Source organism: Wolbachia endosymbiont of Frankliniella intonsa, assembly GCF_029856955.1.
Classification (GTDB): domain Bacteria; phylum Pseudomonadota; class Alphaproteobacteria; order Rickettsiales; family Anaplasmataceae; genus Wolbachia.
On the sequence record NZ_CP097148.1, the window covers coordinates 1 to 57,671 of the forward strand.

The 57,671-nt window shown below is 33.3% G+C and carries 51 protein-coding genes, 2 tRNA genes, 1 other RNA gene and 19 pseudogenes (1 of these 73 running past the window's edge); 39 read left to right on the plus strand and 34 right to left on the minus strand.

Annotation, left to right across the window (positions count from 1 at the left end; all coding sequences use genetic code 11):
• Positions 1 to 2 precede the first annotated feature (2 nt).
• Positions 3 to 831: pseudogene (gene hemA, locus M3L71_RS08380) on the plus strand (5-aminolevulinate synthase); the annotation flags it as partial.
• A gap of 330 nt (positions 832 to 1,161) precedes the next feature.
• On the opposite strand, the pseudogene M3L71_RS00010 reads toward hemA, so the two are convergent.
• Positions 1,162 to 2,257: pseudogene (locus M3L71_RS00010) on the minus strand (IS3 family transposase).
• A 767-nt stretch (positions 2,258 to 3,024) separates the two neighbouring features.
• Positions 3,025 to 5,055 (minus strand): annotated as a pseudogene (locus M3L71_RS08310) (ComEC/Rec2 family competence protein).
• A 96-nt stretch (positions 5,056 to 5,151) separates the two neighbouring features.
• Here M3L71_RS08310 and M3L71_RS00035 point away from each other — a divergent pair.
• A tRNA-Met gene (locus M3L71_RS00035) sits at positions 5,152 to 5,228 on the plus strand.
• Positions 5,229 to 5,636: 408 nt separating this feature from the next.
• On the opposite strand, the pseudogene M3L71_RS08510 reads toward M3L71_RS00035, so the two are convergent.
• A pseudogene (locus M3L71_RS08510) lies at positions 5,637 to 6,585 on the minus strand (IS5 family transposase).
• A gap of 624 nt (positions 6,586 to 7,209) precedes the next feature.
• Positions 7,210 to 8,639: pseudogene (gene tldD, locus M3L71_RS00050) on the minus strand (metalloprotease TldD).
• A 62-nt stretch (positions 8,640 to 8,701) separates the two neighbouring features.
• On the opposite strand from tldD, the gene M3L71_RS00055 reads away from it, so the two are divergent.
• The 4 genes and pseudogenes from M3L71_RS00055 to M3L71_RS00070 all read left to right on the plus strand — a co-directional run bounded on the left by M3L71_RS00055 (position 8,702) and on the right by M3L71_RS00070 (position 11,036).
• A tRNA-Leu gene (locus tag M3L71_RS00055) sits at positions 8,702 to 8,786 on the plus strand.
• Positions 8,787 to 8,845: 59 nt separating this feature from the next.
• Entirely contained in the window at positions 8,846 to 9,346 is a 501-nt protein-coding gene (locus tag M3L71_RS00060) for a hypothetical protein (RefSeq protein WP_280143635.1), read from the plus strand.
• A gap of 707 nt (positions 9,347 to 10,053) precedes the next feature.
• Positions 10,054 to 10,212: pseudogene (locus tag M3L71_RS00065) on the plus strand (DnaJ domain-containing protein); the annotation flags it as partial.
• A 41-nt stretch (positions 10,213 to 10,253) separates the two neighbouring features.
• Positions 10,254 to 11,036, plus strand: coding sequence for a J domain-containing protein (locus tag M3L71_RS00070; protein WP_280143637.1), 783 nt, complete (start codon positions 10,254 to 10,256; stop codon positions 11,034 to 11,036).
• Here the strand turns inward: M3L71_RS00070 and M3L71_RS00075 are convergent.
• A complete protein-coding gene (locus tag M3L71_RS00075) occupies positions 11,004 to 12,293 on the minus strand; it encodes a bifunctional folylpolyglutamate synthase/dihydrofolate synthase (protein WP_280143638.1) in 1,290 nt (429 codons plus the stop codon). The two genes, M3L71_RS00070 and M3L71_RS00075, sit on opposite strands and share 33 nt — an antisense overlap.
• Positions 12,290 to 12,875: pseudogene (locus tag M3L71_RS00080) on the minus strand (MlaC/ttg2D family ABC transporter substrate-binding protein). Before M3L71_RS00080 ends, M3L71_RS00075 begins: the two are co-directional and overlap by 4 nt.
• Before the next feature lie 116 nt (positions 12,876 to 12,991).
• Between M3L71_RS00080 and ssrS the strand changes: the two are divergent.
• From ssrS to M3L71_RS08315, 3 genes and pseudogenes are all read left to right on the plus strand, one after another.
• Positions 12,992 to 13,153: non-coding RNA, 6S RNA (gene ssrS / locus M3L71_RS00085), on the plus strand.
• Between the two features lie 17 nt (positions 13,154 to 13,170).
• Complete coding sequence (locus tag M3L71_RS00090; protein ID WP_280143609.1) at positions 13,171 to 13,632, plus strand: type II toxin-antitoxin system RatA family toxin; 462 nt, start codon at positions 13,171 to 13,173, stop codon at positions 13,630 to 13,632.
• A 53-nt stretch (positions 13,633 to 13,685) separates the two neighbouring features.
• Positions 13,686 to 14,377, plus strand: a pseudogene (locus M3L71_RS08315) (thioredoxin domain-containing protein).
• 28 nt (positions 14,378 to 14,405) lie between these two features.
• Here M3L71_RS08315 and M3L71_RS00105 read toward each other — a convergent pair.
• Complete coding sequence (locus M3L71_RS00105) at positions 14,406 to 14,684, minus strand: DUF2671 domain-containing protein (protein WP_280143611.1); 279 nt, start codon at positions 14,682 to 14,684, stop codon at positions 14,406 to 14,408.
• Between the two features lie 251 nt (positions 14,685 to 14,935).
• Here M3L71_RS00105 and M3L71_RS00110 point away from each other — a divergent pair, with 251 nt between their 5' ends.
• On the plus strand, positions 14,936 to 15,613 hold the full coding sequence (locus M3L71_RS00110; RefSeq protein WP_265030743.1) for an O-methyltransferase: 678 nt from the start codon (positions 14,936 to 14,938) through the stop codon (positions 15,611 to 15,613).
• On the opposite strand, the gene M3L71_RS00115 is transcribed toward M3L71_RS00110, so the two are convergent.
• A complete protein-coding gene (locus tag M3L71_RS00115) occupies positions 15,585 to 16,238 on the minus strand; it encodes a glutathione S-transferase family protein (protein WP_010403901.1) in 654 nt (217 codons plus the stop codon). The genes M3L71_RS00110 and M3L71_RS00115 overlap by 29 nt on opposite strands.
• 312 nt (positions 16,239 to 16,550) lie before the next feature.
• Between M3L71_RS00115 and M3L71_RS00120 the strand changes: the two are divergent.
• From M3L71_RS00120 to M3L71_RS00140, 5 genes and pseudogenes are all read left to right on the plus strand, one after another.
• Positions 16,551 to 16,817: pseudogene (locus tag M3L71_RS00120) on the plus strand (transposase); the annotation flags it as partial.
• Between the two features lie 348 nt (positions 16,818 to 17,165).
• Entirely contained in the window at positions 17,166 to 17,648 is a 483-nt protein-coding gene (locus M3L71_RS00125) for a hypothetical protein (RefSeq protein ID WP_280143613.1), read from the plus strand.
• A gap of 29 nt (positions 17,649 to 17,677) precedes the next feature.
• Positions 17,678 to 18,055, plus strand: coding sequence for an IS630 transposase-related protein (locus M3L71_RS00130; RefSeq protein ID WP_280143348.1), 378 nt, complete (start codon positions 17,678 to 17,680; stop codon positions 18,053 to 18,055).
• A gap of 24 nt (positions 18,056 to 18,079) precedes the next feature.
• On the plus strand, positions 18,080 to 18,244 hold the full coding sequence (locus M3L71_RS08385) for a hypothetical protein (protein ID WP_280143643.1): 165 nt from the start codon (positions 18,080 to 18,082) through the stop codon (positions 18,242 to 18,244).
• Positions 18,204 to 18,551 carry a transposase gene (locus M3L71_RS00140; RefSeq protein WP_280143644.1) on the plus strand — a complete coding sequence of 116 codons (348 nt, stop codon included), beginning with the start codon at positions 18,204 to 18,206 and terminating at the stop codon, positions 18,549 to 18,551. Before M3L71_RS08385 ends, M3L71_RS00140 begins: the two co-directional genes overlap by 41 nt.
• Positions 18,552 to 18,576: 25 nt before the next feature.
• Here M3L71_RS00140 and M3L71_RS00145 read toward each other — a convergent pair.
• The 8 genes and pseudogenes from M3L71_RS00145 to ruvA all read right to left on the minus strand — a co-directional run bounded on the left by M3L71_RS00145 (position 18,577) and on the right by ruvA (position 25,096).
• A protein-coding gene (locus tag M3L71_RS00145; RefSeq protein WP_280143645.1) for an IS630 family transposase occupies positions 18,577 to 19,433 on the minus strand; the annotation gives its coding sequence in 2 pieces (ribosomal slippage) (positions 18,577 to 19,370 and positions 19,370 to 19,433; 858 coding nt in all).
• A gap of 47 nt (positions 19,434 to 19,480) precedes the next feature.
• Positions 19,481 to 19,968 (minus strand): annotated as a pseudogene (locus M3L71_RS00150) (transposase); the annotation flags it as partial.
• A gap of 45 nt (positions 19,969 to 20,013) precedes the next feature.
• Positions 20,014 to 20,739, minus strand: coding sequence for a hypothetical protein (locus M3L71_RS00155; RefSeq protein ID WP_280143646.1), 726 nt, complete (start codon positions 20,737 to 20,739; stop codon positions 20,014 to 20,016).
• Between the two features lie 138 nt (positions 20,740 to 20,877).
• Positions 20,878 to 21,504, minus strand: coding sequence for a hypothetical protein (locus M3L71_RS00160; protein ID WP_280143647.1), 627 nt, complete (start codon positions 21,502 to 21,504; stop codon positions 20,878 to 20,880).
• 26 nt (positions 21,505 to 21,530) lie between these two features.
• Positions 21,531 to 21,800 (minus strand): hypothetical protein, encoded by a 270-nt coding sequence (locus M3L71_RS00165; protein ID WP_280143617.1) that lies wholly within the window; start codon positions 21,798 to 21,800, stop codon positions 21,531 to 21,533.
• 236 nt (positions 21,801 to 22,036) lie between these two features.
• Positions 22,037 to 23,269, minus strand: coding sequence for a hypothetical protein (locus tag M3L71_RS00170; RefSeq protein WP_280143648.1), 1,233 nt, complete (start codon positions 23,267 to 23,269; stop codon positions 22,037 to 22,039).
• Between the two features lie 268 nt (positions 23,270 to 23,537).
• Entirely contained in the window at positions 23,538 to 24,527 is a 990-nt protein-coding gene (gene ruvB, locus M3L71_RS00175) for a Holliday junction branch migration DNA helicase RuvB (protein WP_280143649.1), read from the minus strand.
• Positions 24,524 to 25,096 (minus strand): Holliday junction branch migration protein RuvA, encoded by a 573-nt coding sequence (ruvA, locus tag M3L71_RS00180; protein ID WP_280143618.1) that lies wholly within the window; start codon positions 25,094 to 25,096, stop codon positions 24,524 to 24,526. The genes ruvB and ruvA overlap by 4 nt, the downstream gene beginning before the upstream one ends.
• A 292-nt stretch (positions 25,097 to 25,388) precedes the next feature.
• Between ruvA and M3L71_RS00185 the strand changes: the two genes are divergently transcribed.
• Positions 25,389 to 25,913, plus strand: coding sequence for a c-type cytochrome (locus M3L71_RS00185; RefSeq protein WP_280143650.1), 525 nt, complete (start codon positions 25,389 to 25,391; stop codon positions 25,911 to 25,913).
• 1 nt (position 25,914) lies between these two features.
• Positions 25,915 to 26,660, plus strand: a pseudogene (locus tag M3L71_RS00195) (alpha/beta hydrolase).
• 42 nt (positions 26,661 to 26,702) lie between these two features.
• Here M3L71_RS00195 and M3L71_RS00200 read toward each other — a convergent pair.
• The gene (locus M3L71_RS00200) at positions 26,703 to 28,616 is read right to left on the minus strand and encodes an ATP-dependent helicase (RefSeq protein ID WP_280143653.1); all 1,914 of its coding nucleotides are present in this window, start codon (positions 28,614 to 28,616) and stop codon (positions 26,703 to 26,705) included.
• Positions 28,617 to 28,786: 170 nt separating this feature from the next.
• Here M3L71_RS00200 and M3L71_RS00205 point away from each other — a divergent pair, with 170 nt between their 5' ends.
• The 10 genes and pseudogenes from M3L71_RS00205 (at position 28,787) to ccmE (ending at position 37,109) form a co-directional block, all read left to right on the plus strand.
• Complete coding sequence (locus M3L71_RS00205) at positions 28,787 to 29,257, plus strand: hypothetical protein (protein WP_280143654.1); 471 nt, start codon at positions 28,787 to 28,789, stop codon at positions 29,255 to 29,257.
• Positions 29,258 to 29,261: 4 nt separating this feature from the next.
• A complete protein-coding gene (locus tag M3L71_RS00210; RefSeq protein WP_280143621.1) occupies positions 29,262 to 30,128 on the plus strand; it encodes a hypothetical protein in 867 nt (288 codons plus the stop codon).
• 65 nt (positions 30,129 to 30,193) lie between these two features.
• Positions 30,194 to 30,779 (plus strand): annotated as a pseudogene (locus tag M3L71_RS00215) (NADH-quinone oxidoreductase subunit J).
• On the plus strand, positions 30,770 to 31,078 hold the full coding sequence (nuoK, locus tag M3L71_RS00220) for an NADH-quinone oxidoreductase subunit NuoK (RefSeq protein ID WP_264330615.1): 309 nt from the start codon (positions 30,770 to 30,772) through the stop codon (positions 31,076 to 31,078). The pseudogene M3L71_RS00215 and the gene nuoK overlap by 10 nt, the downstream one beginning before the upstream one ends.
• 4 nt (positions 31,079 to 31,082) lie before the next feature.
• Positions 31,083 to 32,930, plus strand: a complete 1,848-nt coding sequence (nuoL, locus tag M3L71_RS00225) for an NADH-quinone oxidoreductase subunit L (RefSeq protein WP_280143655.1) — start codon at positions 31,083 to 31,085, stop codon at positions 32,928 to 32,930.
• 3 nt (positions 32,931 to 32,933) lie between these two features.
• Positions 32,934 to 34,376: a complex I subunit 4 family protein gene (locus M3L71_RS00230; protein WP_280143656.1), complete on the plus strand. Its 1,443-nt coding sequence runs from the start codon at positions 32,934 to 32,936 to the stop codon at positions 34,374 to 34,376.
• Complete coding sequence (locus M3L71_RS00235) at positions 34,373 to 35,758, plus strand: NADH-quinone oxidoreductase subunit N (protein WP_280143657.1); 1,386 nt, start codon at positions 34,373 to 34,375, stop codon at positions 35,756 to 35,758. The genes M3L71_RS00230 and M3L71_RS00235 overlap by 4 nt, the downstream gene beginning before the upstream one ends.
• Positions 35,759 to 35,762: 4 nt before the next feature.
• Complete coding sequence (locus M3L71_RS00240; RefSeq protein ID WP_280143658.1) at positions 35,763 to 36,599, plus strand: biotin--[acetyl-CoA-carboxylase] ligase; 837 nt, start codon at positions 35,763 to 35,765, stop codon at positions 36,597 to 36,599.
• Positions 36,596 to 36,733 (plus strand): CcmD-like small membrane protein, encoded by a 138-nt coding sequence (locus tag M3L71_RS08515; protein ID WP_007302385.1) that lies wholly within the window; start codon positions 36,596 to 36,598, stop codon positions 36,731 to 36,733. Before M3L71_RS00240 ends, M3L71_RS08515 begins: the two co-directional genes overlap by 4 nt.
• Positions 36,717 to 37,109 (plus strand): cytochrome c maturation protein CcmE, encoded by a 393-nt coding sequence (ccmE, locus tag M3L71_RS00245; protein ID WP_010404099.1) that lies wholly within the window; start codon positions 36,717 to 36,719, stop codon positions 37,107 to 37,109. Before M3L71_RS08515 ends, ccmE begins: the two co-directional genes overlap by 17 nt.
• A 78-nt stretch (positions 37,110 to 37,187) precedes the next feature.
• Here ccmE and M3L71_RS00250 read toward each other — a convergent pair whose 3' ends face one another.
• On the minus strand, positions 37,188 to 37,427 hold the full coding sequence (locus M3L71_RS00250) for a hypothetical protein (RefSeq protein WP_280143659.1): 240 nt from the start codon (positions 37,425 to 37,427) through the stop codon (positions 37,188 to 37,190).
• A gap of 162 nt (positions 37,428 to 37,589) precedes the next feature.
• On the opposite strand from M3L71_RS00250, the gene M3L71_RS00255 reads away from it, so the two are divergent.
• Complete coding sequence (locus tag M3L71_RS00255; protein WP_280143264.1) at positions 37,590 to 37,937, plus strand: IS630 transposase-related protein; 348 nt, start codon at positions 37,590 to 37,592, stop codon at positions 37,935 to 37,937.
• Positions 37,938 to 38,118: 181 nt separating this feature from the next.
• Positions 38,119 to 38,304 (plus strand): hypothetical protein, encoded by a 186-nt coding sequence (locus tag M3L71_RS00260; protein ID WP_280143660.1) that lies wholly within the window; start codon positions 38,119 to 38,121, stop codon positions 38,302 to 38,304.
• On the opposite strand, the pseudogene M3L71_RS00265 reads toward M3L71_RS00260, so the two are convergent.
• Positions 38,264 to 39,265 (minus strand): annotated as a pseudogene (locus M3L71_RS00265) (IS630 family transposase). The gene M3L71_RS00260 and the pseudogene M3L71_RS00265 overlap by 41 nt on opposite strands.
• On the opposite strand from M3L71_RS00265, the gene M3L71_RS00270 reads away from it, so the two are divergent.
• Positions 39,259 to 39,657 carry a transposase gene (locus M3L71_RS00270; protein WP_280143661.1) on the plus strand — a complete coding sequence of 133 codons (399 nt, stop codon included), beginning with the start codon at positions 39,259 to 39,261 and terminating at the stop codon, positions 39,655 to 39,657. The pseudogene M3L71_RS00265 and the gene M3L71_RS00270 overlap by 7 nt on opposite strands.
• Before the next feature lie 25 nt (positions 39,658 to 39,682).
• Here the strand turns inward: M3L71_RS00270 and M3L71_RS00275 are convergent.
• A pseudogene (locus M3L71_RS00275) lies at positions 39,683 to 39,856 on the minus strand (transposase); the annotation flags it as partial.
• Between the two features lie 83 nt (positions 39,857 to 39,939).
• Between M3L71_RS00275 and M3L71_RS00280 the strand changes: the two are divergent.
• A pseudogene (locus tag M3L71_RS00280) lies at positions 39,940 to 40,944 on the plus strand (IS630 family transposase).
• Positions 40,945 to 40,952: 8 nt separating this feature from the next.
• On the opposite strand, the pseudogene M3L71_RS00285 reads toward M3L71_RS00280, so the two are convergent.
• A pseudogene (locus M3L71_RS00285) lies at positions 40,953 to 41,638 on the minus strand (IS630 family transposase); the annotation flags it as partial.
• Positions 41,639 to 41,686: 48 nt separating this feature from the next.
• Here M3L71_RS00285 and M3L71_RS00290 point away from each other — a divergent pair.
• Positions 41,687 to 41,929 carry a hypothetical protein gene (locus M3L71_RS00290; RefSeq protein WP_280143662.1) on the plus strand — a complete coding sequence of 81 codons (243 nt, stop codon included), beginning with the start codon at positions 41,687 to 41,689 and terminating at the stop codon, positions 41,927 to 41,929.
• A gap of 4 nt (positions 41,930 to 41,933) precedes the next feature.
• Here the strand turns inward: M3L71_RS00290 and M3L71_RS00295 are convergent, their stop codons facing one another.
• The 8 genes and pseudogenes from M3L71_RS00295 to M3L71_RS00330 form a co-directional block, all read right to left on the minus strand.
• A complete protein-coding gene (locus M3L71_RS00295) occupies positions 41,934 to 43,175 on the minus strand; it encodes a citrate synthase (RefSeq protein ID WP_280143663.1) in 1,242 nt (413 codons plus the stop codon).
• 79 nt (positions 43,176 to 43,254) lie between these two features.
• Complete coding sequence (gene rpsT, locus M3L71_RS00300) at positions 43,255 to 43,524, minus strand: 30S ribosomal protein S20 (protein WP_007302369.1); 270 nt, start codon at positions 43,522 to 43,524, stop codon at positions 43,255 to 43,257.
• 43 nt (positions 43,525 to 43,567) lie between these two features.
• The gene (locus M3L71_RS00305; RefSeq protein ID WP_349292713.1) at positions 43,568 to 44,293 is read right to left on the minus strand and encodes a lysophospholipid acyltransferase family protein; all 726 of its coding nucleotides are present in this window, start codon (positions 44,291 to 44,293) and stop codon (positions 43,568 to 43,570) included.
• Between the two features lie 56 nt (positions 44,294 to 44,349).
• Complete coding sequence (locus tag M3L71_RS00310) at positions 44,350 to 45,336, minus strand: site-specific tyrosine recombinase (protein WP_280143665.1); 987 nt, start codon at positions 45,334 to 45,336, stop codon at positions 44,350 to 44,352.
• Entirely contained in the window at positions 45,326 to 45,496 is a 171-nt protein-coding gene (locus tag M3L71_RS00315; protein WP_264375195.1) for a hypothetical protein, read from the minus strand. The genes M3L71_RS00310 and M3L71_RS00315 overlap by 11 nt, the downstream gene beginning before the upstream one ends.
• Positions 45,497 to 45,707: 211 nt before the next feature.
• Complete coding sequence (locus M3L71_RS00320) at positions 45,708 to 46,343, minus strand: DnaA ATPase domain-containing protein (RefSeq protein ID WP_280143666.1); 636 nt, start codon at positions 46,341 to 46,343, stop codon at positions 45,708 to 45,710.
• A 176-nt stretch (positions 46,344 to 46,519) separates the two neighbouring features.
• Positions 46,520 to 46,951, minus strand: a complete 432-nt coding sequence (locus tag M3L71_RS00325; protein WP_280143667.1) for a group II intron maturase-specific domain-containing protein — start codon at positions 46,949 to 46,951, stop codon at positions 46,520 to 46,522.
• Positions 46,951 to 47,061 (minus strand): annotated as a pseudogene (locus tag M3L71_RS00330) (IS630-like element ISWpi10 family transposase); the annotation flags it as partial. The gene M3L71_RS00325 and the pseudogene M3L71_RS00330, both read right to left, overlap by 1 nt.
• 55 nt (positions 47,062 to 47,116) lie before the next feature.
• Here M3L71_RS00330 and M3L71_RS00335 point away from each other — a divergent pair.
• Positions 47,117 to 47,494, plus strand: coding sequence for an IS630 transposase-related protein (locus M3L71_RS00335; RefSeq protein WP_280143223.1), 378 nt, complete (start codon positions 47,117 to 47,119; stop codon positions 47,492 to 47,494).
• On the plus strand, positions 47,491 to 48,045 hold the full coding sequence (locus M3L71_RS00340; RefSeq protein ID WP_280144066.1) for an IS630 family transposase: 555 nt from the start codon (positions 47,491 to 47,493) through the stop codon (positions 48,043 to 48,045). Before M3L71_RS00335 ends, M3L71_RS00340 begins: the two co-directional genes overlap by 4 nt.
• A 430-nt stretch (positions 48,046 to 48,475) precedes the next feature.
• Here M3L71_RS00340 and M3L71_RS08520 read toward each other — a convergent pair.
• Positions 48,476 to 49,488 (minus strand): annotated as a pseudogene (locus tag M3L71_RS08520) (ankyrin repeat domain-containing protein).
• Between the two features lie 91 nt (positions 49,489 to 49,579).
• Positions 49,580 to 49,858, minus strand: coding sequence for a DnaJ domain-containing protein (locus M3L71_RS00350; RefSeq protein WP_280143668.1), 279 nt, complete (start codon positions 49,856 to 49,858; stop codon positions 49,580 to 49,582).
• Between the two features lie 142 nt (positions 49,859 to 50,000).
• Between M3L71_RS00350 and M3L71_RS00355 the strand changes: the two genes are divergently transcribed.
• The gene (locus M3L71_RS00355) at positions 50,001 to 50,573 is read left to right on the plus strand and encodes a NifU family protein (RefSeq protein ID WP_280143669.1); all 573 of its coding nucleotides are present in this window, start codon (positions 50,001 to 50,003) and stop codon (positions 50,571 to 50,573) included.
• Complete coding sequence (gene hisS / locus M3L71_RS00360; protein WP_280143670.1) at positions 50,570 to 51,793, plus strand: histidine--tRNA ligase; 1,224 nt, start codon at positions 50,570 to 50,572, stop codon at positions 51,791 to 51,793. The genes M3L71_RS00355 and hisS overlap by 4 nt, the downstream gene beginning before the upstream one ends.
• On the opposite strand, the pseudogene surE reads toward hisS, so the two are convergent.
• Positions 51,790 to 52,559: pseudogene (surE, locus tag M3L71_RS00365) on the minus strand (5'/3'-nucleotidase SurE). The gene hisS and the pseudogene surE sit on opposite strands and share 4 nt — an antisense overlap.
• A gap of 195 nt (positions 52,560 to 52,754) precedes the next feature.
• Positions 52,755 to 54,197 (minus strand): hypothetical protein, encoded by a 1,443-nt coding sequence (locus tag M3L71_RS00370; RefSeq protein WP_280143671.1) that lies wholly within the window; start codon positions 54,195 to 54,197, stop codon positions 52,755 to 52,757.
• Between the two features lie 139 nt (positions 54,198 to 54,336).
• On the opposite strand from M3L71_RS00370, the gene M3L71_RS00375 reads away from it, so the two are divergent.
• Positions 54,337 to 55,611, plus strand: a complete 1,275-nt coding sequence (locus tag M3L71_RS00375; protein WP_280143672.1) for an APC family permease — start codon at positions 54,337 to 54,339, stop codon at positions 55,609 to 55,611.
• A gap of 70 nt (positions 55,612 to 55,681) precedes the next feature.
• On the plus strand, positions 55,682 to 56,968 hold the full coding sequence (locus M3L71_RS00380; RefSeq protein ID WP_280143673.1) for an APC family permease: 1,287 nt from the start codon (positions 55,682 to 55,684) through the stop codon (positions 56,966 to 56,968).
• A gap of 28 nt (positions 56,969 to 56,996) precedes the next feature.
• Here the strand turns inward: M3L71_RS00380 and M3L71_RS00385 are convergent, their stop codons facing one another.
• Positions 56,997 to 57,422, minus strand: coding sequence for a hypothetical protein (locus M3L71_RS00385; RefSeq protein WP_280143674.1), 426 nt, complete (start codon positions 57,420 to 57,422; stop codon positions 56,997 to 56,999).
• Positions 57,423 to 57,560: 138 nt separating this feature from the next.
• On the opposite strand from M3L71_RS00385, the gene M3L71_RS00390 reads away from it, so the two are divergent.
• On the plus strand, positions 57,561 to 57,671 hold the start of the coding sequence (locus M3L71_RS00390; RefSeq protein ID WP_280143675.1) for an aspartate-semialdehyde dehydrogenase. Its footprint extends 912 nt past the window's final position; 111 of the gene's 1,023 nt are visible here — the first part of the coding sequence; it begins with the start codon at positions 57,561 to 57,563; its stop codon lies beyond the right edge, outside the window.

Sequence of the window (57,671 nt, forward strand, 5' to 3'; positions counted from 1 at the left end):
TTCCGGGCGTGGTAATTTTTTCAGATGAGAAAAACCATTCTTCAATGATAGAAGGTATAAAATCAGGAAAAAGACCGAAGCACATGTTGGAGCATAATGATGTTGATCGCTTAGAGCAGTTGCTAAGGTCTATAGATATAAAAGCGCCGAAAATAATAGCACTTGAATCTGTATGCTCAATGGATGGTGATGTAGCACCGCTTGGAAGCGATATGTGATCTAACGAGATCAGTATAATGCAATTACCTATTTGGATGAGGTACACGCAGTTGGCATGTATGGACCGCGCGGTGGCGGATGCAGAAAGAGAAGGTTTGATGGATAGAATAACTGTTATTCAGGGTACATTATCAAAGGCTTTTTTGGAGTGATGGGTGGATATATAGCGTCTTCAAAGAGCTTGGTGGATGTAATAAGAAGTTCAGCCCCAGGATTTATTTTTACTACTGCTATGTCGCCCGTTTTGGCAGCAGCAGCAAAGGCAAGCGTTGAGCATCTAAAATCAAGCAACATTGAAGAAAAGCAGAAGCAGGTGGTTGAGAAAGTAAAAGACTCACTGAGAAATGCAGGGAGTGAATTTTATGCAAACAGAAACTCATATAATTCCAATCATAATTGGCGATCCTGGAGTTGTCAAAAAAAGCATCAAAATTGTTATTTGATGAGTATGGAATATATGTACAACATATATAAATTACCCAACAGTTTCAAAGGGGAATAGGCGCTTCCGTATTACTCCCTACGCCTTACCATACCAAATGAAATGATAGAGCATTTAACAAATCTCTTGTAAAAGTTTTTGAGAAATTGTCTGTTTGTGTCTGTTGTTGAGGTTTAAGAGTTGCCAAGAATAAAGGTATCTATTTAAAAGCATGGTTAACAATGTACAAAATCAGTGCTTTATTTCTTATCATGAAAGTAGCTAACACTTTGGGATCTATAGCTCACACAGGTAAAGTTTACTCTTTTTGTCATCCTATGGCTTGACCATAGGATCCAAGTCTAAACAATCTGGATTCTAGTGTCACGTGCTGCGAATGACACTTTATCAGATGCACCCATTTGTCTAGACCATTTTTTAAAGTGATCCGATTTTTAAAATGAATATGTTGATTAAATACGTCAAACACACATTTAAAAGTATTTATCAATATATTCGATTTACTGTTTATGATAATAAAGATCAGCAGGAACTTTATAATTTAGAGTCTGATGTAGCCTTCTATAGTTATACCAACCAACAAAGTCATTTTATTATAAAGATTCAAATCTCTGATACTATTTGGTCTATAATAATATATAGCTTCTTAACTTTAAAGTTCTCCATAAGCGCTCCAACAAATATATTGTCGAAGCAACGTCCTTTATGGTCCATACCTGATTTTTAATATTAGCATGCTCTAATTCCGTAATAAAGTTTTGTAGCAAAATAAGCTGTACCATCAGTCACTATTAAAAAATCTCATGTTTACCCCTTGTTTTAGAGCTTCTTTGAGAGTATAAAGGCAAAATCCAGCATCGAGATATTGGTGATAATGAATAAGAGCAATAATATAGCGACTATACAAGTCCATTATTGCCACAAAATGAACAAACTTACCTTCTACCATAATATATGTTATATCAGTAGCCCATACCTGATTAACTCTACAAATAATCAAATCTTTGAGTAGATAAGGATATATTTTTATGCTTTTTTCTTTAATACTTGTATTACATCTTTTTCTACAATACAGCCCACTAATCTTCATTTTTTCATAATTCTTAAGATTTTTTTGCGATTGACTACTACCCCACTCGCTATGATTTCCTTGCAGTAATTTTACGATATCCATAACGGCAATCAGAAGCCAAATATACTTCTTGAATCAAATTTGCTACTTCACTTTCGTTTATTAATTATAGGCTCTATAATATAGGCTCAGATCTGCAAATCCCCAATAAATCAGCATGTTTCCTAATTGACAGATCCAGAATCTTTTTCTATAAACCCTTACTCTATCTTTTTTGCACTTATTTACAGTAATTTTTCAAATAGCTATTTTTCCACTGTCAATTCTCCTATTACTTTATGTAAACTTTCTATTTCTTGCGCTAAGATTCTTTGTTTTCTCGCACTTTCACTTTCTTCAACAAATAGGTCTTTTAACCTTGCCAATACTCTATCACGCCAATCATATAGATTTGTTGATGGTATTTTATATTCACTACATATCTCAGCTGTGCTTTTTTGATTTTTTATTGCTTCCAAAGCTATCTTTGCTTTTAACTCTGGTTCATATTTTTTTTTGTTGCCATTCTTTTACCCCTTTACCTTCCTACTCGGATCAACCATTTTTTTGTCTAGTTTATGGGGTGCGTTATAATCTATTTTGTATTAACGCACCAACTATAATTACAGCACTAATTACATATGGTATGGTAAGAAAAATGTCCTTATTTTTATTCTCTTGTATTTGATTATCTAATATTTTTTCTTATTTTTCAGAAATTGGCAAAACTATTGAAAAGTTTGCTTTTTGCGATCTATAAGACTTAAATTTGGTTTTATCTCTATTTTCAGAGCATTTTCAGCGATTTCACTCATCTCGTTGTCTTTGCCACCTCTAATTTTATTATTTATTAATTACTCTATCAACTTTTCTCCTTCTTTTATCTCCTGCTTATGCATATATCTCATAGCAGAAGAGGCTACAAAAGTTGTTAAAAGAATAATAGAAACCAAAGTGTAAATTGGCATGAATGTTGGGTTAAAAATATCTGTAATAAACCTTAGATCATTATGGGTTATTATTATTGCAGCTACATAAGCCAAAGAAAATTGAAGCCAAATATTTACAGTCGCTATGGGTAGAGTGTTACTTACAGAATATTTCTTTGTTGCACGCCATAACCTAGGAAAAACCAACCAGCATCATCTATTTTGGCAAAATTATGATCTACTTTAACATTGAAAGGATTTGTTGTATCTAAAGGCATAAATTTCCTCACATCCTAATTAAGTAATTATATATAAATGATACTTTAAAAACAAGTTTTTGGCTTATGCCAAGGACGATTAGAACGCACTTTACTAACCTTTATACCACTATCTGTTAGCCAAACAGAGTGTGTGCCATATTCCTCTAAGTCAGCGTATTTGATGATTTTAGTATTGCAAGCTGGATAGTTAAACTTGCTTAACTGAATTACTAGATCGACATTGTTACAATTTTCTAAAATATCTTCTCTTTTGTGAGATAGCAACACTGACTTATTATTTCCTTTATTATATATACAGTCATAATCATTACATTTTAGCCTTTTGTTTGAATTGCTGAATTTAGTATGATTCACAATTTGATTCTGCCTGTTTTGCTTTTTTTTTTTGCCCACGTTTTGACAACAAAATTTCTGTTTTTTCTAGTAAGGAATATAGTAAATTGTCATCTTCTTTTACAGCAAGATTATCAGCACTGACTAGAATGTTAGGAGTTGTATACATAGCGCTAGAGAAAATACCTAGCACAACAAAGAAAATTCCAAAGAAACGCCAATTCCTTTCCCACAAGCATAACCATAATAGCCCAAGCGTTGTTATAATAATTAATGAGGCAGGAAAAGTGCGAATAGGAATAACCAAATACTGAAGACTGGCAATTGCGTTTGTTATATATAAAACGCTGTCAATTGGGCGTTCCATGAGAGGCGTTATAATCCACTGAGTACCTAAAGGAATCAATAAAACATAAATTATTCCAAGTGGAATAATAATGAGTGTAACTATTGGTATAGCAATCAAATTTGTGATAATGCCACTGATTGAAAAATAGTTAAAATTGTATATTGTGTACGGAACAGTTGCTAAACTTGCTATGACTGAGCCGATCATTATCGACACAAAATATTTTATTATTTTTATTTTGAATAACTTATTAGCATTGATCTGATAGCTTGCAACTAGTGCCAAAACAGCAGAAAATGACATTTGAAAACCTGGCTTTAAGATTGCTTCTGGCTCCACTATGAGTATCACCGAAGCAGCAAACGCAATTGCTATTAATCCTTGATATTTCCTTTCTATGATTATTGCAACAAGTACCAAGATCACCATGATGTAGGCACGCTGAGCAGAAATTTGCATACCGGTAATCAACAAATAAAAGGTAGTTGGCAAGATAGTAAAGAATGCAGATATTTTTTTAGTGTTATATTTAAGAGTCAAAGTTTCAGATATTGCAAATAAATTACGGAATACTATAAAAAATAGACCAGCAACAAACGATAAATGTAAACCAGATATAGCGAATAAATGTGCTATACCTGAATCTCGTATCGCATTCATAGTTTTTGATCTATCCCGTCTTTTTTGCCAATTAATAATGCAGAGATTATGTCCGCGTGTGGCTTTTTGGTATTTTGCTGTAGGTTTTCATAGATATATTGACGGAAAGATTCTATATACTCTTGAAATTTTCTTGCTTCAGCCTTTTTGTACAGGACTATTTTGCTTGTTGCAAAGCCTGTTGCACTTATTTTCTGATAATATGCTATTCTTGCAAAATCATATGCATATTCCGAAGGCGCAATTTTTGGAGGAAAGAGTTTTGCTGATAATTTTACTTGATCCCCTATTTTAATGCCTTCTTCCGCTTTGGTTCTAACTGATATTCTGATGCTATCTAACTTAAACTTCGTGTTTTTTATTTCATAAAGCAAAAATTGCTCATACGAGACCTTGTTATTAATATCCTTCACTGTAGCAACAATATCTTTCACATACCTTTCCTTATCAAGAATGTGAGTATTAACTGAATCTGTTCTGAATTTGCTGGCTGTAAATCCTATGAGCACTGCAATTAAAGAAATGCATAATATTGCGTATTTCCTGTATAATATTGCAGTCAGAATTAGTATAGGTGAAAGCAAGAGAAAAATAGATATAGTGAAAGCACAGCTTGGTTCAAAATTTAATGAGAAATAGGTTAAAATTCCTGCACACTGAAAAACAGGGAACCACAATATCAAGTTATATTTTTCATTGCACAGATTGTTATGTATATAATTTACTATCATGTTAAGAAAGGTTAATAGATATATAAATATATGTAATAGTGTGATTTTATTCTTTTATTTATTATTATTACGCATATAATAATAAATAAGCAACGACGCGGGATGGAGCAGCTCGGTAGCTCGTCAGGCTCATAACCTGAAGGTCGTAGGTTCAAATCCTACTCCCGCAACCATCTTTCAACTGTACAAATATTGTGATTTCGGACGGCTTTGTTGCATCGCTATCTACGGCGGATTAAAGATAAAAAAGATGAAGAATATCAGTAGCTTATTATTCTAGCATTTATAGTAAGGACGGTCAGTGAATGTCTAAATTTGAGTAAAAGAAATTTTACTACCATTCACTAATCTAGCTAAAATTCAAGAATTTCAATGCTTTAGCTATTTTAAGTAGAATTAAATTTACTAATACAAACAATAAATTACTATTCTTAAATTTGATCAGATTGACTGCAAAAATAAGATTTTCAATAAGTTGCTTGTATAGTTAGCCTTTCATAGGTAGCGATGCAACAAAGCCAATCGGGAGCCGCAATGGCTTTGTTGCATAGCTCCTGATAGGGCAGGTAGGTACAGTAAATTCATGCAGCTAATTCGAACTTAGCCATACCTATATCAGTGAATTTATTAAGCAAATAGCACTTAATTAGTAGTTCTTTTCACGATTTATTTCAGATTTATTCTTGAGACTAAACCCAAACGTTTTTTCAACCTATAGAAAAAACATTCAACAAAGGATCTTAGTCCATATTTTGTTTCTTGTGTCCATTTCTTTATACCGTTCTCATAGTTTTCACATAATTTAATCACATTAATGTTGCTATTTCTTTCTAATTGATAATCAATTTTCTCATAGATTTTCGCACCTTTTATTGGTCGAATGATTGGTTTTATATTATGTCCTTTACGCACTTTATACATACTAGCTTTATCATAAGCTGCATCTGCGCGAACAGATGAAATATTATATTTATCTACTGTTCCCTTTAACATATCGCATGATAATCAAGTGTAGTACCATTAGTGCACTTCATATCTATAACTTTTTTATTATTTATACTTAAAATAATATGTAACTTTCTTACTTGATCATATCCATTATATTTTCTTACTTTTGCATTTTCTTTATTACGTTGATGGGTGTTGTTATAGATACAAATACTGGTGCTATCTATAGCTATTTCAATGTTTTCCATACCATTTTTATCAATTCTACAATCATCAATTTTCAAGTTAAGCTTTTGAATCTTCTAGAAGCTTGAGTATAGCTAATGACTTTGAGGTCTTTTCCCATTTGCTCTATACAACCTTTACTAAACCAACTGCTTGTCTTAAGCCAATCCTAAAAAATGGACTACTATATGTATCAAAATTACAACTTTATCACTATAAATGTTATTGCCACCTGCAACTTTTGGACTATTTTCATACCAATTTTCTATGGCTTGATTAACAAAATGAAAACATTTCCTCTTTTTGAAGAAATTTGTTATATTCGTAGCAGTTACTGACCTTCATTTTGACTGGCATATTGGTGGTTAAATACCTGTTTTATAATGATTTCTGTCAGTAACTTCGAGTTTTTTACTTGAGCCATCCAACAAAGCCAGCCGCAATAGTAAAAGTGAAAGAAATCTTCAAAGTAGAACTATCCCCAAAGCTGCACATGGACATAGAATATCCTTTATCAGGGATGGACGTAAACATTGAAGATCTTCCCTAGAGCTGGATATAGATATAAAGTCATTTATACCATTCCCTATATTTGAGAAAAACATCACATGCCAAGAACCTTGTCAAAATTATATAATCTATCTCTAGAGCAGGTTATTGAGAATGTCAATCCACATAAAAGAGCCAGGTATTCCTAACACCACTAAACTCACAAATTCATTTGCTAGAGTTTATAAGTTCTTGTTTATAATAATTTTATTATATCGTAAAACCATCTATATCGGCCTATTTAAACAGTATTTTACTTTCCTTAAGGATTTTTTAAAGATCATCTATTGAATTCTATGATATTATTTTTTGTGAGATTGTTATACACGTTATGGCAAGGAAGGCAGAGAGATTTGTTAAGTAGTTTTTGCATCTATATTAGCTACTTGAATAATGGTTACAATATAATTGTACAGCATGAGCTGAGTTCGCTTAGCCCTTATCTACATATTCAGTTCCACCAACAGTTATTGCATCGACCTTGAGTGTTGGCTGACCAACTCCAACAGGCACATTTTGTCCGTCTTTTGAGCACGTACCAACACCAGGATCTAACTTTAGATCATTACCAATCATTGATACTTTTTTTAGTACTGTTGGCCCATCACCAATTAGCGTTGCTCCTTTGACTGGTTGTGTAATTTTACCATTTTTTATTAGGTAAGCTTCCGAAGATGAGAAAACAAATTTTCCTGATGTTATATCAACTTGTCCACCACCAAAATTTACTGCATATAGGCCTCTCTTTACACTGGATATTATTTCTTCTGGTGTATATTTTCCTGGCAACATATAGGTGTTTGTCATGCGTGGCATAGTAACTTCTTTGTAACTTTCTCTTCTACCATTACCAGTTGGATTTACACCCATAAGTTTAGCGTTCATATGATCTTGCATATATCCTTTAGAATTCCATCTTCTATAAGCACATTATAGCCAGGTAAAGTACCCTCATCGTCTATGCTAATAGAACCACGCAAATTAGGTAGAGTTCCATCATCAATTACAGTAATGTTACTGGCTGCCACTTGTTTACCCATAGAATTTGAAAATGCCGAGATTCCTTTACGGTTAAAATCACCTTCAAGTCCATGACCTACAGCTTCATGCAATAATATTCCTGGCCAACCTGAACCTAAAACAACTGTCATCTCTCCAGCCGGAGCTGGAATTGCCTCAAGATTTACTAGCGCTTGCTCTAACGCTTGGTTTGCAACTTCTTTCCACTTCTTCTCAGAAACAAACTTACTATAAGCGTCTCTTCCACCATGCCCTGCAGAACCTTTCTCCGCTCGGCCATTTTTTTCTACGATGACTAGTACATTAAAACGTACCAAAGGCCTAATATCGCTTAACCTGTGATCATCTTTTATTATTTGTACAACTTGCCATTCTCCACTTAGAGTTATTTTTACCTGCTTCACGCAGTTATTCTTCGACCTTACATACTCATTAACCTCATTAAGTAGTTTAATTTTTGAGTTCAGATCCATTTCATTTATGGGATTAGTCGTTGAGTACAGGCTTTTTGTCTCCTCATTTAAGTTTATTGAATTTGTTTTTCTTAAAGATGCTGAACTTTTTACCATAGAAGCAGCGTTACTAATTTCCTTTTCGCTAATTTCAGAAGAGCAAACAAAAGACGTACTATCCTCACAAAAGGACCTTAACCCAAATCCCCTTCTGATATTCAAATCCATGTGTTTCAATATGTTATCATCAAAAACCAGGGACTCTGATTGGCAAAATTCTAAAAATAATTCACCACCATCACTATCGCTCAAAGCGTTGTTGACTATTTTATATACATTATTAATATTAACATTGTTTTGAGCAAAAAATATTTGATCTAGATTTGGCATTACCTTTGAGCTAAAAATTGTTTAAGTATATTATTTAATTTTAACATAGTAAATCACAAAAAGCCCGGGTGGCGGAATTGGTAGACGCGCTAGCTTCAGGTGCTAGTAACTTTTTAAGTTGTGGAAGTTCAAGTCTTCTCTCGGGCACTCTATATTGATTTTTGAGTCAATTGATGCTATGATATAATGTATTTACTACTAAGTTTATGAGTTATGAAGAAAAAAAGCTTGTTTACAGAAAGAAAATAAGAACTTATTCAAAACGCTTGGTTACTGCACTATCTATTGCTTCTTTGATGGGGTATACACCAGCATTAGCCCTAAATATTTCTTCCTTAAGCTTGTACTGTACTATTGTCAGCACTATGATAAGTTCACTTTCGCTTGCTTTAAATATATGGTCATTAACTGATCATTTTAGACAGTGTGGCCTTAATAAGCAACTCGATACCTCTTGGCAAGATAAATTAATGAAGATCTGCCTCGACATTACATCTAACGTTTCATTTTTAATAGGAGGAATTACATCTATATTACCTCTTGAATTTCCTATTATCCCCTTTATTTCCGTTGCTTTTTTTATTCTAGGCTGTACCTTTATGGCAACCAATTTCGTTTGTACTATGATTAGTCAGCCGCAAATAGATGAAAGTAATAATCTCAAATCTAGTAGTCATTTGAACGATCAATCCACGATAGCTGTCTAATTATCACATGTTAATAAATTAGCTTATTTAACTTGACAAATTACGCCATCCCCCTTACTATGAAAGTAAGAGTATTTATCCTTGTTTTTAATCTCCGCGGATTTAACAGCAAAATTCAGATATTTATTGGCAAATTACATAAAAATTATAGCGTCTGCATGTCTTTTAAATTTTTTCTACATTCAGCCAAATCGCGCTTGTTAGCACATTATTACAACGCCAATTTACATTATTAAAACTCACTACCGGGAATTCTTTTGCCTTTTTTGCTTGGTATAAATTTCTTAATATTTTTGATTAGTTAGGAGTCCTATAGAGATGTCATCCCAGTGCTTCTTATTACCTGGTCAGTCTTTCTGGATCCCAGTGTCAAGCACTGGGATGACATCACAGAGAGGGTGCTGGGATTACACAAAAAGGGCTACTTAAGTGACAAGATAGATAGAACTGGCATGAATTGGATTTGAGTAACTCAAATGACCAATGAAAACTGTAACCCTAAACATTGAAGCACTATTATGCGCTAAATGATAATTTTCATACACTTGTCATGGTAATCGTGAAAGAAATAATTCATACAATAAGCATGAATGGAATAATTGACATGATTTGGAAATTTATATATTATAAAGTATTAATAGTTAATTAATTTATAGGGTGTGGATGGAAAAATTTTAAATGAAAATGAGTATCAAACTTTTAAGCAGTTGTTTTTAATATTTAATATTCAAAAGCAGGATGTGGTAAATTCTGATATTGAGAATATTAAGAAAAAGTTTAAAAAACAACATCGTGAATTATCGTTAAAATATCACCCAGATAAAAATCCAGATAATAAAGAATCAGAGGAGCAATTTAAGGTTATTGCACAAAATAAACCATTTTTGAAGAATTTGCAATAGAGCAGTTGGAGAAGGGCTTAAACAAAAGGAATAATTTAACGAAAGGATTACGTGGTAAGTTATGGAACCATAGTTATGAAGAATTAGAAAAATATCTAGATGATAAGAGTAGAAGTAGGGTATTTAATAAGAAGCGGTCTATAATTGCTTATTCAAAATATTCTTCTTATTCAAATCTCTTAGGAAGTCTTTTAGTATTCTTCACATCCATTGCATTTTTTATAAGCAATGGTGTTACCTATAATGTCCCCTTAGCAGTAGGTTTCTTTGCTCCTTTGTTAACAGGATTTGTTTTGAGTTCAGCTATTTCGATCGTTTATACTAGAAATGGAAAAGAGTTTAATAATCAGACTAATATTTTATTATTGTTTAACTTTGACCAAGAATGCAAAGATTTTTCAGAAAGCGATAGAACTAAATTAAAGTGGCTAAAGAATTCACTTATTTTGAGCAAAATAATCTGTGCATCTTTAATGTTTTCCGGTGTGGGATTAGATTTAGTTGCCAGCGGCTTTGGTATAACTAACTCTATGATGTTATCCGGATTATTACTTTCATTACCATTCACGCTTTTAATTGTTACTTCACCTGTTTTAAATGCTGTAAGTGAGTATACTCTCAAAAAGACATTCATAAATTCAATTGAGAAGCAATTTAAAGGTGATGATCAGTTTATAGAAGTCGATAACGAAAAGCCAAGCAGTACTATGAGCAATCAAAGTTATTTCCCCATCGGTCAGTTAATATCATCAAAGTTAGCTATTCTCCATAGCGAAGTCTCTAGCTAGGAACAATGAGCCACAGATTAGTATGGTTTTGACGTTTTGAATAGAGGCTTTCAATATGTAATTTGATATCGCATCGCCGATTGATTCACATTCAATAGCATTTATTCCTACATTATTAGCTCCTTCTCTGATTAGATCTGTACTTGTTGCTTTAGGCTCAGATTTAACACAAACGGCGCATAGTAGTTTGATATATGGCTTTAAGTGCTCTAAGAACTCTGCCACGTTTCTGTTACGAGTAACGCCAAAGATCATATAGACACCTTCAGTAAAATTGTCTTTTATCCACTTAGCTAACACTCTGGCACCATCATTGTTGTGTGCACCATCTAGAAATAATTGCCAATCTTTTGGTAATAAAGAAATTAAATTACCTTTTTTTATAGACTCTAGCCGCGCAGGCCAATAAGTGCCCTGTAAACCTGAAGCAATGTCCTCTTTTCCAATATCAAAGCCATATTTTCCACTTAAAATGCTACATGCTGCAATTGCGTTTCCTGCATTGATTATTTGATGATCTCCTTTTAAAGATGGCAAAGAAAATTCTATTGATTGAATAGTCGATTGAAAGACCATCCTGTTATTCTGTTTTTCGCAATTCCATTCAATTCCTCCTCTATACAGAGGAGATTTCTTATTTATTGCATGATGTTCTAATGTGTTCGTTATAGATTTTTCTTGTGGTGCTATTATGCAAGGAACATTAGGTTTCATTATTCCAGCCTTTTCACCTGCTATAATTTCTACAGTAGGACCAAGATATTCTGTATGGTCAAAGGCAATTGAAGTGATGATCGTTAGAATTGGATTATCTATAACATTTGTTGCATCAAGCCTTCCACCCAGACCCACTTCAACTAAAGTAATATCAGCTTTATGACGAGAAAAAGCTAAGAAGGCTGCAGTCGTTGCGGCTTCAAATAGAGTGATGGGTTGTTCTGCGACTGCTATACGGCATTCTTCTAGTGAGTTATGTAATTCACTATCATCGATATCATTGCCTGCAATAACTATTCTTTCATTAAAATTCACTAAATGTGGAGAAGTGTAGGTATGAACTTTATACCCTGCTGCTTGCATTATATATCTTATAAATGATAGTGTTGATCCTTTGCCATTAGTGCCAGCTATGTGAATTATTGGCGGTATTTTTTTCTCGGGATTACCCAATTCATTTAGAAAACTTTTTATGCGATCAAGAGAAAAATCCTTTGGTCTACTGCCAAGCGGCTTAGGCCAATGAGGCATGTATATCATAGATTATTGTTACATTTTAATTCATCTATTACACTTGCCATGCCGTGCGTGTCGATTTTTTCACTAAATTGAGAACGTTGATTAATAGCAATACTTATCCCACTCATTACAACATCGTTTATTAAGAAAGAATTGTCACTTTTAGTCACTTTAAAGTCAATGTTTGTAAATTCCTCATCACCATAAGAAAATCTTGTTCCTATCAGACAAGTTTCATCGTCAACTGCTTTTGTACTCATTATGATCATTTCACTATTATTTATGTATTTATACAAAATTTTAGCGCACAAGCGCGCGAGATATACTTCATATTCTTTTAGAAACTCTTCTTTTTCTTTGTGAGTAGATAAATTCCAATATTTCCCTATGACAAATCGAGATATTCCTTTGAGGTCAACATTATTCTGAATAATTTTCAGAAGTTCTTCTTGTACATGTTCTAGATTTTTTCTATTCCCTTTCATAGACGTGTTGTCTACTTGTTGCTTTCATGGCAAGCACAAAAGTTTTGTGCCCTATACAATTCGCGTAAGCACTTGAGGAGATTATAATAAAAATGGTTAAGAACTTAATAAGATTCATAAGATATATTTATTAGCTATGATACTTAAAATGCAAAATTTAACAAAGGCAAAATAATGATCGCTAGTTTTAATATATCTATAGACATACTCTATATAAATAATCTATAAATAATTTAGGGTCTGTGCTATGCGTTATGAGTTAAGTTAAATTTCCCGAGCGATAATTTCTGATCAAGGGAATTGCCTCTGTTAATTTCATTGAAATTAGTACGTGATGCCCACCTTAACTTTAGGTCTCAGGAATCTACTAAGACTGACGGTAGATATGGATCCCTTTTCCATTATTTAGGTTTATGTTACACCAATATAAAGAACAAGGTGTGTTTTTCTGTTCATCTCATGAGATATTTCAAGTTGTAATTGACGTTGAGAAGTATCCTGATTTTGTTCCTTGGTGCAAAGCTGTTTATATAAAAGAAAAAACTGATAGCCAAATGATTGTGGACCTCCTTGCAGCTTTTCATGGCATTAAAGGAAGTTACACATCAGAAGTGACCTTCCTTTCTCCAAGTGGAACAAATGAAGGTTGGATAAAAGCTGTGTCGTCAAATGGAATATTTAAACATTTATACAACGAATGGAAATTCACTCCTATGAACGAAAGTAGAACTATGGTAGAGTTCTATATAGAGTTTGAATTTAAATCCAACTTGTTTTCCACTTTATTAAACTCAGTGTATAAATACACACAAAGCAGAATAATTGCTGCATTTAAAGACAGAGTAGAAAGCCTTGCTAAACAAAAGTTATCTTGACATCATTTATATAAATGCATAAATTCTTTAATAAGTTAAGTGTTTCCATTGTAATGATTTTTAGATTATTGTTCTTACTTATTTTTATAAGTGTTAGTTCTTATGCAGCTATTGAACAAAACTTACCCAACACTCAAAAAACTGATGAAATAACATCAAAAGAACTACTGTCGCTATTGCCTGATGATAAATTATTAGGAGATCGAAAAGCACCAATTTTAATGATAGAATACGCCTCGCTCACTTGTTATCACTGTTCTCTTTTTCATAAGAAAGTTTTTCCTAAAATCAAAGAGAAGTACATAGATACAGGTAAGATGTTATACATATTCCGTCATTTTCCTCTAGATTACAGAGGATTAAAAGCTGCAATGCTAAGTTATTGCTATGAAAAAGAAGAAGACTATTTTAATTTTAACAAAGCTGTGTTTAATGCAATAGACTCGTGGAACTACTCTAATTTTAGTGATTTAACTATACTACAAAAATTGCTGCACTAAGCAATTTGAAGCAAGATGTATTTAACCAATGCATTAATGATAAAAAGATGATGGACAAAATTATAAATGATAAATCACTTGCAATTAATAAACTTGATATCACAGCTACTCCTGTATTCATCATCAAGCTTAACGATGACAAATCATACGTAGAGAATGGTAAAATCAAACATGAAGGATATAGAGAGCTGGAATACTTCACTAATGTAATAGATGAGGTATATGGAAAAGCTATAGTGAAGTAATAACACTGTAGCTTACCATATAAAAACCCTATGCTGAATCATTATTTTTTGATACTGTTTGTTGCTTTTTACGCTCAAACTCTCTTTTTTTACTGTGCCAAGCATAATAATACATAGCAATTTTATTCTCTATTAATACTATCGTCCCGTCATAAAATTGGACCATATCCATAACTTTTTTCTGAGCTTCGTTAAAGCGTTCTTTGTACTTCTCGCGATAAGCTGGATTGTGCAGTAATTTCACTCCTTCATTATTATTAGATTTCTTTCTTAACGTTTCAACTTCGTTAGCAATGTTATAAGACATGTAACCCCCTCTAATTGATTATAAAAATTACATTTTAAGAGAGATGTAAATAAACGATCCCTTAATTCTAGTATAACAATTGGTTATTATACTAGTTAACCATAGTAAAATATATAATAATCTTTGTCACTTAAAATTTTACTTTATGAAATAACAACTTAAAATAAAAAAATTTTATTATTCTTAACTCTATTGTTATATTTATAAATCTTATATAGATTAAACCTCCTTAGTTTATATTATAAAACTTAATGCGTCATAACTTTAGCAGAAAATCGTTGTACATAAGAAGCTTATTTGCAAAAGAGTATAAAAAAATAGAAGAACATTGTACTCTTGATAAGAAACAACGTATTCAAATCACTCCTGAAGAAGGAAAATTATTAAATTTATTTATCAAAATCCATAAAGTTAAAAGCATAGTTGAAATTGGCACGTTATATGGTTATTCGTCAATTTGTATGGTAAAAGCTTTACCGAAAGATGGTCATATATATACAATAGAAAACAATCCTCAACACTCAAGAATAGCAAAAAAAAATTTTAGTGTTTTTAATCTAAGTGATAAAATTACTCTAATAGAAGGTGATGCACTGGAAAAAATTAATGAATTATCAGCAAAGGCACCATTTGACATGATATTCATCGATGCTGACAAAAGTAGTTATCCTAAGTATTTAGATTGGGCAGAGTCATACATTAAACAAGATGGGCTAATCGTTGCAGATAACACTCTATTATTTGATACAGTATTTTTAGAATCTCCTCCAAAAGAAGTATCAGAAAAGTCATGGCATGCTATGAGAGAGTTTAACGATAGATTGTCAGATGAAAAAAAATATTTCTCCATATTGATTCCTACTGACGAAGGAATGACTGTAGCTTTAAAACTCACGCAAGTTAAAAATCAAGGTCAGCGTAATGTCTAGGGGGAGTTAAGCCAAAAACTCTCTCTAATAATATTTCGCGAAAACAAGGCCTTGATTTAACAATGGAGTACCATTCTTTTAAAATCTTACTTTTTTCCCATGGGAAACTATTTACGTAGTCTATTATAGAAATATGTGATGCTAAAGTAATATCGGCTAAAGTGAACTTATCGGTTGCAAGCCAAACGTTCTTGTTAATTAAGTGTTCGATGTATTCCATATGGCAAGGCAGGTTATTCTGAGCTGCATGAAGAAATCTAGAGTCAGGGCTGCGGTTAGTAATTACTTTTTCATTCATAATATACTTAGTAACTTCATTGTAAAATTTGCTATCGAACCAATTGATTAAAGCGCGTATTTTAGACTTAATAATAGTGGATGAACCAAGTAATTTGACGTCGCTATTGTAAGTCTCTTCTATATATTCACAAATGGCATTACTATCCGCTATTACAAAGTTATTATCTATTAATACTGGTACTTGTCCGATTGGATTGATCTCCATGAATTCATTCCGCTTTTCCCATGGATTTTCATATACCAAATCACAACTCAGCTTTTTTTCCTTGAGAAGAGCTCTAACTTTTCGTGAAAACGGACAAAGAGGAAAATGATATAAAATCATAATATTCCTCTTTTGTTATTCCAATACCCATATGTTGTCATTCCAGTACGTGACATTGGAATCCATCTTATTTCATTATGGACATTACTTTTAACATATACTCCTAGAATCTATTGTCCATTATATAATTTCCAAATATTTTTATACTTTAATCCCAGTACAACTGTAGGAACATTGTAGTCTGAGAGCAATCCCCACCAGAAGGGTGTCATTTCAGTCTGGGATGGCTTTGTTGCATCGCTCAAGTGAAAAGAACTGGCAGTTACTGACAAAATTCATTATAAATAGCCATTTAACTGTTGAAGAAAAAATATGCCACAAAAAATGAGAGTCAGTAACTGCCATGAATATAACAAATTTCTCCAAGAAAGAGGAAGCATTTTTTGTTATATCAATGACGCCATAGAAAATTGGTATGAAAATAGTCCAAAAATGCAGGGCGGCAACTATATTTATAGTGATAAAGTTGTGATTTTAGTTCATATAATCGTCAGTTTCTTTAGAATTGGTTTAAGACAAACAGTAGGGTTTGTAAAAGGATATCTGCAACAAATAGGAAGAGATTTGCAGCTATTCACAAGCATCAAATAGTGATGATTGTTTTTATACAGAGTTTTTTCCTTTTAACTCTTACCAAAAGAAATTGTCTGAAGGTAATAAATTTTTGGTGCCAATGAGGAAAGAGGTGGTTTCTAATCTAAAGTTTTTGCTAGCTAATGAAATTGCGCGATTTGCAACAGATCTTATTAAAGAGCAAAAAAAAGAAGACAAAAAAAATCGGAACTAGGTTGTAAGGATCTATCAAATGATATAGAGGAGGAGATAGAAAATCATTTAGATTATATAATTGATGAAGTCTTTGATAAGGGATCTTATCTATATGGTGCGGAGTGTGTTGATAGAAATTTGCAACGTTCTTTTGTAGATTTGCTCTCATCGAGGATAAAAGGTTATGAAAATGGTCCTAAAAAAACTAAGGATTTTTTAGAAGAGAAAGGAAATTATGTATATCTAAAGAAAAGCATTTTTGATAATCCTAAGCTCATTAAAGACATAGCAAAGCATGAATTATCCTTTCATTGTCGTGATTTGGAAGTTTCAAGTACCGAGGATGAAATGAATGACACTCTGAAGTTCGCAGTTGTTGATTTAATTTGTAAGGCACTACCGCACCTACCAATTGATTCTATGTGGCATACTTCCCATAAAGAAAATGAAGATGAGTATTCAATTTTGGCTCCTGTTATTGATTATGATAATTACATAGAGTTTTTAAATGAAAAAGAAGTTGATCATATTAATAATAAGGTGTTTGGTGGTTCACCTAAGAATTCAGTTATAGGTAAATCACATAATGGAAACTCAAGCAAATTCCTTAGGCCAGACTATAGTATTTCCCAAAGCAAATGATAAAGGTATAATAAAGTATTTGAGTTATAATGGCATATAGTGTGGATTTAAGGGAAAAGGCAGTATTGATGATAGAAAAAGGGAAGACAAAGGTTGAGATAGCAGAGCTCATGGAGATAGGAATAGCAACTCTGTACCGCTGGTTAAAAAAGAAAGCTGCTGGTGAAAGCTTAAAGCCATCTAAAAACGGTAGCTTTATTCGAAAAATAGACCCAAAAATACTCGAAGAATATGTTACAAAGAATCCAGATCATACTCTGGCAGAGATGAAACAAAATCTTGGATTTGGAATAAATTCAATTTGGTATAGACTAAAACAGCTAAAAATTACTTTAAAAAAGTCACACTATATCAAGAGCGCAATCAAGAAGATAGGCAGCAATTTATTGATAAAATCTCAAAAATAGAACATTCCAGCATCTTATATATAGATGAAGCAGGAGTTGATAATAAGTTATACCGAGAATATGGACGTGCTCCAAGAGGAAAGAAAATTTATGCAGATATTCCAGGAGAACTCGAGAGAGAATCAGTATAGTAGCCGGGTGGATTGGAATGAGATTTATTGCACCAATGACTTTCAAAGGTGGGTGTGAAAAAGAGGTATTCAATATATTGTTGGAGAAGATGTTATTACCTAAATTGCCACTTGGCACAACCATAGTTATGGATAATGCTACATTTCATAAGACCACTAAAACAAAATCATTAATAGAGTCTTTTGGCTTTCATGTGCTGTATCTTCCAACATATTCACCAGATTTGAATCCCATAGAACACTGTTGGCATACCATCAAAAGCCGCCTCAGACCTCTAATGTATAAATGTACAGACTTACAACTTTTGGTTGGTAATACCATAATGGAAATTTATCCATTCATTTTAGAAAATACTATAGTATAGCTCTTTTCATAATAGTCCGGAAAGTTCATAGAAAAGCAGAATCAACAGCATGACGAAAAGATGTGAATAGAGGGATGTTTTTCCTAGCTCTATTTTTTATAGCAAACCAATGATGCTCAATTTTATTGAAATCTGGGGAATACGTAGGAAGATACAAAATTTCAGCACCAACTTCTTTAGCAAGTTCAGTAATCTTATTAGACTTATGAAAAGTAGCATTATCAAGGATAACAGTTTGTCCAGGTTCCAAAATAGGTGTCAAAAACTGCTCAAACCATTTATTAAAGATATCCATATTACAATGGCCCTCAAATGTTAACGGAACAACTATTTTTCTACTATTTAGAGCTGCAATCATGCTAATTCGTTGAGTTTTCTTTCCAGATTTTAGGGCATAAAATCGCTGTCCTTTCTGAGAATATCCATAGGGATAGTCTTCGGTATTATCAATACCAGATTCATCTATATATACTAAGTTTTGAGGTTCTTTCGTTGCTATAATTTTCAAAAATTCAGCACGTTTTTCTTCATTCCTTTCTTTGTATCCATATGTCTTTTTTGCGTGTGAGTCCAATTTTTTAAGAGCTAGATGAATCGTTGGGATACTAACATTACTCCAAAGCTTAGCCATTTCCGATAGAGTTTTTCCACCATGTTTTTTGGCAAATTCAGTAAATTTATTCCAGTCGGTAATTTTATGATTATAACCTCCATTTCCAAGTTTTTTCGACTGAAAATCTCCTGTTTCTTTTTTTCTTTGCTGCCACTCCCATAATGTAGTTCTTCCAATTTTAAATCTTTCTGCTACCGTTTCTCTGCTTTCCCTTCGTCTAGTACCTCCATTGCTTTTTTTCTTAAATCATAACTATATGCTGCTGGCATACTTACCTTCACTACTATAAACTCTTATTTTAAACCGTTTGGACCATTATGAAAAGAGCTATAATTTTACGATATCCATAACGGCAATCAGAAGCCAAATATACTTCTTGAATCAAATTTGCTACTTCACTTTCGTTATTAATTATAGGCCTATAATATAGGCTAGATCTGCAAATCCCCAATAAATCAGCATGTTTCCTAATTGACAGATCAGAATCTTTTTCTATAAACCTTACTCTATCTTTTTTGCTTATTTCAGTAATTTTTTTTTCAAATAGCTATTTTCCACTGTCAATTCTCCTATTACTTTATGTAAACTTTCTATTTCTTGCGCTAAGATTCTTTGTTTTCTCGCACTTTCACTTTCTTCAACAAATAGGTCTTTTAACCTTGCCAATACTCTATCACGCCAATCATATAGATTTGTTGATGGTATTTTATATTCACTACATATCTCAGCTGTGCTTTTTTGATTTTTTATTGCTTCCAAAGCTATCTTTGCTTTTAACTCTGGTTCATATTTTTTTGTTTCCATTCTTTTACCCCTTTACCTTCCTACTCGGATCAACCATTTTTTGGTCTAGTTTATGGGGTGCATTATACGCTTTACAGGATGCCGGTCAGGCATTGATTCACACTGTTGTTCTAAAGAACACTGTTTAATTGTTGTTTTGGGCTTATTAAAAGAAGATCGTGCTGAAGAAACGCAAATGCCACTATCCTTAGCCGAATTATCATCTTTAATCCTTTGTGCATCTTCATCATAGTAATTGAGGCCAAGGAATTTGCTTGAGTTTCCATTATGTGATTTACCTATAACTGAATTCTTAGGTGAACCACCAAAACCACTATCTGCACTTGGTCCATCTGTCCCTACTTTTTCTTCAGAAGGGGCAAGAGTTTGTGGTTTCATAGCTGGTACACGCGCAGGATGAATGTACAGTTTATAATCCTTATTGATTACAGAGGTTTTCATGATCTTATCCATCACACAGTAAGCAATGTCTGGCTTAAAAAAGTCTATTGCATATATTCGTCCGTCACCATATGTTGGCAGACCTCTTTGTGCAATATCATCTTTTACATCACGCAATACTTTTGTACCACCAAACACCTTATTATTAATATGATCAACTTCTTTTTCATTTAAAAACTCTATGTAATTATCATAATCAATAGCAGGAGCCAAAATTGAATACTCATCTTCACTTTCTTTATGGGAAGTATGCCACATAGAATGAATTGGTAGGTGCGTTAGTGCCTTACGAATTAAATCAACAACTGCTAACTTCAGAGCGTCATTCATTTCATCCTCGGTATTTCGAGTATCAAAACAACGGCATGTCAGAGATACTATATGCTTTACTATGTCTTTAACAAGCTTAGGATTATCAAAAATGCTTTTCTTTAGATATACATAATTTCCTTTCTCTTCTAAAAATCCTTAGTTTTTTAGGACCATTTTCATAACCTTTATCCTCGATGAGAGCAAATCTACAAAAGAACGTTGCAAATTTCTATCAACACACTCCGCACCATATAGATAAGATCCCTTATCAAAGACTGCATCAATTATATTATCATCTACATGTTCTTCTATCTCCTTCTCTATCTCCTTCTCTATATCATCTGATAGATCCTCACAACCTAGTTCCGATTTTTTGTCTTCTTTTTTTTGATATATAATATTAGAGGTTGCAAATCGCGCAATTTCATTAGCTAGCAAATACTTTAGATTAGAAATCACCTCTTTCCTAATTGGCACCAAAAATTTATTATCTTCAGGCCATTTCCCTTGATCATAGCTAAAAGGAAAAAATTTTTTATAAAAAATATCATCAATAATAGTGTCATGCGGACAAAATCTTTCTATTACTTTTTCTTTCACACTTTTCAAGTACTTCTTGCCCTGATTAGTAGTCATATCTTCATGAAACAAGATAACAATATGATCTTCTTTGTAAGAAAAAGTACCGTCTACAGTACAATTAGTAAAAGCTTTATCATTAAAATTAAGAATACTATTAAATGCTTTTACTAATTCTCGATTTATTTCACTTTTATTAGACATAACGCCACCCCCTTAAACTAATATAATTATTTACTGCTACCCTGACCACTTTTACTACTACTGGATTGATTTTGCTTCATTCGTTCTTCTTGACGCTTAATCATATCGCTGAAGTTATCTATCCTACTTAGATCTAAATCTTTTTTATAAATCCTTGTTCTCCCTGAATCAGGTACTTTTTTATTTGGATCATTATTACCATGCATACCTGAATCAGGTACTTTTTTATTTGGATCATTATTACCATGCATACCTGAATCAGGTACTTTTTTATTTGGATCATTATTACCATGCATATTAGCCTCCGAATTAAATTATTATGTAATCAGTATATTAAGAATCAATTATTAGCACAAGCAGTTTTTACATAAATTTTATTCACCATTTTTATACTCCTGGATTCCAGACTGGGATGACATCAGAGGGCTACTTGAATGACAAAAGAGGCTACTTGTCCGCCATGTCATTCCAGCACTTGAAACTGGAATCCAGATAAAAAACCAGTCTGGAATGACAAAAAGAGAGAGAACCTTTACACACCTCTCTCTTTGACTGAAGAAGCATGGTTTTCAACTCTCACATCATCAGTTAATCCTCCTGGCAATTCCACAGCAGCATTAGACTTTTGCTGATCACCAAGCTTTCTCTCGCAGGAAGATCTATTTAGCTTTCCTTTCTTTGTTCTCTTTGTATCACGATCTCGTTGTCTTGTAACTCTCCTGTGTTCCTTTCTCTCTGGAGCAGGTGGACAGACAGCTAATTTTGGTTTTTCATTTTTCTCTTCTTTTGCTTCTTTCTTTTCTTTATTCATTTTTTCCAGTTTTTGTACTTCACTATTTTTGTGACTTATAACAGGTTTAGGTAGAGTGTCTACTAATTTTTCTACAGGCTTTGGTAAAATAGCACGTTCTTGCTTATTCAGAGTGATTGGCATTGGAACTTGAGATGAAAAATTAAAGAGGTGAACTGGCGCGACTTCATTCACTTTTGTTTCTATTTGTTGACGAACTTCTTTTGATTCTGTTTTTTCTGCTTTTTTGTCTCTTTTTTCCTCAGTTACATCTTGCTCTACTACTGCTGCTAAATCAACTGCAAAAATTTCTGCAAACATTGCAATGACTGAGCCCACGAGAAAAGTTTGAAGCTTAAATTTTAAATTTTGCAACGCTTGCAAACGTTCGAGTATTGCTATTTCCTCTTCCGGAGATAACCCACCACTGAGTAATTTCTCCTGCAATTCTTTTATCTCTTTGTCTAGCCTTTTATCCCAACTTAAGTCTAAATCTTTTTTGAAGATCTTTTTGATTAACTCCTTAAGCTTATCACGCAAAAACTTAATTATCGAAAGAAGCAGATTTTTCTCTTTCTTCTCCTTGAGCATTTTGTAGACTTTCGGATCTACATTTACTTCAAAAAGATTAAAGAGGGATTCAAAGAAATTTGCGAATACCCCTTGATTATTATCAGTAAAGTAATCCTCATTATCTTGTATCTGTAGCTCTACTTGAGATAATGTTTCATCAATGCAACTCGCAGCCTGACGCTCAAGCTCTATTCTCTTGAGCTCAGCTTTCCTAGCAAGCTCCTCCATTAATCCTTTTAATTCATTGAGCTTCTGCTCTGCAGAGAGATCTTGCTCCCTGATTCGACTAATGAAGATTGAGCTACCGTCCTCTTCGTTGTTATTGATTAAAAAATTTTTCATTGCTTTTTCTCCATTAATTGAATTACTGTTTCTATAATTGTTTAGAAAGCTTTTTACCATTTTATCTTAAGTCTATAAAAGACAATAACTCAATCCTACAATATGAAGTATTTAATAAGTATTAATCTTAAAAAATATCAGTAACTTATTGATATTTTTACATTTATACTATATATAGTCTAGCATATATTACGTAATTTTTCAAGAACATATTCACTATAACAGAAGACTTTCTTATTTGCCTCTAAAACACCTGCAAATCATATAATAAGAGAATATTATAATGTTTAGTGTAATACTATACAATGTTATAAAATATAGTATAATACTAGCATACCACTGAATTAATGCTGAGATATTCCCTTGCTTGATCAGTTAAAACACGTCCTCTTGGTGTGCGCTTTACGAAACTGACCTTGATTAAATAAGGTTCTACTGTTTCTTCAATATTGCCAACATCTTCAGATAGTGCAATAGATATGGTGTCAATTCCAACAGGTCCTGAGGTGTTAAACAAAAATCTCAGATAATCCATATCTAATTTATTTAGTCCCATTTTATCTATACCCAATTTTGATAGTGCAGAACCGGCAATTTCACAGGTAATTTTTTTATCATCTTTTACTTCAACAAAATCTCTTATTCTTCTGAGTAATCTCAAAGCAATTCTTGGAGTACCACGGGCGCGGCAGGCAATTTCTTGCACAGCATCCTTTTCGATTTCAGCACAAAGAACTCTTGCACCTCTTTTTATAATATCAACCAGTTCCTCAAAAGAATAAAACTCAAGATGCAGGGGAATACCAAAACGATCCCTCAGCGGTGCAGAAAGCAGTCCAAGCCGTGTTGTTGCCCCAATCAGTGTAAATGGTGGTAAATCTATTCTTAAAGTTCTGGTAGATGGGCCCTCACCTACTAGTATATCTAGGCAAAAATCTTCCATAGCAGTATATAAAACTTCCTCAATGCTACGATTTAATCTATGGATCTCATCGATAAATAGAACATCTTTTGCATTTAAAGTAGTGAGCACTGCAGCTAAGTCCCCAGCTTTACTAAGCAATGGACCAGAAGTTGCACGAAAGCTAACCCTTAATTCCTTAGAGACAATTTGTGCTAAAGTTGTTTTACCAAGCCCTGGAGGACCATAGAGCAATACGTGATCCAAAGCTTCAGCTCTCGTCTTTGCAGCATTTATAAACACTTTTAAATTTTGTATTAAGTCTTTTTGCCCGACAAAATCATCAAGTTGCTCAGGCCTGATATTTAAATTACGTACATCTTCAGAGTATTCCTTACTACATGATATTGACTTCATATTGTTTTAAGCGCCATACGAATAATATCTTTAGTGTCCAAGTTTGGTGATTCATCTTCTATTTTTTTTATTGTATCATAAGCTTTTGTTCTTTCATATCCAAGATTGATCAAAGCTGAAAGAGCATCTTCACTAATTGAGTGAAAATGATTGTTATTTGTCTCTAATTTACTTACTTTGCCATTCAGCTCAGTAATAATTCGATTTATGAGTTTCAGGCCAAGTCCACTCACCTTAAGTGCTAGTTTATTCTCATTTATAACTGCCAAAAACAGTTGCTCTGGAGTTAATTTGCTCAAAATTGACATTGCGGTTTTATAGCTGACACCGCTCACTTTAACTAATAAACGCAGACACTTCTGTTCTTCTTTACTTATAAAGCCATATAGCTGAGTAACGTTTTCTCTGCTATTTGCATAAGTGTCGATAAGTAATTTTACTCTACTTCCAATCGAACAAGCACTTAAAGTTTTGGCTGAAAGATATACTATGTAGCCAACATCATTCACATTCAGGATTATGTGATCGCTACACACCTCATCAACTATTCCTCTTAGATTTCCTATCATTTCTAGTACTTTATAAAATTCAGTTTAAATGCTACTTAATCTTAGGTCAAGCAAACGAACATTATAGAAGTGGTTCCAGTTTCAATCATTTTAGACAGGTTTGCAGGAAATCTATTTGAATATATTATTCCGGACCAGTATGTGAATGGACCACGGAGTTACTTCAGCAGCAGAATTGCGGTCTATTAACTAAGTAATAGAAATTTCTATCTTTGGTAGAATAAAGGTAATTGTTTGCTGTTTGCGAAAATATTTGCATAATTTAAGTAACATTACTTGATAAGAATTAACTATGGAGCTTAATAAGATTGCAGCATCGATTTTACTTTCTGGATTAATAATTATGATAGTTAGTAATGTAGTTGATATGTTCTATAACCCAGAGGATTATAAAATTGAACACCAAACAATAGTAGCAGCCAGCAATGAGCCTCAGCAAAAGATTGAACAAGTGGCACTTGATATTGGGGAGCTCATGCAAAATGCTAGCTTTGAAAAGGGGAAGTCAGCAGCAAAAAAATGTATAGCTTGTCATAGTTTTGAGAAAGGTGGAATGAATAAAGTAGGGCCAAACTTATGGAACGTGTTTGGAAATAAAAAGGCCCATCTTAGCAGCTCATTCAATTACTCAAAAGCACTACTTGAAAAAGGTGGGAAATGGGAGTATGAGGAATTATTTGCTTTTTTAAAAAATCCAAAAGCCTACATAAAAGGTACACGTATGGCATTTGCAGGCATTTCCAATCCACAAGAGATTGCAGATCTAGTCAGCTATTTGCGTTCGATGAGCGATAGTCCGGTTGCCTTGCCAAAGTAGTATGAATTATTGTAAATTACTCGATGGAAATATAGCATATCGAAAGCTACAAGGAAAAAAAGCTTCTATAGTTTTCTTTGGTGGGTTTGCATCCAATATGGATGGAACTAAAGCAACTGCCGTTTACAAATTTTGCCAAGAAAATGATATAGCACTTGTGCTCTTTGATTATTTTGGCCATGGTAATTCAAGCGGTGATTTTGCTGATTATACAATAAGTGATTGGCAAAAAATTGTGCTAAAGTGATAAGTGAATTAACTAGCAATAAACAAATAATTATAGGTTCAAGTATGGGAGGATGGCTGATGCTGCTCACTGCTCTTCAATTTCCAGAAAAAATTGCAGCATTAATCGGCATATCGTCTGCTCCTGATTTTATTGAAGATTTGATATTCAAGCAATTGTCAGGCAAGCAAAAAGAAGAACTAGGTTCTAAAGGTGTAATAGATTTTACTTCGGAGCATTGTGCATACAAAATAACTAAAAATCTGATCGAAGACGGTAGAAAGAACCTTCTTTTAAACAGAGAAGCAATAGATATAAACTGTCCTGTGCGCTTATTGCATAGCATTAATGATAAAGATGTTCCTTATCAAACTTCATTGAATTTAGCTGAAAAAATTAAGTCAACAGACGTTGAAGTACACTTAATAAAATCAGCAGAACACAACATGTCTGATAATCATTCACTGAAAATTTTATTTAAGACCATCAGAGAATTTTTGCCAGGAGAAATATATAATTGAAGTAATTCAGATGTGTTTGTCGTAAGAGCTGCAGTTATAGCTTCAACAGTAGGCACTATTCTTGATCACCTCAACATTTTCTCTTGGCAATTCTTTAATAAATCGAGAAGTGCGCATTGGTTGCCACTGATTATTAATTTCCCTCCTATCTGCACATGAAATGATCAACCTTTCTTTTGCTCTAGTTATGCCAACATATGCAAGTCTTCTCTCTTCTTCTAAAGCTTTACCACTTTTATCTTCAAAAGATCTTTGATGAGGAAATAATCCTTCTTCCCAACCAGGTAAAAACACACACGGAAATTCAAGTCCTTTAGCTGCATGAAGAGTCATAACATATACAGTGTCATCGCTATTCATATTATCCACTTCCATCACCAGGCTAATGTGCTCTAAGAAGGTTATAGCGTTGTCAAAATTCTTCAAAGATGAAATGAGCTCTTTAACATTTTCTATTCGCGCTAAACCCGTCACTCCTTCATTCTCAAGCATTTCCATATATCCTGATTGATTTGCTACGATTTTAACGAATTCATGCAGTGGTTTTACGCTTACTATTTCTTCCCAAGCTTTAATTTTATTTAAAAAATCATTTAGTGAGAGTTTAATTCTCTCAGTCACTTGATTACCATCAACTAATATTTTTGCTGCTTTAAAAAAAGAAGTGCTGTTGTCCTGAGCAGTTGTGTATATCTTCTTTAGAGTTGTAGTTCCTATGCTTCTTTTTGGACGATTTACGATCCTTTCAAAAGCGAGATCATCATTATTATTTGTAACAAGCCTCAAATATGCAATTATATCCCTTACTTCTTGACGTTCGTAGAATTTTACGCCACTTATAATCTTATAGGGAATTGAATATTTTATAAAATACTCTTCGAGCACTCTGGTTTGAAAAGTCGCTCTTACGAGCACTGCAATGTCACTAAATCTGTATTTATTGAGCTTTAATATCTGTTCGCTTATGAACCTTGCTTCAGCTTTCCCGTCCCATAATTTTATTAGATTTACCTTTTCCCCTTCAATGTTTGTTGTCCACAACTTTTTTTCTAAGCGAGTCTTATTGTGGTTGATAACATATGATGCAGTTGCAAGTATGTGGGATGTTGACCTGTAGTTACACTCCAGTTTAACGGTTTTTGCATTTTTAAAATCATCGGAAAATTTCAAAATATTTTCAACTTCTGCACCACGCCAACTGTATATCGATTGATCGTCATCTCCTACACAACAAATATTTGAGTGCTCTTTTGCAAGGTATTTTAGCCAAAGATATTGTATTGCATTTGTATCTTGATATTCATCTACCATAATATATTTAAACTTGTTTTGGTAGTAGAACAGAACCTCGGTCTTTTGATTAAAAAGTTGTATGTTATATAACAATAAGTCACCAAAATCAACAGAGTTAAGGAATTTTAACCTTTCCTGATACTGGTAATAGACTTTAAGTGCAGTTACGTAAACTGGCCTAAATGATTGAACGTCTTCCACTTCAGACGGCAATAAACACTTCTCTTTCCACTGCTGGATGATATTCATAATGGTCTTACATTTTTCTGATAGGTAATCAGGGCTGATTTCATTCATGATGTTTTTTATTACCTGTAATTGGTCATCCACACCAATAATTGTAAAATTGGAATTTAGCCCCACGACTTCAGCATGATGACGTAGAATTTTTGCTGCAATTGCATGGAAAGTGCCAAGCCATGGTATGTTTGTGCCCGTGAGTTCAAGCACTCTTGATATCATTTCATTTGCTGCTTTGTTCGTGAATGTAACTGCTAATATTTCATCAGAATAAGCGTGACCGTTTCTAATTATGTGCGCTATTCTTGAAGTAATCGTTCTTGTTTTTCCCGTTCCCGCCCCTGCCAGTATCAAAATTGGCCCATTTAAGTTACTTACAGCTAATTGTTGCTCTGGATTTAACAGTGAGAGATAATCTTTCATTGTAGCCCTATAAATTATAGCTGCAGTAAGTTAATCTTACTACTTGCGCTCTGTAAAGTTTTTGTTGCTTGCTTCCAGTTTATTTCAAACAGTAGGTGCCTGGATTGATAAATGTTAAAATTTTAGGTAATATTGAAATACATACTAATAATATTAAATAGGCAATAAATATGTTTGCTAATTCAAATGATCAAGAACAATTGCAACAAAGAAAAGTGCGTTTTGCAGACCACAATGAGCTATCAGAGGATAAATCTGAATATGACTGGTATGGCTGGATCGATCACTTGATATCTCTGGAGTCTCACAAGGCTATAGAGGAGTTAAAAAAAGAGATCAGTGAGTTAGAAAAAGAACTCGAAGAATTAGAGGATAAAAATAAAAAGAGGTTAAAAAGTGATACGGACACAGACCTCAAATTTATCAAATACCTAACTAAGCATTTTAATAATCCTGAAGAGATTATAAAGGAGTTAAAATCGTATGTTGATGAGGATAAATCTAGAGCGTCAAATAGGATGAAAAGTCATATTGTATTGATCAGATATTTTTCTGAAAAGGTGCAAATAAAAATGACTGAAGAAACCAACGAATTTATAAAAGGCATTAAAATTAAATACGAGAAAAAAAACAAGAACTAAAAGATTGCGTAAAAAAAACCCTCAATCTCTTTATGCTACTTCAGATAAAAATACAGCTAAACAATATGACGAAGAGGCTTACGATAACAAGCTAAAAGAATTAAGGAATTTAATTATTCATTCAAAAAATAACTTTAATCATGATATCCATGTAAGTCTGCTTATTAGAGTCAATAATGGTATTGTAGGTGATATTTGGGATAACCCTAGTGAACTAGGAAAATCTAGTCATGAATGGAAGCTGATACATTGTGTAAAAGAATTGCTAAAGATTAACCATGGAAATTTTAAACAAATATTGGGTAGCATTGAAGATCTCATGGAACCATCATTAAAGCAATATAAAGAGCTAAGCCCTCCTATCAACATAACACAAGATCAAAATCTTAAAACAACAGCACTTGCAGAAGTAAGTTTGCAGTCTAAGGAATCTTTTCCAGGCGATACTGAGAATGATTTACAAGGCAACCAACCTACACCAGGAGGCTGTAAACCACTAAAGCGTGAAGGAACAGAAGGATTAGCTGTTCCTTCAGCTGGCACTAAAATAGATATGAATAGTGGCCAATTACAAACAACCTCTCACGAACTGCAAAACCCTTATGATAATGCAGGTATGTATAGCGCTTTAGGTGTTGCTGTTGTCGGTTTTATAGCAATTGGAGTGATGTTATGTGCTACAGGTAATCCAGTTCTTGGAGGAGTCTTTATAGCAGTCCCTGTAATTAGTGCATTAATACTTGGTATTGCAAAAATTTATGAAGAAGTCAGTAAAAAGAAGGAAAAAAAGCCAGAAATAGATACATTGACCGCCTTGAGAGAAGTGCTTACCCCTCAATGGTTAAGTAAGGGTAGAGTTTCAAATATTTAATATGATATTGACTTTACAGCAATAATTACTTTAAGTTAGTAGCTATTGTTGCAGTTAAAGTATCAATGCCTTTTTTCTTTTATTCTTTTGCAATTCTAAGCATCTTATCTGCTGTTTGTGTAATTAGTGTAAAAATCCCGTGCATGCAGTGTTATTTTTAATTTTCACTTTCGTTAACTCTGCAGTGCTTTTTATTCTCCTTGGAGCTGAATTCATTGCTATGATGGTATTGATAGTATACATCGGTGCAGTTGCAGTGTTGTTCCTCTTTGTAGTTATGATGCTCGATATTGACTACATAAGATTGCACCAGGGTTTTGCAAAGCATTTCACTCTTGGTGCTATATTATGTGTTGTGTTTTTTCTAATCATCAGCTTTGTAATTCGCAGCTCAGCACCGAATATAAGCAATGTTATAAACTATAATACCAATAACGTGAAAGCTATCGGTAATTTGCTCTACACTGACTACATGTACGCTTTTCATCTTTCTGGTATTCTGCTGCTTGTTGCAATTGTTGGTGCAATTGCTCTTACTTTGCAGGAAAAGAAAAAAGGAGTTAAAAACAGAATGTATTAAAGCAATTGACACAATCTTCATCTGTAAAATTGGTTAAGGCTAAATTTGGAAAAGGAGTAGAATGGAAATAGGATTAAATCATTTTTTGATAGTTGCTGCTATTTTGTTCACTATTGGAGTGTGTGGTATTTTCATCAACCGTAAGAGCATAATCAATATACTGTTATCAATAGAAATATTACTCTTGGCAATTAATATCAATCTCGTCGCTTTCTCTGCCTTTATGAATGATATAGTTGGGCAAATTTTTGTGATGTTTGTGTTGACTGTTGCGGCAGCAGAGTCAGGAGTTGGGCTTGCAATATTGGTTGTATATTATAGAGGTCGTGGCAATATAGATGTTGAACAAGCGAACTTAATGAAAGAATGAAAGTATGATGGATATACTGAAATTAATAGTATTTTTGCCACTCTTTGGTTCGCTATTTGCAGCACTTTTTAGAAAAAGTCAGTTAGTTACAACGGCGGGGATTGGAATATCTGCAGTTTTATCTTGGTATGTTTTTCTCACCTTCTCTGAAAATTATCACTTGAGTTTATTTCCTCTATTTTCATTAAGTGTATTAAAAGTAAATTGGGCAATTAGTGTGGATGCTCTCTCATCCTTAATGCTTATTGTTATTACCACTGTTTCACTAGTAGTCCACCTCTATTCTATCGGTTATATGGAGCATGACAAAGGGAAGTCGAGGTTTTTTTCTTACCTATCGCTATTTACGTTTTGCATGATTGTGCTGGTTGTAAGCGATAATTTCGTGCAGCTTTTTTTTGGCTGGGAAGGGGTTGGCCTGTGTTCTTATTTACTCATAGGATTTTGGTTCCAAAAATATTCTGCAAATAATGCAGCAATTAAAGCATTTGTTGTGAATAGGGTAGGAGACTTTGCACTATTGATTGGAATCTTTCTTATTTATTATACATTTCACTCTTTGAATTTTACTGAAGTTTTTGACACAACTGATCTTCTTGGCACGCAGAACATTAGGGCATTCTGCTGTGAATTTAAAATAATTCATATAATATGCATATTACTTTTTATTGGCTGTATGGGTAAATCTGCACAGCTTGGTTTACATGTTTGGTTGCCCGATGCAATGGAAGGGCCAACCCCTGTTTCTGCACTCATTCACGCAGCAACGATGGTAACAGCAGGTATATTTTTAGTAGCAAAATGTTCTCCATTATTTGAGCTATCAAATGTGGCACGAGAATTAATAGTTATTGTTGGGGCACTTACTGCTTTCTTTGCAGCTACGGTTGCGATTACTCAGAACGATATAAAAAAAATAATTGCTTATTCAACCTGCAGTCAACTTGGTTATATGTTCATGGCATGTGGGCTTTCTGCTTACAATGTTGCTATTTTTCATTTAATGACACACGCTTTTTTTAAAGCTCTACTATTTCTTGGTGCTGGCAATGTGATTCATGCAATGCATCATGAGCAAAACATTCAGAAAATGGGAAATTGCTGGAAGAAAATCCCTTGCACTTATACTCTCATGTCGATTGGATCTCTTGCGCTTTCTGGAATATTTCCATTTGCAGGTTTTTACTCAAAGGATTTGATAATTGAACATGCTTATAGCACGGATAGCTTCGCTTTTGTAATAAGCTTAGTTGTTGCATTCTTCACAGCGTTTTACTCTTGGAGGTTATTGCTTCTTGTGTTCCACAGCCAAAAACAAAGTAAAATTAATATACATGAGGCACCAAAGATTATGCTTATACCATTACTGATACTCGCTTTTGGATCAGTATTTTCTGGAATATGGGGAGCAAATATTTTGAACATAACTAGTAATGCGTTTTGGAAATCAAGTTTAGTGATGATTGATGAGCATGGAGTTCATAATTTCTTTATACAACTACTGCCAACCTTAGCAAGCCTAAGTGGAATAGCACTTGCGTACCTAATTTACCAATATCAAGTAATTAGGCAAATTAAGAGTAAATTTTTACTTAAGTTTTTGCAGAATAAATGGTACTTTGATGAGCTGTATGAGTTTGTTATAATTGCACCGATAAGGTTTATATCTAGGCTTCTATGGAAGTTTGATGTTAAGGCTATTGATTCATTTGGACCAAATGGTGTTGTAAGGTTGGTTAATGAATGTTCAAAAAGTTCTGTAAAGTTGCAAACTGGTTATATATTTGATTATGCATTTATTATGTTTGTTACTCTAATAATCGGTGCTTTATATATTATTGGAATTAAATAGAAGGTGTTGTTACTTAGTATATTCTTGCTTCCACTGATAGGAGCGTTGATTTTACCCTTAATCAGGATTAATCATCAATCTATACACTTAAGATTTCTTGCCCTATTTTTTGCTGTACTTCCATTTTTGCTTAGCATTGTAGCTTGTATAGAATTTGATTATAACGATGCGGACTTTCAGTTTGTCAGCTACCCAATTAGAAATGTTGGAATAGGGATAGATGGTATATCATTGCTTTTCCTTCTGCTTACAACTTTCTTGTTTGTAATTTGTATACTCTACAACTGCAAAATGAATTATACGACCCTAAAAGCCTATATGGCATTGTTTCTACTGCTTGAGAGTTTTGTAGTCGGTTTTTTCGTTTCACTGAATGCTATAAGCTTTTATGTGTTTTTTGAAGCTGTTTTAATACCAATGTTCTTTATTATTGGCATCTGGGGAGGAAAACATAGGGTATATGCAACGTTTAAGTTGTTTCTTTATACATTAACTGGCTCATTATTATTCCTACTTGGATTGGTGTACATCTATAGCATTTTTGGAACGTTTAATATACAAAAATTAGCTACATTAGTGCCAAGCCTTGATCTTGAAGTGCAGTCATTGCTGTGGATTGCATTTTTTATTTCTTTTGCAATAAAAGTACCGATGTTTCCATTTCACACTTGGCTTCCTGATGCGCATGTGCAATCACCAACTTCTGGATCTGTGATTTTAGCTGGCTTGCTTATTAAAATGGGGGGATATGGATTTTTAAGGTTTTCTATTCCAATGCTTCCTCAGGCAAGTTTGTATTTTTCAAATTTTGTTGTTGTACTGAGCATTATTGCGGTGATATATGCTTCGCTAGTTGCGTTTGCTCAAGATGATATAAAGAAGTTAATAGCTTATTCTTCAATAGCACATATGGGGATCGTTACCGCTGGCCTCTTTTCATTTTGTGAGGAAGGAGTACTGGGTAGTATATTTCAAATGATTAGTCATGGCCTTATTTCTGCTGCTTTATTTTTATGTGTTGGAATGATATATACTCGAACTGGTACTTTGGAGATTGCAAAATATTTTGGCATAGTAAACACAATGCCAAAATTTGGTTTTATGTTCATTTTATTTTCAATGGCTTCAATAGGGCTACCTGGAACATCTGGGTTCGCAGGTGAGTTTTTGGCTATGGTTGGGATGTTTAAGAGCATAGGGTTTTTTACAGGATTTATCGCACTTGGCACTATTTTAAGCGCAGTTTATATGCTGAATTTATGTAAGCAAATAATATGGGGGGTTAGCTATTCTAAATTATTAAATAACCGTTTGGATAGCATAGAATTTTCTGTCTTAATTCTGCTTACAGTGTTTGTTATTTTGCTTGGATTTTACCCAACCCTTGCACTGAATTATTTGAAGCCATGTATGGCAAATTTGTTAGTCAAATATAATGCGCTATGAATTATATACAGATATTGCCGGAAATGTTCTCTATTATCTCCTCGTTAGTGTTGCTACTGCTTGGGATTATATTTAACCGCAGAACTATCAACTTATTAGCACTTGGCTGCACAGTGGTAACTTTGATTATTTTAATTCTTTCGGCAGAAAACAATGAAATTTTTCTCTTTAATTCGTTGTTAAAACTCAATTTATACATCAGGTCAGCCCAAGGGTTAATTCTCAGCACAGGAATTTTAATACTTTTGATGCTGAATTTATCAAAATATGACTATAAATATGAATTTTCAATACTGATTCTTTTTGCACTGTTTGGCATGATAACTTTAGTTTCAGCAAATAGTCTGATTTCTTTTTACTTAGCTTTTGAGTTGATGAGTATATCTTTGTATGTTCTTGCGAGCTTTAATAAAGATTCAGCTTATTCATGTGAATCAGGAGTGAAATATTTTACACTTAGTGCACTATCTTCCTGCATTATGCTGTATGGAATGTCTCTGCTTTATGGATATACAGGACAAGTCAATTTCTCTGAGCTCCGTTCATTCTTGCAAAACCATCAGATAACTTATGGAATGGTTTTTGGGTTAGTTTTTATCCTTATTGGTTTGTGTTTCAAGCTTGCTATTGCTCCTTTTCATATGTGGGCTCCAGATGTCTATCAAGGTGCACCTACCATAGTAACTGCGTTTTTTTCTACGGCCCCAAAAGCTACACTTGTAACATTTTTAATTCGATTGATGAATGAAGAGTTAGTAAATGTAAAAAGTTATGTTCAGCCTATTTTCTTATACGTTTCAGCATTGTCTGTGCTTATCTCAGCTTTTGGGGCCTTGCGTCAGCAAAACTTAAAAAGGCTGCTTGCTTACAGTTCAATTGGTCATATTGGTTTTATATTTGCTTCACTTTCTATTTTTACACAAGCAGGAACAGATAGTGCCTTAATGTATTTGGTGATATATATCATCACAAGCATAGGGCTATTCTCATATCTCGTACAAATTGACGATGATGATTGTGATATTGCAAATTTATCTGGTATAGGAAAAAAGCAACCAATTTTAGCTTTACATCTTTCTATACTATTACTCTCGATGTCGGGAATACCTCCACTTGCAGGTTTTATCGCTAAATTTTTTATATTCAAAAGTTTAATAAATTCTGGCTTTATCAGCCTGTCTTTGATCCTTGTAATAGCGAGTGTGATATCATGCTACTATTATTTAAATATCATGAAAGTTATGTATTTTGATAAAGCTAGTGGTAATAAGGTTGCTTATTCTAGGGGTCTATTCATTATCACTTCAGTAGTTTTACTGATCAATCTCGTTCTTTTCTTGTATGTAGAAGATCTTGACTCACTCATTAAACTAAAGGGCTGACAAGGTGATCCTTGAAGGTTTTCGTATTTATCATTACAAAGAAGTTCCAAGTACTAATAAAGAATCATTGGGTTTAATTGAGAAAGGGATATCTAATGAAACTATTATTATTGCCGATAAACAAGAAGAAGGCAGGGGACGCACTGGAAAAAGCTGGATTTCTCCAGAGGGTAATCTCTATGCAAGTTTGATAATTAACCAAGAAACGGATGTCAGCAAATTGACAGAATGGACTTTTGTGACTGCTCTTGCTGTTGGAAATACTTTATTATCGTTAAATTTCTTGAATAATCAAACCCACTGCGGTGTCATTCCAGTGCGTGACACTGGAATCCATACTTTTTCTTCTGGATCCCAGTGTCAAAGCACTGGGATGACAAGAGATCAATTCATAAACGATCTCAATCTTCAACATAAATGGCCAAATGATGTTCTAATCGATGGCAAGAAAATAAGCGGAATATTGCTTGAAAAAAAATCCAATTCGAATTGGCTCATTATAGGAATTGGAATTAATGTCAATCATGCGCCACTTCCAGGCACAACGTGCATTAGCAATTACGGTGAATCTGTGTCTAACATTGATCTGTTAAAGGAATTAATAATAAATTTTAATAAGCTAAGAAAGCAATGGCTATTTGATGGGTTTTATGCTATAAGAGAAATGTGGTTAAAAAAAGCATTCAAAATGAATGAGCAAATCAGTGTAAAGTTAGCTGACAAATTGTATGAAGGAATTTTTGCTGATATAGATAAAAGTGGTAAATTGGTGTTGCAGCAAAAGGATGGAAGCTTAATTTATTTTGATGCAGGTGAGTTATTTATTGGCAATGCATTATGAATACATATGTAATTTTTGCTTACCTTATTAGTTTCATACTGATTGGTGGAAATTTGATTTTTACCGTTTCTTGCTATACTAAAAGTAAAAAAATTCTAGAAAGCCTGAAAGATAATAATGAAGAAGAAACATAAGCGATTACTTATAACTTCAGGAATTTTCTGCTTTTTAAGTTGTGCAGTTTTTTTTATTTTAACAACGCTCAAAGAAAATATCTCATTTTTCTATACAGTAAGTGAAGCCATAGTCTTGCCAAATAATCAAAAGCCAATCCGTGTTGGTGGAATGGTTGTTGAAAAGAGCGTGATACGGAGCGAAAGTGAAGTAGTTTTTCAGATGACAGATTTTAACAAAAGCGTTGTGGTGAAATATCAGGGAATACTTCCACCAATGTTTTCAGAAAAAAGTGGTGTTGTTGTGCAAGGTAAAATGTTTGATAATAGTACTTTTCTTGCAGATACGGTGTTTGCAAAACATGATGAGAACTATAAGCCGAAAGTCCTAAAATAGATTTCCTAATTCAGTTGTATTGAAATGGTATGTGAAAGAAAGCAACAGCCTGCTAGCAAGCTGTTACTTTCCTAACTACTATAATATATCAGAGTGAGTTGGTGCTTCCCATTCTACGTTATTATGGTCAATTATTGCTGCTTTTAATCCTTCAACTTCGCCCCTTAGGTGATCAAGTTCTTCTGCCCATGTTCTGTAGTTTTGATTATTATCAATAAATCCATCCTGCTGAATTAACTTATTCAAATGAGATAAACCATTAGCCAATGCTTTACTCATATCAAGAGACTCTCCTCGAAGTTGTGCTATGTTGTCCATAATTGAGACACGCAAGCCCGAAACAAACTTCTCGTTTAAATCGCAGACTATAGTATTTCCTAAAGTAAATGATAAAGGTGTAATAAAGTATTTGAGTTATAATGGCATATATAGTATTTCCCAAAGCAAATGATAAAGGTATAATAAAGTATTTGAGTTATAATGGCATATAGTGTGGATTTAAGGGAAAAGGCAGTATTGATGATAGAAAAAGGGAAGACAAAGGTTGAGATAGCAGAGCTCATGGAGATAGGAATAGCAACTCTGTACCGCTGGTTAAAAAAGAAAGCTGATGGTGAAAGCTTAAAGCCATCTAAAAACGGTAGCTTTATTCGAAAAATAGACCCAAAAATACTCGAAGAGTATGTTACAAAGAATCCAGATCATACTCTGGCAGAGATGAAACAAAATCTTGGATTTGGAATAAATTCAATTTGGTATAGACTAAAACAGCTAAAAATTACTTTAAAAAAAAGTCACACTATATCAAGAGCGCAATCAAGAAGATAGGCAGCAATTTATTGATAAAATCTCAAAAATAGAACATTCCAGCATCTTATATATAGATGAAGCAGGAGTTGATAATAAGTTATACCGAGAATATGGACGTGCTCCAAGAGGAAAGAAAATTTATGCAGATGTTCCAGGGAGAACTCGAGAGAGAATCAGTATAGTAGCCGGGTGGATTGGAATGAGATTTATTGCACCAATGACTTTCAAAGGTGGGTGTGAAAAGAGGTATTCAATATATTGTTGGAGAAGATGTTATTACCTAAATTGCCACTTGGCACAACCATGGTTATGGATAATGCTACATTTCATAAGACCAAAATCCATTACTGACGGAACAAATAAGAAACATTACAAACTCGTTTAATAGTAGTACTGGAAATATTGACAATAAAATTACACAAAACATCTTCAAGTAAACCTATGGTATCGTAGATACTATTGCGTAAAGTATTGTATTTGATATATTGCCACAACCTTTCAACAGGATTCAGTTCCGGTGAATAAGGAGGCAAGTATATGATGGTAATGTTTTCCTGAATTTTCAAACTTTTTGATCTATGCCAACTTGCACAATCCATTACAAGAAAGGCTTCTTTCGTGCCTAAATCTTTCGACATCTGCTCCAGAAATATATTCATACAATCAGTGTTTACATATGGAGCAAGTAGGCTGATTTTCTTACCACTTCTTGGATTTACCGCACTTTAGATATAGAAATTTTGTCTACCAATTTTCATTTTAACCTGCGTTCTGACCCCTTTTAAACCATCCGTGTCCGATTTTTGAATGAGTCCCAAATCGTGATTCATCAAAAAACACCTCCCTTTTAGGGTGGAAATTGACTATTTTATTGAAGTATCTTTTAAACTCTTCTTGCTTGTTTTTATCTTGTTTATGGTGCATTGGCCTCGGTGTTATGTAAGAAAATTTCATCCTTTGTATCTCACGGTGCACTGTTGATTTGCTGATGTTTAGGGCAAATTCCTCTGAGATTTTTATTTGTACTTCCTTAATAGTAATATTTGGATTTCTTTCTACCCATATTTCAATTTGCTCACGTTGATTTTTGTTTAATTTGCTTTTTCTTCTCCGCTGAAACGGGGCAAATAATTTTTCTACTCTACCAAATTTTAGATGCTTTATCCATTCAGTCAAAGCAGTCCTTGAAATTTTACATATTCTTGCCACAGCGCTTATACTACTTTCTTTTCCTGCTATCACCGCTTGTAACTTTTTGAAACATATGCGTTATTTCTTACCTTTTTTAACATTTCTTTCGCTAAATTTACAACTCTTTCGTCTAATAGTTTTGACCTTAATGCCATTTATACCTCGCTATTTCACTTACTCTAGTATGACTTTTTCCCCATTATTCTCTATCTGTTCTTTCTATAGCGGGAATTGGTATGAAAAAGAGGTATTCAATATATTGTTGGAGAAGATGTTATTACCTAAATTGCCACTTGGCACAACCATAGTTATGGATAATGCTACATTTCATAAGACCACTAAAACAAAATCATTAATAGAGTCTTTTGGCTTTCACGTGCTGTATCTTCCAACATATTCACCAGATTTGAATCCCATAGAACACTGTTGGCATACCATCAAAAGCCGCCTCAGACCTCTAATGTATAAATGTACAGACTTACAACTTTTGGTTGGTAATACCATAATGGAAATTTATCCATTCATTTTAGAAAATACTATAGTATAGCTCTTTTCATAATAGTCCGGAAAGTTCATAGAAAAGCAGAATCAACAGCATGACGAAAAGATGTGAATAGAGGGATGTTTTTCCTAGCTCTATTTTTTATAGCAAACCAATGATGCTCAATTTTATTGAAATCTGGGGAATACGTAGGAAGATACAAAATTTCAGCACCAACTTCTTTAGCAAGTTCAGTAATCTTATTATACCAATTCCCGCTATAGAAAGAACAGATAGAGAATAATGGGGAAAAAGTCATACTAGAGTAAGTGAAATAGCGAGGTATAAATGGCATTAAGGTCAAAACTATTAGACGAAAGAGTTGTAAATTTAGCGAAAGAAATGTTAAAAAAGGTAAGAAATAACGCATATGTTTCAAAAAAGTTACAAGCGGTGATAGCAGGAAAAGAAAGTAGTATAAGCGCTGTGGCAAGAATATGTAAAATTTCAAGGACTGCTTTGACTGAATGGATAAAGCATCTAAAATTTGGTAGAGTAGAAAAATTATTTGCCCCGTTTCAGCGGAGAAGAAAAAGCAAATTAAACAAAAATCAACGTGAGCAAATTGAAATATGGGTAGAAAGAAATCCAAATATTACTATTAAGGAAGTACAAATAAAAATCTCAGAGGAATTTGCCCTAAACATCAGCAAATCAACAGTGCACCGTGAGATACAAAGGATGAAATTTTCTTACATAACACCGAGGCCAATGCACCATAAACAAGATAAAAACAAGCAAGAAGAGTTTAAAAGATACTTCAATAAAATAGTCAATTTCCACCCTAAAAGGGAGGTGTTTTTTTGATGAATCACGATTTGGGACTCATTCAAAAATCGGACACGGATGGTTTAAAAAGGGGTCAGAACGCAGGTTAAAATGAAAATTGGTAGACAAAATTTCTATATCTAAAGTGCGGTAAATCCAAGAAGTGGTAAGAAAATTAGCCTACTTGCTCCATATGTAAACACTGATTGTATGAATATATTTCTGGAGCAGATGTCGAAAGATTTAGGCACGAAAGAAGCCTTTCTTGTAATGGATTGTGCAAGTTGGCATAGATCAAAAAGTTTGAAAATTCAGGAAAACATTACCATCATATACTTGCCTCCTTATTCACCGGAACTGAATCCTGTTGAAAGGTTGTGGCAATATATCAAATACAATACTTTACGCAATAGTATCTACGATACCATAGGTTTACTTGAAGATGTTTTGTGTAATTTTATTGTCAATATTTCCAGTACTACTATTAAACGAGTTTGTAATGTTTCTTATTTGTTCCGTCAGTAATGGATTTTGGTCTTATGAAATGTAGCATTATCCATAACCATGGTTGTGCCAAGTGGCAATTTAGGTAATAACATCTTCTCCAACAATATATTGAATACCTCTTTTTCACACCCACCTTTGAAAGTCATTGGTGCAATAAATCTCATTCCAATCCACCCGGCTACTATACTGATTCTCTCTCGAGTTCTCCCTGGAATATCTGCATAAATTTTCTTTCCTCTTGGAGCACGTCCATATTCTCGGTATAACTTATTATCAACTCCTGCTTCATCTATATATACTAAGTTTTGAGGTTCTTTCGTTGCTATAATTTTCAAAAATTCAGCACGTTTTTCTTCATTCCTTTCTTTGTATCCATATGTCTTTTTTTGCGTGTGAGTCCAATTTTTTTAAGAGCTAGATGAATCGTTGGGATACTAACATTACTCCAAAGCTTAGCCATTTCCGATAGAGTTTTTCCACCATGTTTTTTGGCAAATTCAGTAAATTTATTCCAGTCGGTAATTTTATGATTATAACCTCCATTTCCAAGTTTTTTCGACTGAAAATCTCCTGTTTCTTTTTTTCTTTGCTGCCACTCCCATAATGTAGTTCTTCCAATTTTAAATCTTTCTGCTACCGTTTCTCTGCTTTCCCCTTCGTCTAGTACCTCCATTGCTTTTTTTCTTAAATCATAACTATATGCTGCTGGCATACTTACCTTCACTACTATAAACTCTTATTTTAAACCGTTTGGACCATTATGAAAAGAGCTACATACTATGGTGAAGGTAAAGGTGGGGATGATGCTTCGGCTAAAGATAGTGGCTTTGGCGCTTCTTCAGCACGATCTTCTTTTAATAAGCCCAAAACAACATTTAACCAACCGTCTGTATCACAGCCTGACCAGCATTCTGCAAAAAAGCAGACATCAACTAGTAAAAATCAGATTGCTGTATTTTATAGCTCAAGAAAATTAGACTATTTGAGGACGAATTGTGAATGAAAGTTTATTTGCCAAGGTATAGCTGCCTTGGCCTACAAATCTTGGTTTCTTCATCGTTTACCATTTCATACCACTGGGCAACCCAACCAGTGGTTCTTGCAAGTGCAAAAATGGGTGTAAACATACTTGAAGGGATACCGATAGCATTCATTATTATACCTGAGTAAAAATCAACATTTGGATACAACTTACGTGTAATAAAATACTCATCCTTTAAAGCTATTTCTTCAAGTTTTTTTGCAATTTCAAGTAATTCATTGTTTTGCTCTAGTTTGCTTAAAATCTCATGACAAGCATCCTTTAATATAAGCGCGCGCGGATCATAGTTTTTATAAACACGATGTCCAAATCCCATTAGCTTAAATGGATCTTTATCATCTTTAGCTTTCTCAATGAATCTATCTACATCTCCACTTTGCTCTATCTCTTTTAGCATATTTATAACTGCCTCATTAGCTCCACCGTGTGCTGGACCCCAAAGTGTAGCAACTCCTGCAGACAGGCTTGCAAATAGATTAGAACCAGCTGACCCTACCAATCTGACAGCTGCTGTAGAAGCATTCTGTTCATGATCAGCATGAAGAGTAAATATTTTATCCAGAGCTTTTACAAAAAGGGTATTATTAACATCACTGCCAAATATCATATTTAAGAAATTCTCACTATAACTTAATTTATTATTAGCATTTATGAATTCCTGATTGTTGATATGTCTATAAATCATTGCAACAATTGCAGGAACTTTTGCTATTGCAGAAATTCCAAAATCTAAATCTTCACCATTGACATTGTTGCCATGCATTTCATGGTAAGACGCTGACAAATTTGCAAAACATGCAACTAAAATCGACATAGGGTGAGCAGTTTTTGGAAATGCTTTGATTACATTTGTAACTTGCTCTGATACTTTGGATGATTCTTGTATTTTGAGAAGAAATTTTTTGTGTTGCTCTGAACTGGGTAATTCACCATAGAGCAATAAATAAATCACAGCAGTAAAATTATTATTCTCTGCCAAATCAGCTATATTATGTCCCCTATATTTAAGAACTCCTTCATCTCCATCAATGAATGTAATTGTAGAAGAGCATGAAGCTGTAGAAACAAACCCTGGATCGTAAGTGAATAATCCTGTCTTCTTATATAAATCCTTGATATTTAACACGCCAGGACCTACTGTTCCATTTAATACGGGTAGATCAATTTTTGACCCATTACTTAGTTCCAATAATGCTTTTTTATCCATCACTTGAGCTACTTAATTTTATACAGAATATACAAACTGAAGAGTATATATTAATACAGCTAACTTTACATTAACCGTATTAAGCGGTCATCAATGCTTTTACTTTTGCATTTAAGCGACTTATTTTACGCGCAGCGGTATTCCTATGAATGACACCCTTATTTACACATTTGTGTAAATTGGATTCAGCATTCCGAAATGCCAAGACAACATTCTCTTTATCACCAGACTTGATTATATCAACTAATCTTCTAATAGCAGTACGAGTTTTGCTTTTTCGCATCTTATTTACTAAAGTACGCTTTGCTATTACCTTCATCATTTTTTTAGCACTCTTATGATTTGCCATATATTAATACCTGTACTTTTCTTTTAATTATAAAGTTTTTTTGTTAATTTGCAATATCAGTTTTTTCTGCAATTAATCTACTACTTCTTTCTTCAATGATTTTTTCTAAACTTTGCAAGAATTCATTTTTGTTTAACCCAGGATATATGGGAGGTAATATTTCTATTACCGCCTTTCCGGGATTCTTTCTCAGAGAAAGTATGCTTTTTGGCCAAAACAAACCAGTGTTTAAAGCAATCGGTAACACAGGAACAGATAATACGCTATATAAAGCAGCAATACCCGATTGATATTTTATATTTTGGTTTATAGTTGTTCTTGTACCTTCAGGAAATATTATTATGCCTCTATTTTCTTTTATACACACTTTTGCTAATTTCATGATATGAAGCACAGAACTAATACCATCTGAGCGGTTAATAAAAATCATTTTTAATGCCATGAGATGCAAACCAATGAATGGAATCCATTTCAATTCACGTTTTAAAATAAAAACTGCTTTTCTAAAGAGTAGTATAAAAATAAATGTTTCAAATGGAGATTGGTGTTTAGATGCAATTATAAAAGGTTGCTTAGGAATGTTTTCCATTCCCCTCACTTCATATTTAATGCCACATAATAAACGCAACATGAATAATACAACTCTCACCGAGCAAACAAGGAAAATGGTTATTACACACTCGGGAAAGAAAACTACAGGAAGAGTAATTAAAGTATAGAATACTTCCCATAATATAAGGAGTAAATTAAATAATAAACTTGCAATCACAAACACACGTAAACTTATTTGAATTTAACTTTACTACAAAACTAAAAGCAATAAGTTTAATTATTGATCATCTGAGTAATAGGATGAGAATCAGCTAATTTGTCCTTCAACTTTTCGTTAGCAATATGAGTATATATTTGTGTTGTAGAAAGATTAGTATGGCCAAGAATTTTTTGTATCAGCACAATATTTGCTCCGCCATTCAGTAGATGGGTAGCAAGAGAATGCCTAATCACATGTGGAGAGATTTTATTTTCATCAATATCGCACTTTCTTGCTAATTCCTTTATTAATTGACCAACTCTTTGCCTTGTAATTGGTTTATTAGGTTTATCACCTGGGAATAGCCAATCAGATTTTTTGTTGTTAGGGAGTAGATTGTCACGAATTGATAAATAATCTTTAAGGCTTTGCAATGCTTGTTGATTAAAAAAGATTTGCCTTTCTCTGCCACTTTTTCCCTTTATTATTATGTAGCCTTCCTTACCATTACTGTTTACTAAATGTGATACTTCACATAACTTCATATTGATTAGTTCAGAAACACGCATCCCGGAAGAGTAAAGAATATCTAAAATTGCACATAGCCTTTTACTGCTTATCTCTTTATTCGATCCGCTTGCTGATTTTTTTACTGTTTCCATGAGCAAAAATATTTCTTGAACACTTAAATACTTAGGCAAAGGACGGGAAACCTTTGGATTTCTTAATTCATTATCATTGGCCGGTGCTGGATTAAAATCTATTATTCCATCATTAAATAGGCACTTATAGAAATTTTTGATAGCAGATATTTTTCTTGATATAGAGCTAGTTTTATATTTCTTTTGTGTGCGTAAAAAGTTTACATAATCTTTAATATTAGCTTTAATTGCACCAACTAAGGTAGTGCCTCCTTCTAATAAAAATTTTTCAAGTTGGTGTAAATCTGAACGATAACTTTCCAAAGTATTTTGTGTAGAGGATTTTTCGGAAACCAAAGTATCTATGTAATAGGTTATGTAAAGATCCTCTTTTTTATTTTGTGGTTGTTTATTTTTCATTATCAGCTCCTATATTTATTTCTTTGACTATAATTTGATTAAAAGTATTTTTTGTATTTTTTATAAGAAAATATGAGATAAATAAAACATTTATCAATAAAGTAAGTACTACAAACCTTTGTTTTAACCTTTTTTTTAAATTTGATCTTATTTTTACCATATTTCAATTATAACATCAAATCTATAAAAAACATCCTGTAAAGTAAGTTTTACTATCATATAAAATACCCCTTAGCTATGTCTGTTTATGCTTATTACATCATAGTATTTATTATAATTTTAACATAAAGAGATAGTGATTTCGACTTCATTATTGTATGGGTATTAATAAATCTTTAATATATATAACAAATGTCTTGCAGCAGAAGGAATCACTTGGGACTTTTTTTTAATAAAGTGTTAATAAAAGGAATGGTTACATTTGATCCTATGGATTCACTATCTATTTTTTCTATAATTTTATTAATGCTGTGGAAAGAACGTTCTATTCTTGCTAGAATATAATTAATCACTTTTAAATCAATTTTTAACTGTTTATCTGAAAATCGTTTTATTAGCATAATTCTTAATAATTCCTCGCTTGCAGGCAAAATTTTTACGCTGGTAGTTGACAATATTCGGGAGATTAAATCTCTTAGTTTGAAGTTAAGCTTTTTTGGTGAAATTGAAGAAGTGATTAGCAGTCTCTTATCATTTTCTTTCATATAATTATAACAATGTAACAACATTTCCTCATCTTTAATGTTTTGTACATCCTCTAAAATAAACGCATCGCTATACCTAATTTCGCTTACAAAATTATTCACATTGATAAAAATTGCATTGTTTATTGATTGCCAAATATGAGCAAGGTGAGTTTTTCCAGAGCTGTTAGGTCCAAAAAGAATCAGGCATTTCCAAGATAAATCGTTAACTATTGAGTTATATACGTGCTTATTTTCGTCTAAGGTGATATAGTTTTGCCAGCAATAATCAACTTGATTATTGCTAAATAAATTTAATTGCACGTAAAGCCTCTTACATTACTACTTTTTGATAATAATTTTTGCATAAAAATTTACTTGGTCAGGTAAGGAAGCAGTATTACTACTACTCCCTCCCTTAGAAACGCAGCATGCAGGTTTCCCCACACTACCCTTGAGCCCCTTATCTAAGTTCTTCTTTTCTCGAACCGGCTTGTCTTTCATAAATCCTCAGAATACATCAACTTTAGTGGTGACACTAACAGTAGAGAACCTTCTCTTGAAAAGGAGCTTGCTAACATTCTTGTTCGTTTTACTCTCTCATCAAAATACTTTTTCCATTTTAAGTCAAGGGGATTTGCATCCGCTCTGATTTTAACGTGTCGTCTGATAGGTATATCAATCAGCTTAAGCAGTCTTAAATACCGTATCTCTTTTGGTTTGTTCTTGCATATGGGTGCAGCAAAAACCCATTGGCGTTGACCCATTACTTTGAAGTAACGATTCTTTATCCAACGTAATCCTTTACGAGGATGTCTTTTCTTTGCCCATTTCCATAAACTATGCCAAATTTCATTGTCGATCTTTCTAAACGCTTTTTTAGCACACACATGGTGATAGTAATTTCCCCATCCTCTCATACCAAAATCCATTACTGACGGAACAAATAAGAAACATTACAAACTCGTTTAATAGTAGTACTGGAAATATTGACAATAAAATTACACAAAACATCTTCAAGTAAACCTATGGTATCGTAGATACTATAGTATTTCCCAAAGCAAATGATAAAGGTATAACAAAGTATTTGAGTTATAATGGCATATAGTGTGGATTTAAGGGAAAAGGCAGTATTGATGATAGAAAAAGGGAAGACAAAGGTTGAGATAGCAGAGCTCATGGAGATAGGAATAGCAACTCTGTACCGCTGGTTAAAAAAGAAAGCTGATGGTGAAAGCTTAAAGCCATCTAAAAACGGTAGCTTTATTCGAAAAATAGACCCAAAAATACTCGAAGAATATGTTACAAAGAATCCAGATCATACTCTGGCAGAGATGAAACAAAATCTTGGATTTGGAATAAATTCAATTTGGTATAGACTAAAACAGCTAAAAATTACTTTAAAAAAGTCACACTATATCAAGAGCGCAATCAAGAAGATAGGCAGCAATTTATTGATAAAATCTCAAAAATAGAACATTCCAGCATCTTATATATAGATGAAGCAGGAGTTGATAATAAGTTATACCGAGAATATGGACGTGCTCCAAGAGGAAAGAAAATTTATGCAGATGTTCCAGGGAGAACTCGAGAGAGAATCAGTATAGTAGCCGGGTGGATTGGAATGAGATTTATTGCACCAATGACTTTCAAAGGTGGGTGTGAAAAAGAGGTATTCAATATATTGTTGGAGAAGATGTTATTACCTAAATTGCCACTTGGCACAACCATAGTTATGGATAATGCTACATTTCATAAGACCACTAAAACAAAATCATTAATAGAGTCTTTTGGCTTTCATGTGCTGTATCTTCCAACATATTCACCAGATTTGAATCCCATAGAACACTGTTGGCATACCATCAAAAGCCGCCTCAGACCTCTAATGTATAAATGTACAGACTTACAACTTTTGGTTGGTAATACCATAATGGAAATTTATCCATTCATTTTAGAAAATACTATAGTATTAACATCAGCACCACTGTCACACAAAAACTGCAATACCTTTAAGTTACCTATGTAAGTAGCAGAATGCATAGGCTTCATACTATATTTTTCATTATTCAAAATCTCATTTTTTATGTGTCTATGTTCTGCCTCTTCAATATATTCTTTAACTTTCTCAAAATCATCTCTGTTTATAGCAGAAAATAATTTTTTTCTCAGGCTCTCAATTATTTCTTGTCTTTCCATCAAATACCTCCTAAAAGACAACGTTCCCGGCCTTATATCACACAATTTAGTATGTGCAAGTGAAATTTACAGAGAAAAAATTTCAATAGTTAAAAATTAGGTCTTCAGCAATCTATCACTTTAACTTTCGCACAAGACATGCTGAGCTTCCTTATTCAAATTTTTTTGCTCTTAATAAGAAGCAATATGCTTTAGAAAAGGAAATAAGGGATAAGTTTTGTAAATAAAGCACTCGAATTCGAGTGCTTATTTTAACTGATTTAGAGGGACTTTTGATGCATACCTTTAGGTATCGTTAAATTGCTTAATGAACTTTTAGGATGTTGATAAAGTTTTTCACACTTACTAAGTGCTGTCTCGAAGTTTTTTTCTATAGTGTTAAGCCTTCTTTCTCTAATTTCTTGTATTGTGAGAAGTGAATCTTCTAGTGGCCTTGAGTATTTTTTCTCTGTGAACTTTCTGATCATTACATCAGTTAGTAGAGCTGTTGAATTAAAATCAACTTGTGAAGAACCAATTGGGCTACCAGCGAAGTGATCAACAGATTGCTGTGCAGGAAGTAAAGCAGGAGAACTGCTGAATAAGCCATTGAGTGTGGAAGTGGTTGCCCAACTAAATATACTATTAATAAAAGAAAAAGGTTTTACTGCACTACTTGGTTCAGGATCTGGAGTATCACCAGCTTCTAATTCTAACTTAGTATTTATTCTAGCAGAAAGTAATAGTTCTGTACAATTATTTTTATGAAATCTTAACACAGCTAAGAATATTTTTTTATGTCACATCCATCACTGCAAAGACTTTCATAACCTGGAATAACCTCAAATGCTATTTTGCCATTTGTACTTCTAATATTAATATCAATATTATTATCAAGCAGAACTTTTGCTATATCTAATCGACACTGATAAAGTGCTAAGTGTAAAGCTGTAAAATTTTGCATTCCTTGAAAGCTAGTGTTGCCGTGAATACAATCAAATACAACTTTCTCCATATCATATGTTACAACAATGGATACGGAAGGAACAATGCACGCATCACTCACAGCATTAACACGAGCACCATTGTTAATCAAAAACTGCAATATCTTTGAGTTAGCTCTGTAAGTAGCAAAATGTATAGGTGCCATGCCATATTGCTTACCATTAATAATATCGTTTTGTACACCTTTAATCTTTGCCTTTCTAACACATCTTTTGACTTTCTCAAAATCAAGTTTGTTTATAGCAATAAACAATTTATTCCTTAACTCTTCTATTCTGTATTTTCGCATCAAATACCTCCTATAAGACAACGCCCTTGGCTTTGTATCACATGATTTAGTATTTACAAGTAAAATTTACAGAGAAAACAATAGTTAAAAATTAGGTCTTTAGCAATCTATCACGTGCTGCGTTTAACTTTTGTGCAAAATATTCCGAGCCTCCCTTGTCTGGATGGACCAGTTTCATTAAATTTTGGTATGCCTTATTGATTTCATTTTGGCTTGCCTCGGAATTCAGCCCCAGTATTTTTAATGCTTCATCTTTGGACATATTATCACCAGTGTAATTTTTGGTGTAACTTTTACTGCTGTTAAATTCGTTCAAAAACTTACTTAATATAGAGTTCATCATAAAACTTATGTTATTTCTCTTTGCCAAAAAGAGAAAAAATACAACAACGCTAGGTAAAACAAACGTGATTATTGTGAATATCAAAAAAAGGAAGAAGATGAATGACATGTATATTTTTTTATCATTTTATGATTAAATAGTAACAATTATAATTGTCATGGTAAATAACATGTTTATCCAGATTGAAGAAACACCAAACCCAAACACGCTGAAATTTCTTCCTGGTTTTGAAATTCTTAGCGAAGGAGAAACAGCTGATTTTTCAAATGCAGATGAAATAAAGAACTCCAAACTAGCAGTAAATCTTTTTCAAATAGAACATGTTGTAAGAGTATTTTTTGGTCATGATTTTATTTCGGTAACAAAATCAGATAGAATGAATTGGGATATAGTAAAGGTGGAAATTTTAACTACAATTATGGATCACTTTACTTCTGGTGGAAAAGCATTTGATAAAGAAGGAGTAAGTGATAATAAAACGCTAGAGGAAGAATTCTTTAATGAAAATGATATAGAAATTGTAAATAGAATAAAAGAATTGATGGAAAGTTATATTAAACCTGCAGTTGCTCAAGATGGTGGTGATATCAAATTTCGTGGCTATAAAGACGGGATAGTTTATGTTGAGTTACAAGGAGCTTGCTCCGGATGCCCAAGTGCTGCAATTACTTTAAAGCAAGGAGTGCAGAATATGCTAAGCTATCACATACCAGAAGTTTCAGGTATAGAGACTATGCTATGACTAATCAAACAGTTAGAGGAACGAAAGATCTCCTGTTTGATGAATGGTATAAATCTAAATACATAGAGCAAACAGCAAATAGAATTTCAAGTTTATACGGCTTTTTGCCTGCTCAAACTCCGATATTTGAATATACGGAAGTTTTCACAAAGACTTTAGGTGATAGCTCAGACATCATCACTAAAGAGATGTACACCTTTAATGATAAAGGGGGAAAGAGCATAACTCTGCGTCCCGAGTTCACTGCAGCTATTGTTAGGTTACTCATTGAAAAAAAACTGCAAACGCCGATAAAATTATTTTCAATAGGGCCTGCATTTCGCTATGAAAGACCGCAAAAGGGAAGACAAAGGCAATTTCATCAGATAAATTTTGAGGTTTTTGGCATAGAAGATCCAAAAGCTGATATTGAATTGATATCACTCGCTCAGCACTTACTAACTGAATTTGGCATCAATAAAAATGTAAAGCTGGAAATCAACTCTCTGGGTGATAGTGAAACAACAAGTAAGTATAGAGAAGCTTTGATATCGTATTTAAAAAAGTTTCAAAATGACCTATCAGAAGATAGTCAAAATAGATTGATTAAAAACCCACTCAGAATATTAGACTCTAAGGATAAGACAGATAAAGAAATAATCTCTGACGCACCAAAAATCAGTGATTATTATACAAAAGAATCTTCATATTTCTTTGACCAGGTGTTAAATGTACTCCAAGCTCTTGGCATACCTTACACTGTAAATAGCAAATTAGTTCGAGGTCTAGACTATTATTGTCACACAGTATTTGAATTTGTCACAGAAGATTTAGGTGCACAAGGAGCAGTTTTTGCCGGTGGAAGATACGATAATCTAGTATCTTCAGTAGGTGGAAAACACACTCCAGCGATAGGATTTGCAGGAGGTATTGAACGCATAATGGAATTAATCAACTATGCTGAAAAAAAAGAGAGGCCTATTTATATAATTCCAATCGGTGGAGAAGCTGAAGAACATGCTCTAACACTTGCAAGTGAATTACGCAGAAATGGTTTATACGTAGTTTATGAACATAGTGGAACTCTAAAAACCCGAATGAAAAAAGCAAATCAAGCAAATGCAAAAGTTGTATTAATCTTTGGTGATGAAGAGCTAAGCAGTAAAACTTTAAAAATTAAAAACATGGACACGGGTGAAGAAAAAATGATTGCTCGCGATAAAATCGTAGAAAATATCTAATCAGAAGCAATAGAAGTGTTAGCTATAGAAGAAAATTCCTCTGCACAAGATTTTTCATAGCATTTAATGTATCATAATCTGTAAAATCTAATTTTATCGGTGTAATAGTAATAAAACCTCCTTTTATTTTATCTACACTACCACTGCCTGAGTGTTCCCGAGACCAATTTAAGCTCAAAGAACCATTTAAGTTTTCAGTAAAAGTTAAATAACCATCAATGTTATATTCACCTTGTTCAGCAAATTCTACTCCTTTCACTTTTTCTGTAGCAGGAAAATTTATACTCATCACTATATCTTTAGGCCAACCAACTTTCATTAGCTTGCTGATAACCTTTGGTGCAAAAACTTTTGTATTGTTCCAGTCTATTTTATCATGATAAACTTGGCTCAGCGCAATAGAAGGTATAGATCTTGCAGCACCTTCCATTGCAGCACCGATTGTGCCTGAATAACAAATATCATCTCCGACATTTGATCCAATATTTACTCCAGATAATATTAAGTATGGTTTCTTATTCATAATTTTATTTAACGCGATAATAACACAATCTGCGGGAGTACCAGACACACTAAACTCCCTTTCACTATGTTGGTTTATTCTAATAGATTGTTTCACTGGGTAATCAAGAGATCTTGCAGATCCACTCCTGTCAGTATCTGGTGCCACTATCCATACTTCCGATGCAAAATTGTGTGCAATTTCTCTAAGTAGTCTTATTCCTTCACTTTCAAAACCATCATCATTTGTTATCAATATTATCATATGTAATACTCACCTATTAAAGTATACTAATGAGGTTTCTTTTCATAACCATAACAAAGAATCTGCTACAAATCAATAAGGAAAAATTAGAAGACGGCAAGATTGCCATCGTTTAGTTTGCTGTGAGTTAATTGTAAATACCAATTTTAGCTTCACGCCTAACTCACAATCAAAGCTTAGGCAAGTCTCAGAGCTCTAAGCAGCAGAGAATCTTGTATGCCCTGCAAAAAATGCTTTCATCTTTTCAAGATAAGTAGATGGTTCTGCAGGAACTTCTATCTCATTTATCTGATAAGATATTGCTGCATCTATGACTTTATCTGTTATTAATTCTCTCAGCCTTTGTTTTATTTGCCCTCTTCGAATATGTTCTCCATAGTCATTATAAAACTTCACATATAATTCTTTAAACACAAATTCTTTTATAGCATCTCTCATATGAGAAATTCCTTCCTTTACTTCATCATTTGCATTGCTCAAATCCACTACAGAACCTAGCGAATATAAGTCTTCAAACTTTTCTTTTAAAATCTTTATTTTAAAGTAGTGCTTATCTACAGATTGCTCAAGAAATTTTTTAGTAGCATTACCTGCCAACTCTCCTATTATCTGAGGTTCTAGTTGAGCTGCAAAATTATTTTCTGCTTCAAGGCCACTTAATGCATAAATAATACGATTAAACATTCCAAGATGACATGCACCACTTCCTTCTTGTAAACGCATGAGTAACATGCATTTTAGTAAATCTACATCTAACTTTTGATCCTTGGCTGCAGCTAAAACTAAGTTTGCAGCTTGTGTTAGCGTTAATTCAGTTCTTGATTCTCTATAAGTTGCTCCATTGGAACCATTAAAATTAAGATAAAGTTTTAATTGCTCTTTTTGCTCAGTTGTCAGCTCATCTGAATTATTTATGTAATCTTCAAAGTCTTTATTGAGTACATTTGATTGATTCCCAAATTTCTGCTTTAAATCTTGAGCGCATTCTAGAATGCTATACTCAAAACTACTCGTATGGACGCTCTGACCACCAGTGCCTACATCGCTTACATTAAACAAAAAGCTAAGTTGCTTTACACTCAAACCCAAAGGTGAGAAAAGCTTTACCAATGGATACTTTATTAATTCAAGAAGTGCTACTGGAATTAGCAGTATATAATTTAACAATAATAAACCGAAATTGAATATAAAAAATCTACGTAGAGCTGATACCCTTGATGCAATGTACAAAAATGGAAGCTGTAGGTAATATATTAGATGTATATTAAAGAATAAGATTTTGTCCTTTAATTTTATTGTTGGATCTTTGTAAACCTCAAATAACATGCTATTACTATCAATGTTGTCGTTTTTAAATGAGTTATAGTTGTTTATGATTTTGTCTTGTAAAGGAAGGAGCATTTTATTCAAACAAATAAATGCAGCGATAACAATAAAACCTGTAGCAAAAAATGCTAGTACGGGGCTATAGGTACTTGTAGATAAGTAGGTGTAAAGATTACTAATTAAATCATTACAAGGGCTAACTAGAATTGGATCAAGGATATAGTTAATAAGAAGACTTAAATAATAATAAATGGCAAGTGATAATAAAATAAAAGCACAAGTAATCAGGAGTTTTTTTAACCTTGGATTCATAAACCACTTCTTAATAACCTATTAATATACTTCTCATTATATGCTTAAATTAAAAAAAAATGCAAATTAAAAAGATCAATTGAAATTTTCGAGCTTCAGCTATATTGTTAATATATTCAGATAAAAATTAAACATTGTCGTGTCAAATAAAATAGGCTTTTTGGCTATTTTCGCCTTGGTGATCAGTAGCCAAATCGGCTCTGGAATTTTTATGCTCCCAATTAGCCTTGCACCATACGGCGCTTATAGCCTCATAAGCTGGGTTATATCAGGATTTGGTGCTATATCTCTAGCTTTGGTTTTTGCTTCACTCTGCGCAAAGTTTCCAGAAACGGGGGGACCACACATTTATGTGAAACATGCTTTTGGTTCTACAGCAGCTTTTTTTGTTGGTTGGACATATTGGGTGAGTTCGTGGGTTAGCTCAACTGCTGTAACGATTGCAAGTATCGGTTATTTAGCTCCACTTTTTCATAATGATATACAAGATATACGTTTGCTTTTAGAAATAATATTAATTTTAGCTATTATGCTAATAAACCTAAGAGGAGTAACTACTGCTGGCCGTGTTGAGCTTCTGCTGACCATTGTTAAAATTATTGCACTTCTCGCAATACCTATCGCAGGGTTGTTTTTCTTTGATAAAAATAATTTTATTGTAAGCGAGGAAGTGTCAAACTTTACAATATCACAAACTCTTGCTCGTTCTACACTCCTTACTTTATGGTGTTTTATTGGGCTTGAATCAGCAACAGCACCTGCAGGATCTGTCAATAATCCCTCTAAAACAATACCAAGGGCTATAGTGCTTGGAACAGTCTGTGTTGCTGTGATATATTTCATCAATAGTCTTTCAATTATGGGATTGATAAGTGGTAATGACCTAGCTAGTTCAAAAGCACCATATGTTGATGCGATAAAAATTATGTTTCCAGGTAATTGGCATTTAATTATTTCTGTTGTTGCCTTTATCGTTTCTGTAAGTAATTTAAATGCTTGGTTTTTAGCTGATGGACAGGTCACCTTAGGCCTTGCAAAAGACAAGTTAATGCCGGAATTTTTTGGCAAAAAAAATAAGCATGATGCTCCATTGTGGGGAATAATACTCAGTACTTTGGGGGTGTTAGTTTTACTTATCCTAACGTCAAACAAAAGTTTTGCTGAGCAAGTAACTTCAATAATTGATATCTCTGTGGTGTCATTTTTGTTTATCTACTTAGCATGTAGCCTTGCTTTTCTCAAAGTTAATATACAAGACAAAAGCTACTGCAAATTTTTAATTGGAGGTGTGGCTGTATCTTTTTGCTGTTGGGTAATATACGAGACTTCTATAAAAACATTGTTAATATCAAGTCTATTCCCTTTAAGCGGAACACTTATTTATCTACTTTGGTATCATAAACTAAAAACTTAACTTAAATTTTTTATTTGCTAAAATTCTTAAGCTATACTACTGGCTTACATTAATAGAATTAAGAGGTATTGTGTCAAATAAAATAGGTTTTTGGGCTGTTTTTGCTTTAGTCATTAGTAGTCAGATCGGCTCTGGGGTTTTTATGCTTCCAATTAGCCTTGCTCCATATGGCGCTTATAGCCTTATAAGTTGGATGATATCAGGAGCTGGTGCTGTGTCTCTTGCGCTAGTTTTTGCTACGCTATGTGCAAAGTTTCCAGAAACAGGAGGTCCTCACGTTTATGTGAAACATACTTTTGGTCCTGCTGCAGCGTTCTTTGTTGGTTGGACATATTGGGTAATCTCATGTGTTAGTACAACAGCTTTAATAGTTGTGGGTGTTGGCTATCTTACACCATTTTTCCATGAAGATATCAAAAGTATGCGTTTATTTTTAGAGCTGTTGTTATTTACAATCATTACATTAATAAATTTAAGGGGAATAGCCACTGCAGGGCGCGTTGAGTTTCTGCTTACGGTTGTGAAGGTTGCTGTATTGCTTGCAATACCTGTAGCAGCGTTGTTTTTTTTCGATAGAAATAATTTTATCATAAGTGAAGAAATATTAAGTCTTACAACATCGCAAATTCTTGCCCGCTCTACACTCCTTACTTTATGGTGTTTTATTGGACTTGAATTGGCAACAGCGCCTGCAGGGTCAGTTGATAATCCAGCTAAAACTATACCAAAAGCTGTGGTGCTTGGCACAGTTTGTGTTGCTGTTATATATTTTATCAACAATTTTGCAATTATGGGATTGATCAATGGCAACAATTTAGCAAGTTCAAGAGCACCATATGTTGATGCGATAAAAATTATGTTTTCTGGTAATTGGCATTTAATTGTTTCTATAGTTGCATTCATTTTTTGTGTTGGCAGTCTAAACGCTTGGGTTTTATCTAGTGGACAAGTTGCTTTTGGTCTTGCAGAAGATAGACTAATGCCAAAATTCTTTGCTAAAAGGAACAAGCATGGCTCTCCTTTTTGGGGAATAACAGTTAGTTCAATTGGAACTGCAATTTTACTAATTCTCACTTCAAACAACAATTTTGCCCAGCAGATTACGTCGATTATTGACTTTTCTGTAATTTCATTTTTGTTCGTTTATCTTGCGTGCTGTTTTGCCTTTGTAAAGGTTATTATACAGGAGAGGAGTTGTTATAAGCTTTTAATTGGTAGCATAGCAACAACCTTTTGTTGTTGGGTGATATTAGAAACCCCTGTAGGTACTCTGCTGACTTCGAGCCTGTTCACTGCAAGTGGCATACCCATTTATTTATTTTGGTATTGCAAAACTTCTGTGCAACAAATTCAGTAGTGAGAGATACACTTTAAATGGTTAATATTTATGGGCCAAGATTTTTTTTCTCTTTATCTACTTGTTCAATATTACCATTCTCAAGTTTGCTACCTACTTCTTCTGTGCGTTTATTATCTATGTAGATCTCATTTTTTGCTTTATTAGAAAGACCTATTTGCGATTGCAGTTTTTTATACTCTTCTTTTTCAGGCGTGAAAATTTTCACTAAAGATCTTCCTATTATTGGTATTGAACTTAAAAAATCTCTTAATCCAAAAGATTCTTGCTTCTTGTTTGAAAGATGATGGTCTATCTTAGAAATTTTCACACCATACTTTTTATCATCAAAATTTATCGCTGGCTTGCTTTTTTTCGAAAGAACATTTTGAATCTCTAATCTATTGATTTTTTCAGGCTTTTGAAATGCAGATACTGCAGGTTTGACCTTAGTGTCATCATGTTTTTTACTCATTTCATTCTACCATGCAATATTACTAGTGTCTTATAATTATAACTAAATTATGGTTAATTGCAAGGTAAAAATATTAAAGTAATTGTAAATTTTATCAGTAAAAATATAATATAGCTTTAAAATCAGAGGTTTATTTATATGGGATGTAAGATTGCAGTTATTGGAGCAACAGGAAGAGTCGGATATGAGGTATTGACCATGCTTGCTGAGTTTCAAAAAGAGGGAAAATTTTCGATAGATTCTGTTGTT

Coding starts and splice junctions, on each gene's coding strand:
- M3L71_RS00115 (WP_010403901.1), bottom strand. CDS start 16,238: ATGATTTTATATCATTTTCCTCTTTGTCCGTTTTCACGAAAAGTTAGA.
- M3L71_RS00130 (WP_280143348.1), top strand. CDS start 17,678: ATGGCATATAGTGTGGATTTAAGGGAAAAGGCAGTATTGATGATAGAA.
- M3L71_RS08515 (WP_007302385.1), top strand. CDS start 36,596: ATGAATACATATGTAATTTTTGCTTACCTTATTAGTTTCATACTGATT.
- M3L71_RS00170 (WP_280143648.1), bottom strand. CDS start 23,269: ATGGTAAAAAGCTTTCTAAACAATTATAGAAACAGTAATTCAATTAAT.
- M3L71_RS00060 (WP_280143635.1), top strand. CDS start 8,846: ATGAGTTATGAAGAAAAAAAGCTTGTTTACAGAAAGAAAATAAGAACT.
- M3L71_RS00385 (WP_280143674.1), bottom strand. CDS start 57,422: ATGAGTAAAAAACATGATGACACTAAGGTCAAACCTGCAGTATCTGCA.
- M3L71_RS00255 (WP_280143264.1), top strand. CDS start 37,590: ATGGCATATAGTGTGGATTTAAGGGAAAAGGCAGTATTGATGATAGAA.
- M3L71_RS00355 (WP_280143669.1), top strand. CDS start 50,001: ATGTTTATCCAGATTGAAGAAACACCAAACCCAAACACGCTGAAATTT.
- M3L71_RS00335 (WP_280143223.1), top strand. CDS start 47,117: ATGGCATATAGTGTGGATTTAAGGGAAAAGGCAGTATTGATGATAGAA.
- M3L71_RS00370 (WP_280143671.1), bottom strand. CDS start 54,197: ATGAATCCAAGGTTAAAAAAACTCCTGATTACTTGTGCTTTTATTTTA.
- hisS (WP_280143670.1), top strand. CDS start 50,570: ATGACTAATCAAACAGTTAGAGGAACGAAAGATCTCCTGTTTGATGAA.
- nuoL (WP_280143655.1), top strand. CDS start 31,083: ATGATGGATATACTGAAATTAATAGTATTTTTGCCACTCTTTGGTTCG.
- M3L71_RS00270 (WP_280143661.1), top strand. CDS start 39,259: ATGCCATTTATACCTCGCTATTTCACTTACTCTAGTATGACTTTTTCC.
- M3L71_RS00250 (WP_280143659.1), bottom strand. CDS start 37,427: ATGGACAACATAGCACAACTTCGAGGAGAGTCTCTTGATATGAGTAAA.
- M3L71_RS00310 (WP_280143665.1), bottom strand. CDS start 45,336: ATGAAAAATAAACAACCACAAAATAAAAAAGAGGATCTTTACATAACC.
- M3L71_RS00315 (WP_264375195.1), bottom strand. CDS start 45,496: ATGGTAAAAATAAGATCAAATTTAAAAAAAAGGTTAAAACAAAGGTTT.
- ruvB (WP_280143649.1), bottom strand. CDS start 24,527: ATGAAGTCAATATCATGTAGTAAGGAATACTCTGAAGATGTACGTAAT.
- M3L71_RS00185 (WP_280143650.1), top strand. CDS start 25,389: ATGGAGCTTAATAAGATTGCAGCATCGATTTTACTTTCTGGATTAATA.
- ruvA (WP_280143618.1), bottom strand. CDS start 25,096: ATGATAGGAAATCTAAGAGGAATAGTTGATGAGGTGTGTAGCGATCAC.
- M3L71_RS00165 (WP_280143617.1), bottom strand. CDS start 21,800: ATGCATGGTAATAATGATCCAAATAAAAAAGTACCTGATTCAGGTATG.
- M3L71_RS00260 (WP_280143660.1), top strand. CDS start 38,119: ATGAGATTTATTGCACCAATGACTTTCAAAGGTGGGTGTGAAAAGAGG.
- M3L71_RS00295 (WP_280143663.1), bottom strand. CDS start 43,175: ATGGATAAAAAAGCATTATTGGAACTAAGTAATGGGTCAAAAATTGAT.
- M3L71_RS00235 (WP_280143657.1), top strand. CDS start 34,373: ATGAATTATATACAGATATTGCCGGAAATGTTCTCTATTATCTCCTCG.
- rpsT (WP_007302369.1), bottom strand. CDS start 43,524: ATGGCAAATCATAAGAGTGCTAAAAAAATGATGAAGGTAATAGCAAAG.
- M3L71_RS00155 (WP_280143646.1), bottom strand. CDS start 20,739: ATGAATGACGCTCTGAAGTTAGCAGTTGTTGATTTAATTCGTAAGGCA.
- M3L71_RS00105 (WP_280143611.1), bottom strand. CDS start 14,684: ATGTCTTATAACATTGCTAACGAAGTTGAAACGTTAAGAAAGAAATCT.
- ccmE (WP_010404099.1), top strand. CDS start 36,717: ATGAAGAAGAAACATAAGCGATTACTTATAACTTCAGGAATTTTCTGC.
- M3L71_RS08385 (WP_280143643.1), top strand. CDS start 18,080: ATGAAGCAGGAGTTGATAATAAGTTATACCGAGAATATGGACGTGCTC.
- M3L71_RS00325 (WP_280143667.1), bottom strand. CDS start 46,951: ATGGATTTTGGTATGAGAGGATGGGGAAATTACTATCACCATGTGTGT.
- M3L71_RS00290 (WP_280143662.1), top strand. CDS start 41,687: ATGAAAAGAGCTACATACTATGGTGAAGGTAAAGGTGGGGATGATGCT.
- M3L71_RS00090 (WP_280143609.1), top strand. CDS start 13,171: ATGTTACACCAATATAAAGAACAAGGTGTGTTTTTCTGTTCATCTCAT.
- nuoK (WP_264330615.1), top strand. CDS start 30,770: ATGGAAATAGGATTAAATCATTTTTTGATAGTTGCTGCTATTTTGTTC.
- M3L71_RS00200 (WP_280143653.1), bottom strand. CDS start 28,616: ATGAAAGATTATCTCTCACTGTTAAATCCAGAGCAACAATTAGCTGTA.
- M3L71_RS00160 (WP_280143647.1), bottom strand. CDS start 21,504: ATGTCTAATAAAAGTGAAATAAATCGAGAATTAGTAAAAGCATTTAAT.
- M3L71_RS00110 (WP_265030743.1), top strand. CDS start 14,936: ATGCGTCATAACTTTAGCAGAAAATCGTTGTACATAAGAAGCTTATTT.
- M3L71_RS00205 (WP_280143654.1), top strand. CDS start 28,787: ATGTTTGCTAATTCAAATGATCAAGAACAATTGCAACAAAGAAAAGTG.
- M3L71_RS00075 (WP_280143638.1), bottom strand. CDS start 12,293: ATGATATACATGCCTCATTGGCCTAAGCCGCTTGGCAGTAGACCAAAG.
- M3L71_RS00140 (WP_280143644.1), top strand. CDS start 18,204: ATGAGATTTATTGCACCAATGACTTTCAAAGGTGGGTGTGAAAAAGAG.